This window comes from Photorhabdus sp. CRCIA-P01 (assembly GCF_003545805.1).
Lineage (GTDB): Bacteria > Pseudomonadota > Gammaproteobacteria > Enterobacterales > Enterobacteriaceae > Photorhabdus > Photorhabdus antumapuensis.
The window spans coordinates 57672-115342 of sequence record NZ_NMQR01000010.1 but is presented as its reverse complement, the minus strand read 5'-3'; the positions used below and the strand labels follow the sequence as shown (position 1 = coordinate 115342).

Sequence of the window (57671 nt, the reverse complement as noted above, 5' to 3'; positions counted from 1 at the left end):
AGTTGACAGCAAAAACCGGTAGTAACCGAATTGAATTTAAAGGGACAGGTTTAAATGATGGCGTAGGTTACATTCTCGATAATATTGTTGCGAAATCTGAGAGTTCACCACCTGCTAAGGCTGTTATCGAACACGCGAAACAGGATAAAGCGGCACAAAATGCGTTAAGCGATAAAGATAAAGCCGAAGAAGATCGCCGTATCTTAGAACAAGAAAAAGAGAAACAACTGGCAGCAATTGCAGGTGTTCGGTCTCAATTGGAATCAACGGATCAGGCAGCGCTAAACACCAATGGGCAAGCTCAGCGTGATGCGGTAAAAGAAGAATCACAAGCAGTAACAGATGAACTGCTCTCAATGACTCAAGGTCTGGATGCACTGAATAACTTTGATAGTTATCACGGTAAGTCAGGTGACCAATGGCGTAATCAATTTGCTGCCGGATTACTGAACAATGTTCAGAGTAAATGGGAGCACACCAAATCTACTACACAGGAAGAGTTATTTAATGCTCAGCGAAATGTTACCGGTAACCAACAAAAAGTAAAAACAGCAGTTGCGCAATCGGAGGTAGGTGTAGCGAAAAGTGAGCAGCATCGTATTGGTGTGCAACGAGATTTAGTAAACGCCCATAAAAAAGCTGAATCAAGAAAGGAAGAAGCACTGTTACAGCAACAGCGAGCAGAAAAAGCTAAAAATGATGCTAAGGTTGTCTGTCAGGAGGCAGAGAATCGAGGCAAACAGGATATTGTCGTGGCTGAGGATAAAGCGGTTCAGGCACGGACCGATGCGAAGAGCGTGAAGCAGAGTGACAATGCCAAGCCACAGCGTATAGGCGTACTTGGTAGTGGTTTGTCTGGAAAGGGTTATCAATCAACGGCTATACCTGAAACCAGCAGCCATGTTAACCCTGAGTTGGTCGTACAGGCAGATGGGCGATTCAGTGCAGGATTGATGGAAGAAGATCTGACCGTACTGAAAGATGCAAAAAACATGATTGACCGGTTGCAGGTTAATCAGCAATCCCCGTTGGATAAAAATCTGTTGGCAACATCTTCTCAACATCGTGGGGCAATAAAAGGGGATGTGCTACAAAAAATTGATAATAAAATCTTCGATCTTATCGCGCATGGGAAAGAGCTGGAGGCTTATTCATTCCATTTTAGCCAGGATGGTAATGTGTTGGAAAAAATCAGCAAAATCATCCCGGAAATTGGCAGTGTGCTCCTGACGAAAGGAGATACCGCTGAGTCTAAAAAGCTCATGAAAGGATTGTGTTTTGCTTTATCTGCCCGTTACTTAATGGAAGAACGAGTACATGGCTCAGGGGGAGGTAAAGCCTATATGTTGTGGTTAAAAGACACTGTAAAAGCTTACAACGACAAATCAGTCAATAAAAAAACCGATATCAACGCCATTGAATCCGCTTTGTTGACTCAATATCGCCGTCAAAATATTGGGCGGGTTATTGAAGATTTATTATCGATGCAATACAGCCAATTGATGGATGGTTCTACCCCGGAAGCTTATAGAAAAGCGAATGCTGCCTATGGTGGCAAGCTGAAAGTCAATGGGTTAACCGGGCCGAATATTAGTAATGCCTTGGATTACTCTGCTGAAGGCTATGAATCCGTCATGGATAAGCTGCGTAATGTAAGAAGGTCGACTTACATGACATTCATGTCTGAAGAGCATGCCATGTCCGTTGTGGTACATAAAAAAATCAATCAAACAGTTTGGTCATTTTATGATCCTAATTATGGTGGTAAATCGTTTGCTAACTATAACGATTTCCGCCGTTTTATGGATACGTTTCATAAAGGATTTATAACGAGTTATAAATTCCAGGCAAGTAAAGAGCCCAACCAAAGCTTTTATGTCCAATTTAACAAGTTTGAAGAGGGAACCATTGCGAGATATGACGGCGTTTGGAAAACATCACGTAAGGGGGAACAAAACTACGTATTGCGTGCATTGAAAGAGCAAGGTAAGACGTTTACCTTAGGTTCAAATGTCACTGGACGTGTGGTTGATTACCGGGAAGGTGATATCACCTTGGAAGTGACAGCTAAGCAAGGTAAACAAACTAAAAAGGTTCTGGTTGACGTTGAGAGCAATAACTTTAAACAAGCGGCCAACTTTGTGCAGTTGAATATCGATAAGATCCTCTCTTATCCGGCAGCGAACAGACTAATACTTAAAGTGCCAGTTGAAGCTGATGCGGCGAGCCTTTCACTGGAAAAACTGTCATCAAGTGACATCATTAAAAACAAAAATGCAGGGACGTGGGAGCAGGTGGCTGTCGCACCACAAACTGATGATCGTGTAACCCGTTTTAGTCATCAGATCATTATTCAGATGGAGGATGATCCGGTTGTTGCTAAAGCCGCCGCTAATCTGGCTGGTAAACACCCAGATTCCAGTGTGGTGGTACAACTCGATTCTGACGGTAAATATCGTGTCGTTTATGGTGACTCTGCCAGATTATCCGGTAAGTTACGTTGGCAAATTGTCGGTCATGGCCGTGATATGTCAGAGCAAAATAACGGTCGTCTGAGTGGTTACTCTGCCGATGAACTGGCGGTGAAACTAAAACAGTTCAGTCATGATTTTGAACAAGCGGGTAAACTTGACCATATCAGCATCGTGGGGTGTTCTTTGATCAGTGATGACAAGCGGGACGGCTTTGCCCGTCGCTTTATCACAGAGTTAGATAAGCAAGGTATTCGCAGTAATGTTTCCGCCCGCCGTAGCGAAGTTGCGATTGATGCAACAGGCCGTAAATTTACCCGTGATGCAAATAACCAATGGGTTAATAACTTGCCTGATAACAAAATTGTATTCGAATGGAATAAACAGGGTGAATTGACGCCCCGTACAGAAAGGGTTGTTCGCGGTATTACTGAAAGTGACATCACCCTTTCCAAGGTGGGATACACTGGAGCTGATGCGGTAACGAGAGGGGCAGTTGCAGATTATCGACGTCCTTTTACTGGGCCAAAGAAGCGTGAAAATACTATTCAGATTGACTCCAACGATAAATCGAATAATCAGCTTAGCTACTCCGGCAATATTCAGGTCAATGTGGGCGAGGGGGAATTTACGGCTGTTAACTGGGGAACATCGAACATCGGTATCAAAGTAGGTGCTGGTGGTTTTAAATCGCTGGCCTTTGGTGACAATAACCTGATGGTTCATCTCGGTGATGGTGATAGTCAACACAGCTTCGATATCAGTGGTTACCAGGCGCTTGAAGGGGCACAGATGTTTATTGGTAATCGTAATGTCAGCTTTAATCAGGGCAGCAGTAATGATTTGATTGTGATGATGGATAAATCCATTCCAACACCGCCACTGATTAATCCATTTGATGGCGTGATGCAGGTTACCGGCGTACTACAAAATATTGCCTACTCTGGCAAAGAACAAGATTGGTTAATCGCGCAAGATCAGCAGTGGACAATCGCTGGTGCGGAGAAGTTTGTACAGGATATGTCCAGTTTGGATCAAACTAGCAGCGTGAACTACAAGACGTTGGTTGGTTTGGATTCACAGCATGAACGTAGTAGCCGTAGTTTGAAGCGAGATATTGAAGCGACGTTGAATAAAAAATATCACCAATGGCTAACCAGTAACGTTACTGATATAAGCACAATAAGTCGTGCAAATAAATTCCGTCAGGCTAATGAGAAGCTGGCTTTTAACTTTGCCGTCGGTGGTCAAGGGGCAGATATCCAGGTGACAGCCGGTAACTGGAATTTTATGTTTGGTGACCATATCCAGTCGATTATGGATACCAACCTGGGTTCGCTGTTTGGTCTGATGACTCAGCAATATTCGGTAACGGGTATGGCGAAGACCACTTTTACCTATCATCCGCAAGACTTGCCGCGTCAGCTTAAGAATAAGCTGCTTGGCCGATTAGCAAATGTAAACGCAGATACTACCTTAGCGGATATTTTTGGCGTGAATTACACCGCAGAGGGCCAAATTGTTTCCCGTACAGGAGAACCGGTTGATAGCGCAGCGATTCTGCAAGAGATGCTAGAGCTTATTGGGGAGTTTGGTGGTGAGCAATTGAAAGCCTTTACTAACCCGGAAAAGTTGCTTGATGGTTTGAAAGCGGGCATTGATATGGGTGCGGATGGCATCAGATCATTTACGGAAAGTCATGGCCTGCAAGAGAAAGCCCCTGATGAAGATCGTGAACCAGAATCTTCGGTGAACATCAAGGGACAGCGCGATCAGGCCGATGATAAAGCAAAACTTACATTTGGCTTTAACTCACTAAATTTGCCTAATCTGTTTGCGACGATGTTCAGTAAAGATAAGCAAACAGAAATGAAGTCTTTAGCCACGCATTTGAAAGAAAACTTGACGACTGATTTGCTTAATATGGAGGAAAAGACCTTTGATTTCCTGCGTAACAGCGGCCATTTGCATGATGATGGTGATATCCATATATCGTTGGGGAACTATAACTTCAACTGGGGTGGTGACGGTAAAGATCTCGGTGCTTATCTGGGCGATAATAACAACTTCTGGGGTGGTCGCGGTGATGATGTTTATTATTCAATTGGTACTTCCAACCTCTTTACCGGCGGTGAAGGAAATGATCTGGGTGTCCTGATGGGACGTGAAAACTGGATGTTTGGCGGTAACGGGGATGATACCGCAGTGGTGGCCGGACGGATTAACCATGCCTTTATGGGTGAAGGTAACGACCAGATGTTTGTCTTTGGTGAAGGCGGTTTTATTGATGCCGGTAGCGGTCAAGATTATGTTGTTACCTCTGGCAACTATAACCGGGTGGATAGCGGGGAAGGTCAGGATTATGTTGTCACCATCGGCAATAATAACCAAATTGAGTTAGGTGAAGGCAATGACTTTGCCAGAGTATTTGGCAATAACAACCGGATCGACGGCTATTCCGGCAATGATGCGATAAAACTGATGGGCTACCATGCGGTAATCAACGGTGGAGAAGGTGATGATCACTTGATAGCCGCGGCGATTTCGAAGTTCAGTGAGTTTGATGGCGGTGAAGGTCAGGATCTACTGGTGCTAGGTGGGTACCAGAATCGCTTCCAGGGTGGTTCTGGTGTAGACAGTTTTATCGTTAGCGGAGAGGTGATTGATACGTCGGTCAATGATATCAGCGCGGAAGACATGATATTGCTTAATGGTGTTGACTGGCGAAACCTGTGGTTGCAGCGCAGCGGGTATGATCTGGTGCTGTCAGTGAAGCGTCAGACTTGGGACAACACTGCTCAGGGGCTATTTGAATCAGTAGGTTCGGTTACCTTTAATGATTATTTTAATGGCAATCGTGCCAAATTGGTGACTCAAATAGGTGATAAGAACGCGTTAGGGGAGCGCGAATTTACTGCATTGTCAGATAATGTGGTGGATTCTTTGATCCAGGCAATGAGTAGTTTTGCTCCGACAGTCGGTGATAATGGCTTTATTGAGGGGCTGGAGAGCCAAGTGAAAGTGGCTATCGCAACAGCGTGGGCAGATGCCCCGATTAGCAAGGGGAAATTTGCCTAATTAAGTGCATGATAATCAAGTGGCTCAAGATAAATGAGCCACTTTTATCGCTAATTAACCGGTTTCCTACATTAATTCTGTATCGGTATTAAGAAAACGATGAATTGCTTTTAAAACTGCGTCTGGTTTTTCTGCGTGAACCCAGTGATCGCAACCGGCGATAACCCAAGCTTTGGCTTGTGGAAATTGTCTGGCGATATCATTCCGGTACTCTTCCTGGATATAAGAGGAAAGGCCACCACGAATAAACAGGGCAGGGCGAGGCCATGTAGGGATTTCTTGCCAGCCGATGATCTTTTCATACTGGTTAATTAATACCGGTAAATTGAATTTCCATTCCCCCTGATGGAATGATTTCAGTAAAAACTGAATGACACCTTCTTCCTGAATATTTTCTCGCATAATCTTAGCGGCGTCTTGACGGGATTGAACTCCAGCTTCTGTCACTTTGTTCAGTGCGGTAAAAATTTGATCATGACGGCGAACCTGATAGGCAACGGGGGCTATGTCAATAAGAACAATTTTTTCTATCCGCTCTGGTGCTAGTGCGGTCATTGCCATAGCGATCTTACCGCCCATGGAATGACCAATAATAATGGCGGACTGAGTTTGCAGATGATCCAGCAGGGAAATAACATCTTGTGCCATATCGTGGTAATCCATGTTATTTGCCCGTGGAGATAAACCGTGATTGCGTACATCGACTTGAATGACGGGATAGTATTGCTGCAAATCACGGGCCAAAACCCCAAGATTATTGAGATCACCGAATAACCCGTGGATTAATACCACAGGGGTAGAAGAGAGTGGATTTTCCGGTATCTGCATATGGTAATTTAACGGGTTGTCTAATTTCATGATGAAAAGTGTTTTCTTTCAGGTATTGATATCATGCCGTGTATATTGTTGTTTAAATTATAAAAAAGCAACCAGGCTGTACAATTATAGTTAATAATATCTTATAATTACATCGTTCTCAAAATGTTCATGTATCAAAAATTTGTTAATTTTTTCATGGTAATACTTAATGGATTGAAAAATAAACGTTCTTCGAGTAAATAATATTTTTAAATGGAAAGTTTTAAATAACTTATGAGATGATTATTAGTTCAGTCATCTTAGCGAGGTTATTTATTGTGTATTTATGTGATCTATATCTTAAAAAATTGTGTGTTAACTTTAATTTTTTGTGAAAAAATGGTGAAAATTTACTTTATATTTTATGTACATCAAGATATAAGGTACATTTAACAACAACTACATCGTTCTAATAAGAATAAATAGAATTTGATTTTATACTATGGATTAGGGAATTAAGAAGTGAAGAAAAATTTACTAAAGAGTCTTTATTTTCAAGTTTTGCTCGCAATAACTATCGGTATACTTTTGGGGCATTTCTACCCACAGCTTGGTGCGGAAATGAAGCCATTGGGTGATGGATTTGTTAAATTAATCAAAATGGTTATTGCTCCTGTTATTTTCTGTACTGTTGTAACCGGCATTGCAGGTATGGAAAGTATGAAAGCTGTTGGTAAAACAGGCGCTATTGCACTGGTGTATTTTGAAATAGTTAGCACAATTGCTTTGATTATTGGGCTAATTGTTGTCAATGTTATGCAGCCTGGCGCAGGAATGAATATTGATCCCTCTACGTTAGATGTTAAAGCGGTATCCCTATATGCGGAGAAGGCTTCTGAACAAGGGATAATAGCATTTTTACTTGATGTTATTCCGGCCAGTGTCATCGGGGCGTTTGCCAGTGGTAATATTTTGCAGGTTTTATTATTTGCTGTGTTATTTGGTTTTGCACTTCATCGTTTAGGCGAGAAAGGGAAACCAATCTTTAATATTATTGATGGTTTTTCTCATGTTATTTTTGGCATTATCAATATGATAATGAGATTAGCTCCTTTGGGGGCTTTTGGTGCGATGGCATTTACCATCGGTAAATATGGTATTGGTACGTTAGTACAATTAGGACAATTAATAGTTTGCTTTTATATCACCTGTATTCTTTTTGTTATCTTTGTTTTAGGAACAATCGCAAAAGCCACAGGGTTTAGTATATTCCGGTTTATTAATTACATTAAAGAAGAATTATTAATTGTATTGGGAACATCATCTTCTGAATCTGCATTGCCGCGTATGTTAGATAAAATGGAGAAAGCGGGATGCCAGAAATCTGTTGTTGGTTTGGTGATACCGACAGGATATTCATTTAATCTGGATGGTACCTCCATTTACCTGACAATGGCTGCGGTATTTATTGCTCAGGCGACGAATACTCATATGGATATTGTGCATCAAATAACGCTATTGGTTGTATTGCTTTTATCCTCTAAAGGTGCGGCTGGTGTAACAGGTAGTGGGTTTATTGTATTAGCTGCGACAATTTCCGCTGTTGGGCATTTACCACTAGCAGGTCTGGCATTAATCCTGGGAATAGATCGTTTCATGTCAGAAGCCAGAGCTTTAACGAATCTAATTGGTAATGGTGTTGCAACGATTGTGGTCGCGAAACGTTGTCGTCAGCTTGATGAAGGCAAATTAAACGAAGCACTAAATGCCAAATAAGTAAATTTTTAAGTTTTTATCTATCCGATAACTAATTAATAAAACAATGCCGGCTTTTGGTCGGCATTAATTCTAATTAGTATAGCGTACTGCGTTTATTATGTGAATCTACCTGATATTTTTATAAGGTTGTTATTATTATGTAAATGCAAATTAAAAACTCATTTAAATGAATGGCTTTTATTGAGTAGTTGTTGTAAATATAATGTTTCCTCGTTTTTTCTTTTCTGGTATTTGATTCTTTAGGCTCTTATATTAATGCATTCGGTAAAGATTTTCCTGAGAAAATCTGGGAAGATGTTTTTTGTAACTTGGTTGCGGGTTTTCTAGAGATATTATAGCGTTGACAATGAGTGGCGATGACTAACTGATAAGATAGAGAAACGAATTGTGGCAAAGAAAGAAAAACGGCCTCACCATGACGCATTATTCAAACATTTTTTAACGCAGCCCGAAACGGCCAGGGAGTTTTTATCCCTTTATCTGCCCGAAGAGATCCAGTCGTTGTGTGATTTAGCCACATTGAAACTGGAACCCGGCAGTTTTGTGGACCGGCATTTACGTCAACTGCACAGTGATGTGCTGTACTCGGTTAAAACAGTTCGAGGACAAGGCTATATCTATTGTCTGATTGAACATCAGTCCACTCCTGACCCATTACCTACATGGGGTTAGGCATGGTCTATGTCAGCGTAGCAGAAGATCTGCTTTTCAACACAGCCGCTTGCTGAGGAATCCCCAGAAAATAGACAGGCATAGCGTTGTGTGATCTACTGATTGTTCCACCAAGTCAATAAGGTCACTGCTATGCCTGCACGTAAAGTATGTCACAACTTCTTCAAAGATGCCTTAGCGCCGTTTCATAAATATCGTCAGAATGCTTTAATCGATGCCACTATGGCTTTGATTAATGGCGCTTCTCTTACGTTAACCAGTATTGGCCGTTTTTTACCAGGACATGCCCACGTCAAACATAAAATTAAACGCGTTGACAGACTACTTGGTAATGAAGCTATCCATAGGGATATCCCGGATTTTTTTCGTCATGTTATTGCCATGCTGACTGAGCCACTATCATTGTGTGTTATCGCTGTTGATTGGAGTGGGTATCCCTCACAAGAACATCATGTACTCCGTGCAAGTTTAATTTGCGATGGACGCTCAATTCCTTTGTTAAGTCAAATAGTTCCTTCATGTAAGCCGCAAAATGCAAAAATACAAAATGCGTTTCTTGACACACTCGCTCAAGCTGTTAACCCTAAAGCCAGAGTTATTATCATTACTGATGCCGGTGTCCAAAATGCCGGGTTTAACCATATAAAAACACTCGGTTGGGATTTTGTCGGGCGTATTCGAGGCAATACTCAACTAAGGCTTGATAAATACGGTGAGCTTTGGTTTAAACGACAAGCTTTAAAAGCAACCGCAACACCGCAATTTCTGGGATTCGGTACATTATCAAAAGCAGAATATGCACGTTGTGATGGCTATTTTTATCTTCATAAAAGACCGAATAAAGGGAGAAAATTCAAAAAATCACGTTATCGAATGGTGAGAAAATCACAAGTTAAAGATGGGCGTTCGGCAGCCATAGAGCCTTGGCTGATTTTTACCAGCATGGATGATTTTAAACCTCGGCAGATCATGAAATTATACAGCCGAAGAGTGCAAATAGAGCAAAATTTTAGAGATGAAAAGAGCGAACGATTTGGATTTGGGCTACAGCCAAGGAGCTGGTCGATTATCCGTATTGAGCCTTCTTGCTACGCTTAGCTCGATAGTACTTTGGTTGATCGGGTTTCATGCTGGAAACAAAGGAATACACCTTAATTATCAGGCAAATAGTATCAAATCAAGAAGAGTTATTTCTCATCTGACATTAGCGGAGAATGTATTACGCCATTCCCCGCTAATATTATTTGAAATAGTCTTTAATCAAACACTCAAATACCTCGCCAAAATCTACCAAAATATGGTTTTGATTTATTAGCGCTGATTTGTGGGGATCCCCTAGCGCCCCGCGCGGGTTTTTTTATGGAGTTTTCACAATGCCAGTATCAACAGAATCAAGAACCGGCGATTTATCAGAAACCCTGAAAGCCATAAATCATTCTCTCTCTTCTCAGCTTATCATCATTGAGCGCTTTCACGGACAGCTCTCTTACTTACCAACCCGTTTTCAGAATTGGAGACTCAAGTGCATTTATGAGAATAATGGGCATGTATTTTATGAAGACGGTGAGCTATGCGATATTCCTAAACACTGTAGATTAGATGTTAGAGTTCAAATGCCTAAAGATTCAGTGTGGAACATTAAGCGGAGAAAGTTGCATGAAAAGATAGAAGGAATAAGAGAAAAGTAGTTTCCAGATATTAAATATATGTTTTTGAATGTATTTTAGATTCCAAAATGTTGAATTACTTATTACTGATGATTATACAAAAACAGTTAACCTTATAAGAAATAATAGCGACGAATTATTATTTTTCTGAGTTATAATTTGATTGGCGTGAGTTGCCGAGGGATAATTTTCACAATGATTCAAATATATTGATTATGAAATGGTATTATCTAATTTAAGGAAGGTATATGAATCACAAGAATGATTTTAAAGCTTTTTCTATTAATAATATGGGTCCCCCAATTGGTGGAACTCTTGAATGCAGGGTATAATACAGCTGAGCAGCGCAATGTTGTGTTAAGCTATATTTTACTGAATGGACATACGCTGGATCTCTCCCAATTTGTCTATCAACTGATTGAACAATCTCCGGAGCATGAAACGATGTTGATGACTATTGCAGAAGAGCTTGAACAAAAAGGGCGCGAGGAAGGTATTGAACTAGGCCGAGAGGAAGGTAAAGTGGAAACGGCTCGTGCCTTATTACGGCATGGCGTGAGTTTGGACATTATTGTCACCAGTACCGGACTGAGTCGGGATAAAATCGAAGCGTTAAAGCATTAAATTAATCTTCTTTTTCACAGCAAAACGCCGATATTCAAGATCGGCATTTTTGTTCTTATTCAAGGTGATGGCTACACAGGGGACTTTTACGTTTGCCTGGCGAAGTATGACAGGGATATTAACGCCGCGCAGAATATCAAACAGCAGGGCATATTTGAATTACAGGCGGCGGATCTCGTCACCTCTGCCCGTGGAGGCCAGCGTAAGACTTGTCATGCGCAAGCGGCGGTCTTTGAAGTGGGAAGCCTCGCCTTTGACGGTAGGGAGCAGTCACGATGGCTTTTTCCTCTTGTTTTCAAACGTCATTTCAGAGATGGAAGTTAAATAATTTAATTAATAGTTAACCTTATGGCCGTAGCTTGCCAGAATACTTTTCACTCTCTCCATTGTCTCTTTCGCAGGCGGTTTCACACCTTCCAATTGATATTCTTCCCCCATAGTCGTCCATTTATGTTTACCCAGTTCGTGATAAGGCAGAAGCTCGATTTTTTCAATATTTTTCATATCTTTGGTAAATTCACCTAGCCTATGAACGGATTCATCGTCATCCGACCAGCCTGGAACCACAACGTGACGAATCCAGGTTTTTTGGTTACGTTTAGCCAGATAGCGGGCAAATTCCAAAGTGCGGTGATTGGAGACGCCCACTAATTTCTGATGGATTTCATCGTTAAGTTGCTTCAAATCGAGCATAACGAGATCTGTGGCATCCATCAATTCATCAATAACCGGGCCATAGCGACGGACAAATCCATTGGTATCAAGACAAGTATGAATACCTTCGGCATGACAGGCTCGGAACCAGTCACGTACAAATTCAGCTTGAAGAACGGCTTCGCCACCCGATGCGGTAACCCCTCCACCTGAGGCGTTCATAAAATGACGATAGGTGGTCGTTTCTTTTATCAACTCTTCAACAGTCACGTCTTTACCGCCGTGGGTATCCCACGTGTCGCGGTTATGGCAATAGAGACAGCGCATCAGGCAACCCTGAAAGAAAACAATAAATCGGATACCGGGGCCATCAACGGTGCCACAGGATTCGAAAGAGTGGATACGACCAAGTACCGACATAACAGGTTTGCTCCAAAACTGGCGGGTAAACAAATAGAGGCCCCAAGATTCAGGGCCTTTGCTAACAAATTATTACATAGATTGGGTGAAAGTACGGGTAATCACATCCTGTTGTTGCTCTTTAGTCAGTGAGTTGAAACGCACGGCATAACCTGATACCCGGATAGTGAGTTGGGGGTATTTCTCAGGATCTTCCATTGCTTCCAGCAGCATGTCACGATTCATCACATTAACGTTTAGGTGCTGACCGCCTTCAATGTTTGCTTCATGGTGGAAATAACCATCCAGCAAACCGGCCAGGTTAGTTTTACGTGTTACATCATCTTTGCCTAACGCATTCGGTACGATAGAGAAGGTATAAGAGATGCCATCTTTTGCATAAGCGAAGGGCAATTTAGCCACGGAGGTCAAAGAGGCGACGGCACCTTTTTGATCGCGACCATGCATTGGATTGGCTCCGGGTCCAAATGGTGCACCAGCACGACGTCCGTCAGGGGTGTTACCGGTTTTTTTACCATATACTACGTTAGAAGTGATGGTCAGAACGGATTGTGTCGGTACCGCGTTGCGATAAGTATTCAGTTTCTGGATTTTTTTCATGAAACGTTCAACCAGATCACAGGCGATATCATCAACACGTGAGTCGTTGTTACCGAATTGTGGATATTCACCTTCAATCTTGAAATCAACCGCTAAACCATCTTCATCACGGATCGGTGTCACTTTGGCATATTTGATGGCAGACAACGAGTCAGCAGCGACAGACAGACCGGCAATGCCACAGGCCATGGTACGGTAAACATCACGGTCGTGCAGTGCCATCAGTGCAGCTTCATAGCTATACTTATCATGCATATAGTGAATGATGTTTAGTGCGGTAACATACTGTTTTGCCAGCCAATCCATAAAGTGATCCATGCGGGCCATAACCTTGTCGTAATCCAGCACTTCATCTTTTATTGGCTCTTCTTTCGGACCAACCTGCATTTTCAGCTTTTCATCCACACCGCCGTTAATGGCGTACAGCATCGTTTTAGCCAGATTTGCGCGGGCACCGAAGAATTGCATCTGTTTACCCACAATCATCGGGCTGACGCAACAAGCAATAGCGTAATCATCGTTGTTGAAGTCAGGACGCATCAGATCATCGTTTTCATACTGTAAAGATGAGGTATCGATGGAAACTTTTGCCGCGAATTTTTTGAAATTTGTCGGCAGGTTTTCAGACCACAGGATGGTCATGTTAGGTTCTGGTGATGGGCCCATTGTGTATAGGGTGTTCAGGAAACGGAAACTGTTTTTAGTCACCAGCGTGCGTGCGTCTAACCCCATGCCTGCCAGCGATTCCGTTGCCCAGATGGGGTCACCGGAGAACAGTTCGTCATATTCCGGTGTCCGCAGGAAACGAACCATACGTAGTTTCATCACCAGATGGTCAATCAATTCCTGAGCTTCAACTTCGGTCAGCTTACCTGCTTTCAGGTCACGTTCGATGTAGATATCCAGGAAACTGGAAACGCGACCGAAGGACATCGCGGCGCCATTTTGAGACTTAACCGCCGCCAGATAAGCGAAATAAGTCCACTGTATCGCTTCCTTAGCGTCAGTGGCGGGGCCAGAAATATCATAGCCGTATTTAGCCGCCATCTCTTTAATTTGGCCCAAAGCATGGTGCTGTTCAGCGATCTCTTCACGCAATTGAATCGTCATTGCCAGATCTTCACCGTTTTCCAGTTTTTCCTGCAATGAATTGAACTGGGCTAATTTATCATCACGTAAGAAATCGATGCCGTATACTGCAACGCGACGGTAGTCACCAATAATGCGACCACGGCCATAGGCATCAGGCAGACCTGTCAGAACACCCGATTTTCGGCATTTCAGAATATCTGGTGTGTAAACATCGAAAACTCCTTGATTATGCGTTTTGCGGTATTCAGTGAAAATTTGTTTCAATTTAGGATCGAGTTCACGGCCATAAACTTTACATGATCCTTCTACCATTTTAATGCCGCCGAATGGGATTAGGGCACGTTTTAATGGGGCTTCTGTTTGCAGGCCAACAATGGTTTCCAGATCTTTTTCGATATAACCTGCGTCGTGGGAGGTAATAGTAGCAGCAACATCAGTATCAAAATCAACTGGTGCATGAGTGCGGTTTTCGATTTTGATACCTTCCATGACTTTTTCCCATAAGATATCGGTCGCTTTTGTCGAACCTGACAGGAAAGATTCATCACCCTCATATGGCGTATAATTTTTTTGGATGAAATCACGAACGTTGACTTCATTTTGCCAATCCCCAGGATTAAAATCTTGCCATGCTACAGAGAACTTTTTATTTAATTCAGTCATGATACTTCTGCCTTTGTAATAATCGAACTTTTAAGAAATCAGGCGAGAGAGCTAATTAATGTTTTTGCTCACTACGCAGATAAATTGACCAGTAAGTTAAACCCACCAAAATGGCGCCACCGATAATGTTACCAATAGTGACTGGAATTAAATTGTTAGTAATAAAGTGTGAAATGGTGAGTTGAGAAAATTGTTCTGGTGTTGCCCCCACGTTAATCCAAAATTCAGTGGGTGCGAAATGCTTAATAGCAATGCCAAGCGGGATTAAAAACATATTCGCAATACTGTGTTCAAAGCCGCTGGCGACAAACATGGCCACAGGTAAAATCATGACAAATATTTTATCCATTAAACACCGTCCGGCATAACTCATCCAAACAGCGAGGCAAACCATTAAATTGGCGAGAATGCCTAAAAATAACGCTTCAATAAAAGAGTGGTGCATTTTATGGTTTGCTGTTTGCAAGACATTTAAGCCCCACAATCCGTCGGCAACACGGTATTGACCGGCAAACCAGATAATGGCGACGAAAAATAGCGCGCCAATCAAATTACCTAAATAAACGTTAACCCAGTTTACCATCATTTGATGCCAGGTTATACGCCCGGTGGCTTTGGAAATAATCGTCAACACAGTGGAAGTAAATAAATCTGCTCCGCAAACGACGACTAACATTAATCCAAGGGAAAAACAGATGCCGCCAACTAATTTAGCTAGCCCATAAGGGACAGATGCGGTCCCTGTCGTTGCGGTAATATAAAAGACAAATGCAATAGAAATAAAAATCCCGGCAATTATTGCTGACAGATAGGTAATGGCAACAGGTTTAGTGGTTTTATAAACACCAATGTCATTGGCGACTTGTGTCATTACCGCAGGTGGTAATAGGTTAAAGGGGGTGTCAGCTTTCATACCAACATTCTCTTTATGATGAATAAGTTACGGTACGTAACGATACTAACAAAGGCTTGAGAGAGGGAATTTGATATAGATCATAATTCCCTGAGAGTAGGCTCTGTTCTGGGGAGTAAAAATGGTTTAAATTCAATTTAACTTATTGATTTCAATTAAATAAAAAAATTTTAAAATTTATGATATTTTTTTATTTAACCGATGAGGGAAAACCTAATAAGTAAAATTACAGGTCAAATTGTTGTTTATTTGTTGTTAAAAATAAATTTAATTTAACCTGAATTTTACTTTTAATTATGAATTGTCTTTTCTACAATTTTATTTTGCGTTCCAGAAATCGCATTTTGCTTTTTGCAGCTTCTCATAAGCAGTCAATAAAGTCTGATGAGCGGGCAGTGATTTTAAATCTGCATCAACTGACCACAGACCATAAAAACAGTGTTCACCAGAAATAACCGCTGATGCTGCTTCAACCGCATCTTGCCCGTACATTTTTACGAATGCTTGATAATATTGTGCAGGCGCTTTATCCGCTTCCAGAGCAAGTAAAAGCAGGGTTTGCAAACAGCGATAATAATTAGTGCGTTCGGCCGTAAAGATTGAGGCGTTAAAATCTTGGGTCCATTCTACCCAAATTAAAGCCTGTTCCAAATCACCGCCAGCCAGTGCCAACATGGATTTCAGTTCACCAATCCGTAAATTGCTCCAGCCATTATCTTTACCCACCGCAATACCAAGCAACTCACGGACACGGGTAAAATCATCCAAACCTTCTTCATCTAATTGCTCAATCAGGGCCAGATATTCTTCGGCTTGCCATTGGCTGTCCGGTAACGCTAATAAAGTTTCCCGCAAATGGATTCCCATCGTGTTATTAGCAAGATGTAAATCTTCCACAGGATAAATATCAGATATTCCCGGAACTAAAATACGGCAGGCATAAACACCAAGGTGCTCGTAGTCCGCAATATAAACTTCAGTATCCAATTGTTTGAAGATAGCCATCAAAGTCGTAAACTCTTCTTCGGTGGTGCCGCTGAAATTCCAGTCAGAGAACGCATAATCAGCATCTTGTTTAAACAAATCCCAACTGATTAAACCGCTCGAATCAATAAAGTGAGTTTCCAGATTGGTATGTTCTGCCACTTCTTCATTATCGAAAGTCGGCGCATTGAACACATCCAGATCTTTCAAACTGCGTCCTTGTAATAATTCGGTCACAGTACGTTCCAGTGCTACACCAAATTCAGGATGCGCACCAAAAGAGGCGAAACAAGTCCCATTATTAGGATTAAACAACACCACACAAATAACCGGGAACTGCCCACCGAGGGAAGCGTCATAACAATAGAGCGGGAAGCCTTCATCCTGCAATTTACTGACAGCGGTAACAACACCAGGATAACGATTCATCACTTCCTGGGGAATTTCTGGCAGGCTGATGCCTTCGGCGATAATACGATTTTTCACATAGCGTTCAAAAACTTCAGATAGCCCCTGAACTCTGGCTTCATTCATCGTGTTGCCAGCTGACATACCATTGGAAACATAGAGATTGCCAATAATATTCATCGGAATATAGACGGTATGGTTATCAGATTGACGGGTGAATGGCAGTGAGCAGATACCACGCTCTGCATTACCTGATTGCAGATCGACTAACTGACTGGCGCATAACTCATTGTCAGGATTATAAAATTGGTGTAACCGGTCATCCAGAATGCCTGCTGGCAGAGAATCATCGTCTGGTAAAGCAAACCATTTTTCATTGGGATAATGGACAAAATCACCGTTAGCGATAGCTTCGCCTAAATAGAAATCAGCAAAAAAATAGTTAGTTGACAGGCGTTCAAAATACTCCCCTAAAGCAGAAGCTAAAGCGGCTTTCTTGCTGGCACCTTTGCCATTGGTAAAACAGAGAGGACAATCGCGGTCACGGATATGAACTGACCAGACATTGGGAACCGGATTCAGCCATGAAGCTTCTTCAATATTAAAACCAAGATGTTGCAGTTTTTGCTGAAAACGGTTGATTGAGTCTTCCAGTGCGGCGTCTTTGCCGGGAATAAAGGTTTGCGTCATGGTATTCACTTATGAGTGCTCGTTATGGGGCGCTCATCATACGAGTTTTTTTTCAGTAGCTAAAGTCTGGTATGTATCACAGATTTATTGTTATCATCATCCATAATCTAACAGGATATTTTTTATTAAGGAAGAAGCATGAAAAAGGTGAAACACACAGCTTTAGCCAGTTTATTGGCATTAATTAGTGGTTCTGCTTTTGCTTTACCAAATATTACACTTTTGGCGACCGGAGGAACGATTGCGGGTGGCGGTAAGTCCGCAACCCAGTCCAGCTATGTTGCTGGAAGAGTTGCTATTGATGAATTAGTCAATGCTGTTCCTGATATCAAAAATATCGCCAACCTAAAAGGTGAGCAGGTGGTGAGTATTGGCTCGCAAGATATGAATGATCAGGTATGGTTGACATTAGCGAAAAAAATCAACGCTGAGTGTGATAAGACCGATGGTTTTGTTATTACCCACGGCACCGACACAATGGAAGAAACCGCTTACTTCCTTGATCTGACTACCCACTGCCAGAAACCCATTGTCATGGTTGGAGCGATGCGTCCATCTACAGCGCTTGGCGCCGATGGCCCGTTAAATCTATATAACGCTGTAGTTATTGCGGGTGATACAGCATCTGCCAAACGTGGTGTGTTAATGGCAATGAATGATGCGGTGATCAGTGGGCGCACTGTGGTGAAAATGAGCACCACTGAAGTTCAGGCGTTCCAGCCAATTAATGCTGGAGCTGAAGGCTTTGTTCATAATGGCAAAGTCAATTATTACGCTGACGCTAAACCGAGAGCCAATAAGGCGATTTTTGATGTCAGTAAACTGGATAAATTGCCAAAAGTAGGCATTGTCTATAACTATGCCAACGCGTCTGATTTGCCAGCAAAAGCGTTTCTGAGTGCGGGTTACCAAGGCATTGTTAGTGCTGGTGTAGGTAACGGTAATATGTACAAGGCGATTTTCGATACCTTGTCCCTGGCGGCTAAAGATGGGGTTGTGGTCGTCAGATCAAGCCGTGTACCGGTAGGATATGTTACTCAGAATGCGGAAGTGGATGATAGTAAATATGGTTTTGTCGCTTCTGAACGCTTGAATCCGCAAAAGGCCAGAGTGCTTTTACAATTAGCACTGACTGAAACACGTGATCCGGTGAAAATTCACGAGATGTTTGTGAAATATTAATTTGTGATTCAGAGATAACAATTAGGGTGCAAAATGCGCCCTAATATTTCCTCTTTTTCTTCCGAAAATACCTTTTGTGTAATATAAGAACAGGTGGGCTGAGCCCGATGCGGAGTTGGCGCAAGCGTTTACTCATAATGTGGATGAGGTATCTATAGTTCATTCACACAACAATTTAATTTAAGTCAATAAAACGGCTCTTATTTATTTTTTATTATTAATAAGATGTGTTACATTTCAAACCAGTGCAGTGGTCTATAGAATTAAAAAGTGAGCGGGTTTAGATGGTGAGCATATAAGGAATTATTATTGTTTCCTTATATTGTCATTTCGCTACTTCCACCGCGCGTTTTGAGGCGCGTATGAGTCCTGATCTACATGCCCTGATTAAACGGGCCGCTGAAATTCAAGGGCGTACTATGACTGATTTTGTTGTGTCTGCTGCACAGGATGCCGCGCAGCGCGCAATTGAGCAGTCAGAAGTACTCGGTTTGTCTCTGGCCGATCAGGAATGTTTTGCGCAGGCATTGCTGAATCCACCAGAATCGACTCCGGCGCTTGAACGTGCATTTGCACGGCACCGCTCTTCGTTACGATCAGAATGAATTACGGTCAGAATGAGTGCTTGTTGACGCAAAAGATGATAATGCAGTGCGGTTTTACCGATATCATAGTTTTATTGCTTTACCCGATTCGCCATTCACATTATTCCTTCCTCTCATAGCTGTGGATAAAAAAGGGAAAAAATAAGCTGTTCACCTGTAATAGCGCTGAATGAACAAGTTTATTGGCTATTTTTGCGGTAGTTTTGTTCAACGTTTGAATAACCATTGCAGCAATGAAATGGGAATGGTACAACCGATATATCAGATTATTTATTGTTATCAATCATTGTTATTTCGTCAGAATAAGGTGAGGTAAATGAATCAGGTATATAATTTCAGTTCTGGTCCCGCTATGTTACCGGTTGAAGTATTGCGTAGAGCTGAACAGGAGCTCTGTAACTGGCATGGTATTGGGACTTCAATTATGGAGATTAGTCACCGAAGTAAGGAATTTATCGCAGTGGCAAAGGAAGCTGAACATGATCTGCGGGATTTATTATCAGTGCCTGAAAACTATAAGGTATTGTTCTGTCATGGTGGCGCCCGCGGTCAATTTGCCGCTATTCCAATGAACCTATTGGGTGACAATGTTAAAGCCGATTATATTGATGGCGGTTATTGGGCTGCATGTGCAGTTAAAGAAGCAAAAAAATACTGCACGCCGAATGTGATTAATATCAAAACCGAAATTAATGGCTTGAAAGGCGTTAAACCAATGCGTGAATGGTCATTGAGCGATGATGCGGCTTATGTTCATTATTGCCCGAATGAAACTATTGATGGTATCGCCATTCATGAACAGCCAGATTTTAACGATAATAAAGTTATTATTGCCGACTACTCTTCTTCTATTCTTTCCGGGCCATTGGATGTGAGTCGTTACGGTATGATTTATGCGGGAGCGCAGAAAAATATTGGTCCTGCTGGTATCACATTGGTTATTGTGCGTGAAGATTTATTAGGCAAAGCCCGTGAAGAAACCCCGTCTATTCTTGACTATGCTGTTCTGGCAGAGCATGACTCCATGTTTAACACCCCGCCGACGTTTGCCTGGTATCTCTCTGGTTTGGTCTTCAAATGGCTGAAAGAACAAGGCGGGGTACAAGAGATGGCAAAACGTAACCGAGCTAAGGCGGAGTTACTTTATAATGCCATTGATAACAGTGGCTTCTACCGTAACCAAGTCGTCCCTGAAAATCGTTCTCTGATGAATGTACCGTTCCAGATGGCGGATGCCTCACTGGACGGCAAGTTTCTGGCAGAGGCTGACGCACAAGGGTTGCAGGCACTGAAAGGGCATCGGGTTTCCGGCGGTATGCGTGCTTCTATTTATAATGCGATGTCGATAGAAGGGGTTCAGGCTTTAGTTGATTTTATGGCTGATTTTGAGCGCCGTAACGGCTAATTTGCCAACTATTACCGGGAACAATGGTTCCCGGCCTATTCAAGGTAAAAAATATTTCCTCAAACGTAAAAATGACTCAATAATTAAAACAACGTAATCGAGAATCGGAGAGCCCGTTATTTATGCAATCCTTGATGCTACAACCTATTTCCTCCATTAGTGGAACTATTAACCTGCCAGGGTCAAAAAGTGTTTCCAACCGTGCACTATTATTGGCGGCTTTCGCCAAAGGTACTACCTGCTTAACTAACTTGTTGGACAGTGATGATATTCGCCATATGCTCAATGCCTTGGCTGAGTTGGGCGTCAGTTATCGTTTATCTGATGATCGTACCCGTTGTGAAGTTGACGGTATTGGTGGATTGATTACCCATAAAGGCCCGATAGAACTGTTTCTTGGTAATGCCGGCACGGCAATGCGCCCTCTAACCGCCGCGTTATGCCTGGGCAAAAATGACGTCGTTCTTACCGGCGAACCCCGAATGAAAGAGCGTCCGATTGGTCACCTGGTGGATGCTTTGCGCCAAGGGAGAGCAGAAATTGATTATCTGGAGCAGGAAAATTATCCGCCGTTACACATCAAAGGGGGTTTTGTTGGCGGTAAAATGACGGTAGATGGCCGGGTTTCCAGCCAATTTCTGACCGCATTGCTGATGGCAGCGCCATTGGCGGAACATGATTCTGAGATTCATATTGAGGGAGAATTGGTTTCCAAACCTTATATTGATATCACTCTGGCATTGATGAAAAGTTTTGGTATTACCTTAAATCACGATCAATATCAGATTTTCCATATTAAAGGCCAACAGCAATATGTTTCTCCGGAGCACTATTTGGTTGAAGGTGATGCCTCTTCTGCTTCCTATTTTCTGGCGGCCGCGGCAATTAAAGGTGGCACTGTGCGCGTGACCGGAATTGGTAAAAATAGCCTTCAAGGAGATACCAAATTTGCCAATGTACTGGAAAAAATGGGGGCGAAAATTCGTTGGGGCGATGACTTTGTTGAATGTGAACGTGGTACCCTCACTGGCACTGATATGGATATGAATGAGATCCCTGATGCTGCTATGACCATTGCAACCACTGCGTTGTTTGCGGTAGGGGAGACCGTCATTCGCAATATATACAACTGGCGGGTAAAAGAGACGGATCGGCTCCATGCGATGGCAACTGAATTGCGTAAAGTCGGTGCGGAAGTGGAAGAAGGCGTTGATTACATTCGCATCACACCGCCACCAAGATTATTACCTGCTGAAATTGGTACCTATAATGATCATCGAATGGCGATGTGTTTCTCGTTGGTGGCGCTGTCCGATATACCGGTTACCATTCTCGATCCAGGTTGTACAGCAAAGACCTTTCCTGATTATTTCAATCAATTGGAGAGATTAAGCCAGCGAAAGTCATAATTATCGATTATTATGATTTAATAAAGCGTATTTCTTTGATCAAAATCTATCTACATGGCATGCGCTTATTTCGTTCACTCTGTGAGTGCGGCAGATATTGATTATTTTACTGAGTAAATATTCAGCATCTGGTGACGTATTAACTTGCCATGCTAAAGGAGAACAATAATGGTGGCGATAGCCCCAGTAATAACTGTTGATGGGCCAAGCGGTGCAGGTAAAGGAACGTTATGTCAGGCACTGGCAGAGGCTTTAGGCTGGCAATTGCTTGATTCAGGCGCTATTTATCGAGTATTGGCACTGGCAGCGATTCATCATCAGGTGGATATCCAGTCTGAAGACGCGTTAGTTCCTCTGGCTGCTAATCTTGATGTGCGCTTTGTCCCTGGAAAAGGGAATCTCAGAGTGATGCTTGAGGGCGAGGATGTCAGTAATGAGATCCGTACCGAGACGGTCGGCAATACTGCCTCGCAGGCGGCTGCTTTCCCACGAGTTCGTGAAGCCTTGTTACGGCGTCAGCGTGCTTTTCGGGTTGCACCGGGCTTGATTGCAGATGGCCGTGACATGGGAACTGTGGTGTTTTCCGACGCTCCGGTAAAAATATTTCTTGATGCCAGTGCAGAAGAACGCGCACGCAGACGTATGCTACAGTTGCAGGAAAAAGGCTTTAGTGTTAACTTTGAATGTCTTTTGTCCGAGATACAGGAACGTGATTACCGTGACCGTAACCGGGCAGTTGCGCCGTTAGCGCCGGCTGAAGATGCATTAATATTGGATTCAACCAGTATGTCTATCGAAGAAGTTATCGACAAGGCGCTAAATTATGCGAAAAAAATTCTCTCAATTACCTGAGCGATTTTAAGTTTTTAGCTTATAATTGATGACGATGTACTAAAAATTAGGTACTCGGGTATCGAATTTTTTCGCAAACCAAACAACCCTGTTACAGGGAATTGTAGCAGGGCATGTAAAACAACCCCATTCGGCGGGAAGCTAAATGGACGTTAAATTAAAATCTTGAAGATCATTAACATGACAGAATCTTTTGCTCAACTCTTTGAAGAATCCCTGCTATCTATTGAAACTCGTCCGGGTGCTATCGTTCGCGGCATCGTTGTTGCTATTGATAAAGATGTTGTATTGGTTGATGCAGGTCTGAAATCAGAATCCGCTATTCCTGTAGAACAGTTTAAAAATGTTCAGGGTGAGTTGGAAATCCAGGTCGGTGATGAAATTGATGTTGCGCTAGACGCTGTTGAAGATGGTTTCGGTGAAACTGTTCTGTCTCGTGAGAAAGCAAAACGCCATGAAGCATGGCTGATGCTGGAAAAAGCTTACGAAGACGCAGAAACAGTTACCGGCATCATCAACGGCAAAGTAAAAGGCGGCTTTACTGTTGAACTCAACGGTATCCGCGCATTCCTGCCTGGTTCTCTGGTTGATGTTCGTCCAGTTCGTGATACAACTCACCTGGAAGGTAAAGAGCTTGAGTTTAAAGTCATCAAACTGGATCAGAAACGCAACAATGTCGTGGTTTCTCGTCGTGCTGTTATCGAATCTGAAAACAGTGCGGAACGTGATCAACTGCTGGAAAACCTGCAAGAAGGTATGGAAGTTAAAGGTATCGTTAAGAACCTGACTGACTACGGCGCATTTGTTGATTTGGGCGGTGTTGATGGCTTGCTGCACATTACTGATATGGCTTGGAAACGTGTTAAACATCCAAGTGAAATCGTTAATGTGGGCGACGAAATCGCAGTTAAAGTACTGAAATTTGATCGTGAACGTACCCGTGTATCTCTGGGCCTGAAACAACTGGGCGAAGATCCTTGGGTAGCAATCGCTAAGCGTTATCCAGAAGGTACTAAACTGACTGGTCGCGTAACTAACCTGACTGATTACGGCTGTTTCGTGGAAATCGAAGAAGGCGTTGAAGGTCTGGTACACGTTTCAGAAATGGACTGGACCAACAAAAACATTCACCCATCCAAAGTGGTTAACGTTGGTGACGTTGTGGAAGTTATGGTTCTGGATATCGACGAAGAACGTCGTCGTATCTCCCTGGGTCTGAAACAGTGTAAAGCTAACCCTTGGCAGTTATTTGCTGAAACTCACAACAAAAATGACCGTGTTGAAGGTAAGATCAAGTCTATTACTGACTTCGGTATTTTCATTGGTCTGGATGGCGGCATTGATGGCCTGGTTCACCTGTCTGATATCTCCTGGAACGTTGCTGGCGAAGAAGCAGTTCGTGAATACAAAAAAGGTGATGAAATCGCGGCTGTTGTTCTGCAAGTAGATGCAGAGCGTGAGCGTATCTCTCTGGGCATTAAACAACTGGCGGAAGATCCATTCAATAACTACCTATCTGTGAATAAGAAAGGGGCTATTGTGACTGGTAAAGTGACCGCGGTTGATGCTAAAGGCGCTACAGTAGAATTGTCTGACGGCGTTGAAGGTTATCTGCGTGCATCAGAAGCTTCTCGTGACCGTGTTGAAGATGCAACGCTGGTTCTGAACGTGGGTGATGCAGTTGAAGCTAAATATACTGGAGTTGATCGCAAAAACCGCGTTATCAATCTGTCTGTTCGCGCTAAAGACGAAGCTGACGAAAAAGACGCTATCGCTTCTGTGAACAAACAAGAAGACGCAAACTTTGCTAACAATGCGATGGCTGAAGCTTTCAAAGCAGCGAAAGGCGAATAATTCAAGTGAATAACGGTGGATAACACGGAAGTGTTATCCAGGTGCGGTAGTTTAGGGAGGTACTTATGACCAAGTCTGAATTAATTGAAAGACTTGCTGGCCAGCAATCTCATATTTCGGCCAAAACCGTTGAAGATGCAGTGAAAGAAATACTCGACCACATGGCAATAACATTGTCAGATGGTGAACGTATAGAGGTGCGCGGATTCGGCAGTTTTTCTCTTCACTACCGTGCTCCGCGCGTAGGCCGTAACCCTAAAACCGGCGATAAAGTGGAATTGGAAGGTAAATACGTTCCCCACTTTAAACCTGGCAAAGAGTTACGTGATCGCGTGAATATCTACGATTAAGTTTGAAGATATACCTAATAGATTTCGAGTTGTAGCGCGGCGGCAAATGAACGAATCCCCAGGAGCATAGATAACGATGTGACTGGGGTGAGTGAAAGCAGCCAACAAAGCAGCAGCTTGAAAGATGAAGGGTATAACAAGTTATTGCTTATTCTAAACAGTATTTCGATGCTGTTTTAGATTCATAATAAAGTGCTGGCCTTTTGGTCAGCACTTTTTTGATCTAATCAAGGCTCATATAAAAAGAGCTGATTTTTATACTGAGAAAACCTACCCCATGAATCCTGCTAATTGGTTTTTGCTGTGATGAAAACGATTTCAACAAGGCATCAACATAATTAAGCAACTGCCACATAAATTGACAACTATGATTTCGCGTCACTGTCTCATGGAGCGATTGCCATAACCGTTCTATCTTATTTAGTACTACAGCCGTACTTCTTTTTTCAACAGAAGAAACGTTCATAAGAAAGCTTCAATTCATGCGATTTTCCTGCGTCATGAACATCAGAAAAAACACGGATTTTGTCACCGACATTGATGATGGAAAGTGGGTTTTGGTGTTGCTTTCCTCTTGGTGCCACCATATTATAAAACCAGATTTTGTTGCGGAGTTAACGGCATGAAACCATCAATAGTCTTAGCCGCCAATCGGGAGGCTATCCGTCGCGTAGTGGAATCTCATCGTGCTCGTAATGCCCGTGTTTTCGGGTCTGTTATACACGGTGATGACACCGAAGACAGTGACTTGGACATCTTGATTGATCCGACGCCGGAAACCACCCTCTTTGACATTGGCGCGATCCGGCATGAGTTGTTGCAACTGCTCGGTGTGCCAGTGGATGTGCTGACTCCGAAGGCACTACCAGAGAAATTCAGGGCGACCGTTCTTGCCGAGGCTGTGCCTGTATGAGCTGTGTCAACAGCGTCTTGTCGACTATCTGGCGCACATCCTAGAAGCCATCAAGCGTATCGACAGCTACACGGAAGACATGGATGAACTGGCGTTCCTAAACAACCAGTTGGTGCAGGACGCCGTGATCCGTAACTTCGAGATCATCGGCGAGGCCAGTAACAACATTGGGAAGCACTATCACAATTTCGCCGTTGCTAACCACCCTGAATTGCCATTGTCGTTCGCTTACCATATGCGTAGTGCTTTGGCTCATGGCTACTTCAAGGTGGATCTTGAGATTGTCTGGAAAACTATCCATAGTGCTCTACCGGGGCTTTACCAGCAAGTTCTAGAAGTGATGCCTAAGGATCTCCACGAAATCTAGTTTGATTAAAAACGTTATTCGAGCCTCAGGCATGGAATTTCCTGATTTAATGAAAATTCAGATTAAATAATGTTATTGAATATGAGAAGAAATAGATTCCAAGCATAATGAGAATAACACCGCTGGTGTAATTAATAAACTTGATAACACGATGACTGAGCATTTTCCTGGAGAAAAATATAATAGCATTAATAAAGGCAACCCAAACAATAACGCCAATAATGGTCCCTATTGCACCAATAGCTAAACTATATTTATCTGATGCAATATTGTTGAGTTGTGCACTGACAGACAGCCAAAAAATAACATTATATGGATTTAATAGTGTTAACAATACACCATCAAAAAATTGCCTATGATAGGGTTTTGAGATGATATTGATATTTTCCTCACTTTTCTTATTTATGAAGCTGGTAATACCAAACCAAATGACCATTAATGCCCCTAAAAAACCCAAAATAGGCATAAAAATAGTATTGGAAAATAATTGTAATATACCAAAGCCCAAAAGTAACAAATAAATTATATCGGCAAAACAAGCACCTAAACCAAAAACTACTGCGTGAAGACAACTGATATTCAAATGTCTACGCATAATTTCTATATTTATAGGGCCAACGGGAGCCGCAGCTCCCAATCCTAAAAGAAAAAATGTTCCTAATGTACCGATTACATCAACCATATAATTAATTCCATAACATGAGATGTTTATTTAGTGATAATCCAATGAAGCTTTGTAATGATATTCTGCACCCTTCGGAAAAACTACGAATAGCATGGGGTTTCCTGGTATTTATTATGATCAAATCTCCTTGTTCTGGTTTAATAAGGACAGATGGCGGAAGCGTGCCTCGCCAATCATTTTCTGCATTATCTTCAATTAACTTGGTGATAGGAATCTCAGGAACATCCCACAGCTCTAGCTCTCCTCCAGTTGCAGGCATTTTTATATATATATTCACTGAGAATTGCCCCAACAAATTGACGGATTGTTGTTGAAGTCCATCAAAATGAGGTTGTTTTTCAACCATGAAAGAGCGTTCTGGTCTGTTCATCACTCTGGCAATACCAGCATGCATCTTTTTACCTTCAAAGTTGGCAATACTGGCCCCTGCGGACCATACTTCGTCCAGTTCTAAACGAAATTTATCGAAAGGGGCTAACATTGGAGCACAGAAATTTCTGACGTTTCTGATGGCAGGTAACGCATTTTCAAAATATTTTTTATAGCTATCGCTATCTTTGGGGTGACCAAAAGTTGTATTGTAAGACGGACCAATTCTATCAACACCATAATCAACTAAAACAACTTCATCTCCTTTTTTCAAATCATGAGGATGGCATTCTAGATTTTCATGGGAGAGAAAAAAATCAGAAAGCTTGTTTGCGATATCGCTATCAACATATTTTTTTATATGGATTGCTAACACTTCGTCATTAAATAATTTAGTAAGATAATTTTCTTGTAGAGAGTCAGACACAATTATTTTGTTTTTCATAAAAACCACCTTATTGTATTTAACATGATTTTTTGATTATTTTCCATATAAAAATAGAATGGAAATATTAATTTAGTATCATTCAAGTTAAATCAATGCGATCTTAATCACAAAACAAAAATTGGATACTCATTTAAGTAGTTTCACTAATGCAGTGTTCAATAATTGAGGTAATCTCTGGTAATAATGATTTTTATTGTTTTACATATGATTAAATTAATTGTTTTATTAATCTATAGGCTTGGTTAATAATTTCAAAAATGAATTTAGTGTTTAATTATAATAATAAGTGGATAATGTAACTTATCGTGAGTTCATGATGGTTTAGAGTGTGTGTTTATATCTGTAATGAGGATGCAGACAAAACCTTACCAAATATTTTATTTGATATCAGTATCGCAATGTTGCATTTGCTATCAATATAACACTTAGTTGGTAATTAGCAGGTGGAATTTTCTGTATTTGCGAAGCTGTTCGCATATATTTGTGAAATGATTATTAGCCTGAAATTAATCTGCGAAGGTGTTTGATAGTTTTTCTTGTGCTTCTGGCTGCTTTGTAAAAAATAAGGAATACTCTGCTGGAAAAATAAAAGGGTAAGGATGAATAAGGATGTGGTTTTCAGTTGTGATAAACAGGATAACAACAAATTGGAAACAACCTATACCAATCATTAACGTGAATCAGGCTGCAATAGCTATTATTGTCGGTATTGTACCCTTGCTTTTTCTGCCTGAGTTACCACGGCAATGGCAGATTATGACATTGCTATTACTGGCGCTATTCTGCTTATTCTTGCCATTTTGTTTTTGCCGGATGATTGCAATTTCGTTATTGGCATTGATTATTGGGTGCTGGCAGGGAAATCATCTGCTCGAACAAATAACCTATTTCAGCGAGAAAGCACATCTATCACGGGTTATTATTGAAAGTTTATCATTAGATAATGAAGAGAAAGGTAGGGTTATCCTGCGTATTATTGAGAATGAAAACAAAGTTATTTTTCCGCCACTGTATGTTTCTGCTTATTGGGATATTTCGCCTGAATCTCGGTGTGCCGGTCAAGAATGGTTGCTGAAAATGAAATTGCGGCCAGTGCATAGCCAACTAAATCAAGGTGGATATGATAGCCAGCGTAGGGCATTAGCTATCCGCCGACCTTTAACAGGGAAAGTCATTCACGCCGAATTAATTGACGGGAAATGTAACTTACGTCAGCGATTGGTCAGTCATATTGCACCGGATATTCGTGAATTAAAGCATAGTGGCATTGCGATGGCATTAGCATTCGGTGAGCGTCAGTGGTTAAGTAAGGAGGATAATTTATTATTACAGCAAACAGGTACGGCTCACCTTATGGCTATTTCAGGGTTGCATATTACTGTTGCCAGTATGTTTGGTTGGTGGATGGCAAGATTATTACAGCTTGTCTTTCCCGTGCACTGGATAGGGCACGGATTTCCATTGATTATCGGTTGGATAGTGGCAATAAATTATGTCTGGCTATCGGGTTGGGGCATTCCGGCTATTCGTGCATTACTGGGTTTAACGCTCTGGCTATATTTACGTTACAGAAATATTCTCTGTTTCCCTTGGCAGTGGGCATTGTGGACAGCCGCAATGATTCTCTTATTTGATCCCTTGACCGTGCTTTCTGACAGTTTCTGGCTCTCTTTTTTTGCCGTGATGGCGCTCATGTTTTGGTTCCGTTGGGCGTCGTTGATTGAACCATTTCGTTATGGTTGGAAATGGCTATGGCTGCGTGGGTTATATATGCAAATGGGTATGATGCTGATGCTTATTCCCTTCCAGCTATTATTATTTCATGGTGTCAATTTTGCCGCTTTATTTGCTAACTTCTGGGCCGTGCCAATCATCTCTTTTATTACTGTTCCGTTGATTATGCTGGCATTAATCAGTAATTTTTGTTCTCTTATTCATGCTTTATTATGGCAGTTAGTCGATTACTCTGTAACCTTATCTTTAATTCCTTTACCTGTTTTGCAACAGTCATGGAGTGAAACGGGCCGTTTTCCCCTATTAATAACGTTTATTGGCTGGTTTGTTGTCATCATTTGGCGATTCGCTTGGTGGCAATCATATAAGTTACTGATTGGTATTTCTTTAGGGATAATGCTCTGCTATCTGAGGCGTAATGAAGAATATCTGTGGCGGTTTTCTATGCTGGATGTTGGGCATGGGCTTGCGGTTATCATTGAAAAAAATGGCAAGGCGCTGATTTTTGATACCGCTAATCGTTGGGAAACCGGCAGTATGGCTGAAAGGGTGATAATCCCTTATTTGCGTTGGCATCGATTAACGCCAGAGCAGATTATTATCAGTCATGATCATCTTGACCATACGGGTGGGCTGGAATTCTTACAACAAAAATATCCAGGTATTGCTGTGAGAAGTTCTTTAATTGATCAGCAACATCTTCCATGTATACGCGGTGAACAGTGGCTCTGGCAAGGGTTGAGCTTCCGTGTATTATGGCCGCCGGTAAGATCATTACACGCAGGTAATGACGAATCTTGTGTCATTCGGGTAGACGATGGCAAACATAGCTTGCTTTTAACCGGAGATCTGGAAAAGCAAGGGGAATATAAGCTATTGGGAATAGAAAAAGAGAATTTAAGATCGACTATATTGCAGGTTCCACATCATGGTAGTAACACGTCATCTACAGCCGCTTTTATTCATACCGTCTCACCACAATATGCACTGGTCTCTGTTGCACGTTATAGCCCGTGGCGACTTCCTTCGGTTAAAGTGCAGCGACGTTATCGTAAAACCGGGGCAGAATGGCGCAGTACCGCAATATCCGGGCAGATAACCGGTTATTTTTATGGCGATCATGTTGAAATGATGAGCTATAGGCAACAAATTATGTCACGTTGGTATCATCAGTGGTTTGGTATTCGTGGTGATCATGAGTAGAATAACCCGCTATTTCTTTTTGTGTTGGTAACTCAATAATGAATGATAAAGACCTTTCTACCTGGCAGACGTTCTGCCGACTATGGCCAATTGTCTCTCCGTTCAGGATTGGGCTGATAGTTGCTGCGGTTGCACTGATCCTTAATGCTGCCGGTGATACGTTAATGCTTTCATTGCTTAAGCCTTTACTTGATGAAGGTTTCGGCAAAGCAAGCAGTGATGTACTGAAATGGATGCCACTGATTGTGATTGCTTTAATGATTATGCGAGGGCTATCCGGGTTTGTATCAAGTTATTGTATCTCTTGGGTCTCCGGTAAAGTGGTAATGCAGATGCGTCGCCGTCTGTTCAGCCATATGATGGGGATGCCGGTGTCATTTTTTGATCAGCAATCCACGGGGACGCTGCTCTCCCGTATCACTTATGATTCTGAACAAGTGGCCTCTTCCTCTTCCAGTGCACTGATTACCGTGGTCAGGGAAGGGGCATCCATTATCGGCCTATTTGTTTTGATGTTTTACTATAGCTGGCAATTATCTCTGATCCTGATTGTGATTGCGCCGATCGTGTCACTGGTGATTCGCGTGGTATCGAAGCGATTTCGCAGTATTAGTAAGAATATGCAAAATAGTATGGGACAAGTCACAGCCAGTGCTGAACAAATGTTGAAGGGGCATAAAGAAGTGCTCATTTTCGGTGGGCAGAAAGTAGAAACTGAGCGTTTTAATAAAGTCAGTAACCATATGCGTCAGCAAGGCATGAAAATGGTTTCTGCTTCATCAATTTCTGATCCCATCATTCAGCTTATTGCCTCGTTTGCTTTGGCCTTTGTTCTGTATGCGGCAAGTTTCCCGGATATTATGGAAACACTGACAGCGGGTAAAATTACGGTGGTATTTTCATCAATGATTGCGTTGATGCGTCCATTGAAATCGTTGACGAATGTTAATGCACAATTCCAGCGAGGCATGGCCGCCTGTCAAACGCTGTTTTCGATTCTGGATTTGGAACAGGAAAAAGATGACGGCAAGCGGGAGCTTAAAAAAGCGAACGGTGATATTGAGTTCCGTAATGTGACTTTCTGCTATCCAACCAAGGAATTACCGGCGTTACAAAATATTTCCATGTATATCCCGGCGGGAAAAATTGTTGCTTTGGTAGGGCGTTCTGGTTCTGGTAAATCCACAATAGCGAATTTGTTGACCCGTTTTTATGATGTCAACGAAGGTAATATTTTGTTGGATGGGCATGACTTGCGGGAATATACGCTCTCTTCCTTGCGTGGACAGGTTGCTCTGGTATCGCAGAATGTGCATCTATTTAATGACACGGTAGCGAATAATATTGCTTATGCCAGTGAAAACCGATACAGCCGTGAAGAGATTGAGAAAGCCGCTGAGATGGCTTATGCAATGGACTTCATCAGGAAGCTGGATAACGGCTTGGATACGATGATCGGTGAGAATGGTGTGCTGCTTTCTGGCGGTCAACGTCAGCGTATTGCTATCGCACGTGCTTTGTTGCGTGATTCTCCGGTTTTGATTCTTGATGAGGCAACCTCGGCGCTGGACACGGAATCTGAACGGGCAATTCAGGCGGCACTGGATGAATTGCAGAAAAACAGAACCTCGCTGGTTATTGCACATCGTCTATCAACCATTGAAAACGCGGATGAAATTCTGGTGATTGAAGATGGTCATATTGTTGAACGAGGTAATCATCTCTCTCTGCTGGAGCGAAATGGTGTCTATTCACAACTACATCGGATACAATTTGGTCAATGATTGAACGCATATGGTCAGGCCGTTCATGGCTTTATTTACTGTTGTTACCTTTTTCAGCCCTTTACGGGCTGATAAGTGGTTTACGGTGGTTGAGTTATAAAACAGGGTTAAGGCAATCTTGGAAAGCGCCTGTACCTGTTGTGGTCGTGGGTAATCTGACTGCCGGCGGTAATGGTAAAACGCCGGTGGTTATCTGGCTGGTGGAACAGTTGCAGAAAAAAGGTTATCGGGTTGGTGTTGTTTCCCGCGGCTATGGAGGTAAAGCGGAAAGTTATCCTCTGTTGGTGACTGAAAATATCACTACGGCTCAAGCCGGTGATGAGCCGGTATTAATTCACCATCGTACTGGCGCACCTGTGGCGGTTGCGCCAAAACGGGTTGCAGCAGTGAAAGCATTACTGGCAGATACGTCATTGGATATTATCGTGACTGACGATGGTTTGCAGCACTATGCTTTGCAGCGGGATTTTGAAATTGCGGTTATTGATGGTGTTCGCCGTTTTGGTAATGGCTGGTGGCTGCCGGCAGGTCCAATGCGTGAGCTATCTGGGCGATTGAACAGGGTTAATGCCATCATCACCAACGGTGGTACTCCTCGGCCAGGCGAATTATCCATGACATTAGCCGGCGAGTTAGCCGTGAATATGGTGAGCGGTGAAAAGCGAGCAGTGAATCTGATACCTCGGGCTGTTGCTATGGCTGGAATCGGCCATCCACCTCGGTTCTTTGCAACCCTGCAACAGTTGGGGGCTGAGTTGCAAAAAGAGTCTGCATTTGCCGATCATCAAATGTACACCGAAGAGCAGTTGACCCATCTGGCTGATACAAACCAGAATTTACTGATGACGGAAAAAGATGCCGTTAAGTGCTTTAAATTTGCCCGGCCAAATTGGTGGTATTTACCGGTAGATGCCCAATTACCACAGGAAAAAGGGCAGGCAATGCTGAATGAAATAGATTCATTATTGGAAGCAAATAAACAAGTTTAAGTGAATCTTATAGTTAAACTAAAGCAGCCCAATGTGAGCTGATAGCGGGTAAGGAGGCTGTTCTATCCGCTTCCTTATCAAGCCGTTCTCTTCTTACCAATTCATAAAATTTCAGTAATTATTCCAGATTTATTTGATTTTTTATCATTGTTAAATGATATTAAAACGATGCATTGTGGATGAACAACCGTTGTATGTACTTGGTTCAGTCATCGGCAATGTTGGCAGGATACTTGTTGTTTGTATTCATTACTTAAACAAATGTACTACTCGAATTAAGTGTATTTTAGCGTATTGAAACTGAGACGAGGTTCTATTCGAAAACTTAATCAAGAGTAAAAAACATCAAAAACAATAAATTAAATTATTGTGAGATGAACAAATGGGGGATTTATCATGACATTACAATTAAAGATGGGCCGAGTGAAATGGTTTGATGAGAATAAAGGATATGGTTTTATTTCTCCACAGGATGGGGGACAAGACATATTGGTCAGAAGAAAAGCGATTGCTAATACAAAAAGCAAATCACTTACAGAAGGGCAAAATGTAGAATTTTCAATTACTCGCAACGGTTATAGCTTAACTGCAACCGATGTAATTGCATTTTAAAACTTCATCTCATTAGATTATTTTATTTGTCGTTCTTTAATGATTAAAGAGAGAGCTAAATCGGTTCTCAGACAAAAGCATAACATCTACTGAGAGGTTCTGAACCTTCACATTTCCTCTATCTGGATTTTTGTGAATGATATTGGGAAAAGGATCGAAAGATCAAATAACAAGAGTTAACGGTGACACCAGGCTTATGTTATTCTGAGCCGCATCAAATAAAAGCTCCATAATTGGAGGATGTATATGGATCACCGTTTACTCGAAATTATTGCTTGCCCTGTATGTAACGGTAAGCTCAGTTACGATAAAGAGAATTTTGAACTTATCTGTAAGTTGGATCGACTGGCATTTCCTGTACGTGATGGTATTCCCGTCCTGTTGGATCACGAAGCTCGTGAATTACCTCTGGATGAGGAAAAATAAGGCATGTTCACCGTTATTATTCCAGCCCGCTTTGCTTCAATCCGTTTACCTGGTAAACCTTTAGCCGATATTCATGGCAAGCCGATGATTGTCCGTGTTATGGAACGGGCAAAGCGTTCAGGTGCTGAACGCGTCATTGTGGCAACAGATAATCATGACGTTGTTGATGCCGTTGTGGCGGCGGGGGGAGAGGCTTGTCTGACCAACGAAAATCACCATTCTGGTACCGAACGGTTAGCTGAGGTTATCAACAAATATCAATTTTCCGATGATGAAATTATCGTTAATGTTCAGGGTGATGAACCGCTGATTCCCGAAGAGATTATTAAACAGGTTGCAGAGAATTTGGCGGGCCGCAAAGCGGGAATGGCAACGTTGGCCGTGCAGATTCACGATGCAGAGGAAGCTTTCAACCCTAATGCTGTGAAAGTCGTTATGGATAAACAGGGTTATGCGCTCTATTTCTCCAGGGCCACTATTCCCTGGGAGCGTGACCGTTTTATTCAATCACGGGAAACGATTGGCGATCATTTCCTGCGTCATATTGGTATTTATGCCTATCGCGCGGGTTTTATCCGTCGTTATGTGCAATGGGAGCCGAGTCCGTTGGAGCAAATTGAAATGCTGGAACAATTGCGGGTACTTTGGTATGGCGAAAAAATTCATGTGGGGATTGCATTAAAAGCGCCGGGAGTGGGGGTTGATACGCCGGAAGATTTAGCCGCGGTCAGAAAAGTTTTTGCTGAAATCTAATGATTTGTTTGAACCCATTATCGAGTTAACGAAAGCGCGTCATTTTATTACTATTTGCGCTTTCATTTCTCCATGTTATTTCAAGGCATGGTTTGTGGATCATTTACCGGTTGAGCATGCTCTGATGTTTGTGGGGGTGCTGAACTTTTCGACGGCTTAATGCGTTGCCAGAGGGAGCCTAAAGTTTCGTACCATACCCGCTCTGAGTGAGACAGAAAGTAAGCTGAGGGTAGATATTTTTCCCAAGGATGTAATGGTGAAGTGATCGCTAATTGGTTAGCCGGGCCGGGAATGGGGTTCAACCCATGTTGTTTAAAGAAAGTGATTGCTCGCTGCATATGATTGGCGGAAGTCACTAAAATAAAGGGTTGGTTACCAATCAGTTTCTCAACCTCATTGGCTTCTTGCTCAGTATCCATTGGTTTTGTCAGTGCTATCGTATCTTCTGCGGGCACGCCGAGCGATTGGGCTACGATAGCGGCGACTTCGGCGCTACTTTTAACATTCGCCCCTTTACCACCGGTAAAGATCATTTTAGAGCCGGGGTTCAGGCGATATAAGCGAATACCTTCTGTCACTCGTGGCAAGCTGTTGTTAAGTAAGTTTGAACTGGGTGCCCAATTTGGGTTATAAGTGAAGCCACCACCAAGAACGACGATATAATCAACCGGTGGATTGTGACTGGGATCAGATGGGTCGCTTTTAGCATAAACCGATTCCAGTGGTAACAGCAGCTTATCGGCAACGGGTTGCAAACTGAGCAGAAGTAGCGTGAGCCAACTGAATGTTAGAACCATTTTTCCGGTTTTTTGCCAACGGGTAAACCACAACAGGAATAAAGCAGCAAGTGAAATTAGCAGTATTAATGGCAGAGGCATCACCATTGCACCGAGATACTTTTTAAATAAAAATTGCATTTATTTACCTTAATTTGGTTGAATTATAGCCATGTGGTTCACAGTTTGTTGTCAAAAGTGGTTATATCAACGAATGCTGTGCCAAAATAGCAGCCAGCATAATGAAATCTCAACAGATAAATCAGATCTATACCTAATAGATTTCGAGTTGCAGCGCGGCGGCAAATGAACGAATCCCCAGGAGCATAGATAAACTATGTGACTGGGGTGAGTGAAAGCAGCCAACAAAGCAGCAGCTTGAAAGATGAAGGGTATATTCCATTAGTGAGGCAGTTTTTCATGCGGGATCGCAATTTCGATGATATTGCAGACAAATTCTCTCGTAATATTTACGGCACAACCAAAGGTAAAATCAGGCAAGCCGTTGTCTGGCAGGATATTAGCGAATTACTGGCTCAATTACCTCAACGTCCACTGCGTATTTTAGATGCGGGTGGCGGAGAGGGAAATATGGCATGCCAATTAGCTGAATTGGGTCATCAAGTGATATTGTGTGATTTATCAGAAGAAATGATCCAACGGGCAAAGCTGGCCGCCGAAGAAAAAGGTGTCAGCCAAAATATGCAATTTATACGAAGCCCGGTACAAGAAATTAGCCAATATATAGAACAGCCGGTAGATCTGGTATTGTTTCATGCCGTACTGGAATGGATTACCGATCAGAAATATGCAATAGAAGTGTTAACGAATATCATTAATCCTGGAGGCGCTCTGTCTTTAATGTTTTACAATGCCAATGGTTTGGTCATGCGTAATGCTATTTTAGGTAATTTTCATTTGGCGACACCCAATATGTCGCGTCGCAGGAAACGTTCATTATCGCCTCAGAATCCATTGGCGCCTGAGCAGGTATATCAATGGCTTGATGAATTAAATATGACGATTACCGGCAAAACAGGCGTGCGTGTTTTTCACGACTATTTGCAAAATCGCCAATTACAGAATGAAAATTTTCCGGCGTTACTGGAATTGGAACAGCGTTATTGCCGACAGGAGCCTTATATTAGTCTGGGGCGTTACATTCATGTCATGGCACGCAAGCCAGCTTTAACGGTTTAAAGGACACATTATGAGTGAATATTCCCAGACTGTCCCGGAACTGGTGTCTTGGGCCAGGAAAAACGACTTTTCCATCTCCTTGCCCGCGGAAAGACTGGCTTTTCTGATGGCAATCGCGGTGTTGAACAGTGAGCGTCTGGATGGCGAGATGAGCGAAGAAGAGCTGGTTGATGCCTTTCGTGAAGTTTGCAAAGGATTTGAGCAGACCACGGAATCGGTCGCGGTGCGGGCCAACAATGCTATCAATGACATGGTGCGTCAGAAACTTCTTAACCGTTTCACCAGTGAATTGGCCGATGGCAACGCAATCTATCGCTTAACCCCGCTTGGAATGAGTATCAGTGACTATTACATTCGTCAGCGGGAATTTTCTACCTTACGTCTTTCGATGCAACTTTCGGTGGTGGCGAGTGAGTTACACCGGGCAGCGGAAGCGGCGGAAGAAAAGGGAGATGAATTTCATTGGCACCGTAATGTTTTTGCGCCGCTGAAATATTCTGTCGCGGAAATCTTCGATAGCATCGACATGTCTCAGCGCGTAATGGACGAGCAGCAAAGCTCGGTTAAAGAAGATATCGCGGCGTTGCTGAATCAAGATTGGCAAGCCGCGATTGCCAACTGTGAGCAACTGTTATCCGAAACATCAGGTACGTTGCGGGAACTCCAGGACACACTGGAAGCGGCGGGAGATAAACTACAGGCTAATTTACTACGCATTCAGGATGCGAATATGGGCAGTGGCGGATCAGAACTGGTTGATAAACTGGTATTTGATCTGCAAAGCAAACTGGACCGTATTATCAGTTGGGGTCAGCAGGCGATTGATTTATGGATTGGCTACGACCGCCACGTTCACAAATTTATCCGTACCGCGATTGATATGGATAAAAACCGTATTTTCTCCCAGCGCTTACGTCAATCGGTTCAACACTATTTTGATAACCCGTGGACCCTCACCGTTGCCAACGCCGAGCGTTTACTGGATATGCGTGATGAAGAACTGGCGTTACGTAATGAAGAAGTGACCGGCGAACTGCCGTTAGAACTGGAATATGAAGAATTCAGTGAAATAAACGATCAACTGGCGGCAATGATTGAAAAAGCCCTGTTGGTATATCAGCAGGAGCAACGCCCACTGGATTTGGGGGCGGTACTAAGAGACTACCTTGCTCAACATCCGCTTCCCCGTCACTTCGATGTGGCGCGTATTTTGGTGGATCAGGCTGTGCGGTTGGGTGTTGCAGAAGCGGATTTCTCTGGGTTGCCAGCGGAGTGGTTAGCGATTAATGATTACGGAGCCAAGGTACAGGCACATGTCATCGACACATATTGAACAATTTATGCCGGTTAAACTGGCACAGGCGTTAGCCAATTCACTTTTCCCGGAACTGGACAGCCAGCTTCGTGCGGGTCGTCATATCGGAATGGATGATCTTGATAATCACGCTTATCTGATGGATTTTCAGGAGCAATTGGAAGAATTTTACGCCCGCTATAATGTGGAGTTGATCCGTGCACCGGAAGGCTTCTTCTATCTGCGGCCCCGTTCGACCACGTTGATCCCGCGATCGGTATTATCAGAGCTGGATATGATGGTCGGCAAAATCCTCTGTTATCTCTATCTCAGCCCGGAACGGCTGGCGAATCAGGGGATTTTTACTGCTCAAGAGTTATACGAAGAGCTGATCTCACTGGCTGATGAGAGCAAACTGATGAAGTTTGTCAACCAGCGCTCCTCCGGTTCCGATTTGGATAAACAGAAATTGCAGGAAAAAGTGCGCACGGCACTGAACCGTCTGCGCCGTTTGGGCATGGTCTATTTTCTGCCAAATGACAACAACAAATTTACCATCACTGAGGCGGTATTCCGTTTTGGTGCTGATGTACGCAGTGGCGACGATCCTCGTGAAGTCCAACTGAGGATGATCCGTGATGGTGAGGCAATGCCGGTTGAAAACGGCTTGTCGCTTGATGACAGTGAAAATGATGAAACACCGGATAGCTCAGCAGAAGGTGCGGGAGATGAACAACCATGATTGAACGCGGTAAATTTCGTTCACTGACGCTGGTTAACTGGAATGGTTTTTTTGCCAGAACATTTGATCTTGATGAACTGGTGACCACCTTATCAGGTGGCAATGGGGCGGGTAAATCCACCACGATGGCAGCTTTTGTCACCGCGCTGATCCCTGATTTAACCTTGTTGCATTTCCGTAACACCACCGAAGCGGGTGCCACTTCCGGTTCGCGTGATAAAGGTTTGCACGGCAAGTTACGCGCGGGAGTCTGTTACTCAACGCTGGATGTCATTAACTCGCGGCATCAGCGGGTCATCGTTGGGGTGAGGTTGCAACAGGTTGCGGGGCGTGACCGTAAGGTCGATATCAAACCCTTTATGATCCAAGGCTTGCCAACCGCTATTCAACCTACGCAGCTATTAACTGAAAATGTGGGTGAAAGACAGGCGCGTGTATTGCCACTGAATGAACTGAAAGATCGCCTTGATGAGATGGAAGGCGTGCAGTTCAAACAATTTAACTCCATCACCGATTACCATGCGCTGATGTTTGATTTGGGTGTGATCCCAAAACGCCTGCGTTCAGCGAGTGATCGTAGTAAATTTTATCGTCTGATCGAAGCTTCCCTGTACGGTGGTATTTCCAGCGCCATTACCCGTTCCCTGCGTGATTACTTGTTGCCGGAAAATAGTGGTGTTCGGAAGGCATTTCAGGATATGGAAGCGGCGCTGCGTGAAAACCGTATAACACTGGAAGCTATCCGGGTAACCCAATCTGATCGCGATCTGTTCAAACACTTGATCACCGAAGCGACGGCTTACGTTTCGGCTGACTATATGCGCCATGCCAATGAGCGCCGTACCCATCTGGATCAGGCATTGGCATTGCGTGGAGAGCTATTTGGTAGCCATAGGCAACTGGCGACTGAGCGGTATCGTCATGTAGAGATAGCGCGAGAACTGACTGAACAGAATGGCGCCTCTACTGATTTAGAAGCTGATCATCAGGCGGCCAGTGACCACCTGAATCTGGTGCGGACAGCCATGCGTCAGCAGGAAAAAATTGACCGTTATCAGGGGGATCTGGAAGAGCTCTCTTATCGTCTGGAAGAGCAAACCGAGGTTGTTGAAGAAGCAGCGGAACTTCAGGCTGAATATGAAGCCAGAGCGGAAGCAGCAGAACAGGAAGTTGATGAGCTGAAAAGCCAGTTGGCGGATTACCAGCAGGCATTGGATGTTCAGCAAACCCGCGCCATTCAGTATCAACAGGCGTTACAGGCGCTGGAGCGTGCCCGTGAACTTTGTCGGCTCCCGGATCTTTCTGCGGATAATGCGGAAACATGGTTACAAACTTTTCAGGCAAAAGAGCAACAGGCGACAGAAGCCCTGTTGGCGTTAGAACAGAAATTAAGTGTTGCAGATGCGGCTCATAATCAGTTCGAACAGGCGTATCAATTAGTCAAAAGTATGGTTGGTGAAATCAGCCGTAGTGCAGCATGGCAGAGCGCCCGCGAATTGCTGCGTGACTGGCCATCACAGCGACATCTGGCGGATCGGGTGCAGCCATTGCGGATGCGGTTGTCTGAACTGGAACAGCGGCTGAACAACCAGCAGAACGCAGAGCGTTTATTGAGCGAGTTTTGTCAGCGTCAGGGGCGTCAATATCAGGCTGAAGATCTGGAAGCGTTGCAAAATGAACTTGAAGCTCGGCAAGAAGCGTTGAGCCTGAGCGTCAATGAAAGCGGTGAACGCCGTATGGAGATGCGTCAGGAACTTGAACAACTGAAACAGAAAATTCAGTCACTGACTGCCCGCGCACCGGTTTGGCTGGCGGCGCAGGATACCCTGAACCAACTGTGTGAACAGAATGGTGAGGCACTGGCAAGCAGTAATGACGTAACCGAATATATGCAGCAGTTGCTTGAGCGTGAGCGTGAAGCCACGGTAGAGCGTGATGAAGTTGCGGCGCAAAAACGTAAGCTGGAAAAGCAAATCGAGCGCCTCAGTCAGCCAAGCGGCGCGGAAGATAGCCGGATGATTGCCTTGGCAGAACGTTTCGGCGGGGTTTTGCTGTCGGAAATTTATGACGATATCACCATTGATGATGCGCCTTATTTCTCAGCCCTATACGGACCGGCGCGTCACGGCATTGTGGTGCCGGATCTTTCTCTGGTACGCCCGCATCTTGAAACGCTGGAAGATTGCCCGGAAGATCTCTACTTAATTGAAGGAGACCCACAATCCTTTGATGACAGCGTATTTCATGCCGAAGAGCAGACCAATGCGGTACTGGTCAAATCTTCCGACCGCCAATGGCGTTATTCCCGTTACCCTGAATTGCCGCTGTTTGGTCGCGCCGCCAGAGAAAACCGTTTGGAAGTCTTGAATCTGGAGCGTGATGCCTTGGCAGAGCGTTATGCCACGCTCTCTTTTGATGTGCAGAAAATTCAGCGTGCTCATCAGGCGTTCAGTCAATTTGTCGGTAAACACCTGTCTGTGGCATTTGATACCGATCCGGAAGCTGAAATCCGTGAACTGAAACAGCGCCATACGGAACTGGAACGTGAAGTGTCCCGGTTTGAAGATCAAACTCAACAGCAGCGCCAGCAATATACACAGGCGAAAGAAAGCCTGACCGCATTAAACCGCCTGATCCCTCAAATCAGTCTGTTATTGGATGAAACGTTAATTGATCGCGTAGAAGAAGTGCGCGAAGAGAGGGACGAAGCGCAGGAAGCGGCGCGTTTCCTGCAACAACATGGTTCGGCGCTGACAAAACTGGAACCTATGGTTGCGGTTTTGCAAAGTGATCCACAGCAACATGAACAGTTACAGCAGGATTATGCAATCGCCAAACACAGTCAGCATCAGGCTAAACAACAGGCTTTTGCGCTGGTGGAAGTCGTACAGCGCCGTGCGCATTTCAGCTACAGTGATTCTGCGGGCATGCTCAGTGAAAATGCGGATCTGAATGACAAACTGCGTCAGCGTCTGGAACATGCGGAATCGGATCGCAGCCGCGCCCGTGAACAACTGCGTCAACAGCAAGCGCAGTATTCCCAGTTTAACCAGGTGCTGGCATCCCTGAAAAGCTCCTATGAAACCAAACAGGATATGCTGAAAGAGCTGCTACAGGAGATGAAAGATATCGGTGTGCAGGCGGATGCGAATGCTGAAATTCGCGCCCGCGAGAGTCGTGATCGACTCCATGAAGCACTCAGCGTTAACCGTTCCAGAGTCAATCAGCTTGAGAAACAGATCGCCTTCTGTGAAGCGGAAATGGAAAGCGTGCAGAAAAAACTGCGGAAACTGGAACGCGATTACCATCAGATCCGTGAACACGTGGTTGTTGCTAAAGCGGGTTGGTGTGCAGTGATGCGCATGGTGAAAGACAATGGCGTTGAACGTCGCCTACATCGCCGTGAACTGGCGTATATGGAAGGTGGCGCGTTACGTTCCATGTCGGATAAAGCGTTGGGGGCATTGCGTCTGGCGGTGGCTGATAACGAACATCTGCGTGATGCTTTGCGTTTATCGGAAGATCCTAAACGGCCTGAACGTAAAGTGCAGTTCTTTATAGCTGTTTATCAGCATCTGCGTGAACGTATTCGTCAGGACATTATCCGCACTGACGATCCGGTTGACGCGATTGAACAGATGGAAATTGAGCTGGCCCGTCTGACGGAAGAACTGACTGCCCGCGAGCAAAAACTCGCTATCAGTTCGAAGAGTGTGGCGAATATTATCCGCAAAACCATTCAGCGTGAGCAGAACCGTATTCGTATGCTGAATCAGGGATTACAAGCCGTCTCCTTTGGTCAGGTTCGTGGTGTGCGGCTGAATGTGAATGTGCGTGAAAGCCATGCAATATTGCTGGATGTACTTTCTGAACAGCAGGAACAACATCAGGACCTGTTTAACAGCCAGCGATTGACCTTCTCTGAGGCAATGGCAAAACTTTATCAGCGTCTGAATCCGCAAGTGGATATGGGGCAGCGCTTGCCGCAAACCATAGGTGAAGAATTGCTGGATTACCGTAACTATTTGGAACTGGATGTTGAAGTTAACCGCGGATCGGATGGTTGGTTGAAAGCAGAGAGTGGGGCGCTATCGACCGGTGAAGCGATTGGTACCGGCATGTCGATTTTGGTGATGGTGGTGCAGAGTTGGGAAGAGGAATCTCGCCGTTTGCGTGGTAAGGATATTTCCCCTTGTCGGTTGCTGTTCTTGGATGAAGCGGCGCGTTTGGATGCCAAATCTATCGCTACTTTGTTTGAATTATGCGAACGCCTGCAAATGCAGTTAATTATCGCTGCACCAGAAAATATCAGCCCTGAAAAAGGGACCACCTATAAATTGGTGCGTAAAGTATTTAAAAACCACGAACATGTTCATGTGGTCGGGCTGCGGGGATTTGGGCAGGATGCTCCGGCAACTCAATTGATTTCAGATGCTACCGCTTAATTAAATGGATGACTTGCGATAGTCATTGATAGAGAAAATAAAGAGATTGCGCCACGGATGGCGCAATAGATAGTTTAGCTTGAGATTGTACAGTTTATTTTCTGCTTATCAGATTAGATATTATTGATACGAGAAAAGGACATATTATTCAGTCCGCTTGGTTTTTTGCTTAATATTCCTTCAATATAAAAGAAAGTATGCTACCATTCACCGATGAAGAGAAAAAATACACCAACGCCACATGACGCTGTTTTTAAACAGTTTTTAAGTCATATTGATACTGCCAGAGACTTTTTGGAGATCCATTTGCCTGCGACATTACGGGCAGTTTGTGATCTGGATACACTGCGGTTGGAATCAGGGTCGTTTATTGAAGGCAATTTGCGTGCGCATTATTCCGACATTTTGTATTCATTGAAAACAGCACAGGGTGACGGATACGTATATTGCGTGATCGAACACCAGAGTTCCCCGGATAAGATGATGGCATTCCGGCTGATGCGATACAGTATTTCCGCAATGCAGCGGCATCTGGAACAGGGACATGAAAAATTGCCGCTAGTTATTCCGGTGTTGTTCTATCACGGGAAAATACAGCCGTATCCCTGGAGTACCCATTGGCTCGACTGTTTCGATGATCCGGCCCTGGCGGAGGAAATCTATTCCGGTGCATTCCCGCTGGTAGATGTGACGGTAATCCCGGATGATAAAATTCTGACGCATAAACGGGTCGCGCTACTGGAAATGGTGCAAAAGCATATCCGGCAGCGAGATATGGCAGAGTTGCTGCAAGAGTTGGTCATACTGCTGACGTATGATTACTATACGGATGAACAGCTAAAAAGCGTGCTAAACTACTTATTACAGGCGGGAGATACCGCCGATCCAGAGGGTTTTATCCGGCGACTGGCAGAACAGTCCCCGAAGTATGAGGAGGTACTGATGACAATAGCGCAGAAACTCGAGCAGAAAGGACGTCAGGAAGGGCGTCAGGAAGGGCGTCAGGAAGGGCGTCAGGAAGGACGTCAGGAAGGACGTCAGGAAGGATTGCAGGAAGGCGAAAAACGGGGGATCTTGAAAGTCGCGTGGGCGATGATCGACATGGGTATCGACCGTGAAACGATAATGAAAACCACCGGGTTGAGCCAAAACGAACTTGAGCAAATACGCCACTAACTCGTATTGAGAGCTCTTAATCAGCATTCAACGATTCGTGTTAAAAGAGGATCTTACGGTGACTGTCAGAACAGTCACCAAAGTATGAGTATCGACCGTGAAACGGCGATGAAAATTACTGGACTGAGCCAGAGTGAGCTTGAACACATGTCCGACAAATTTACTGTTGATACGTTATCGGCATAAAAATGCGTGAGTCAATGCACGAAACGCATAGAAGCGGCACATTTACATTCCAAGCGATAAGACCGAGTCTGAATCTACGTGCTTCTGAAATCTCTGTTCTTAAGCAGAACTGAGGTTAATTAAATAAGCATTTTGTGGGTAAATTCTGGCAAGATTACTTTTTCTGACAACAGAATGATAAGAAGCCCGTTAAGCGGATTAACGCGCTTCTTAAAGATATAGAGAGAACGCCATTCCGTGGTATTGGTAAATCTGAGCCATTGAAACATAATCTTACAGGTTATTGGTCACGTCGTATTACCGATGAGCATAGGCTAATCTATAAAGTGGAAGGTGATCGATTGATTATTCTTTCTTGCCGGTATCATTATTAATGGGGTAGTACTTCATATTTCTTGTCTGAAATTATTTGTAAATTTTTAAGAGTAAATAAAATCAGGATAATCCGCCAAATACTACTATTTATTTTACGGTAGTCATATGAGTAGGAAAAAATGCGCCCCGGAGGGCGCAATAATATTGATTTTATTTATTGATAGTGACATTTACCTAAGTATTTTTAGTTTATGTCAGAGGCCAATTCAAGAACACCACGCTATCATTGTAATGACTATTGGTACCATTTTCAGCACCGATAATAGCGGTTCCCGGATTTCCATCAAATGTATTATCGAAATAACGAAGTTTGCATGGTTTGCCATCTCCTGCAATCTCAATACAGATTTTGCCTGTACCTGATGTGTAGGCTTTAGTCGCCATGAGATTATTTTGTCCTTTACCGGTTAATGTATCTACCAGAAGATCGTCAATATATACTTTTACAGTTTGCGGGATATTTGTATTAGCGTAGGCTATCAGGCCGAATCGAATACTTTGAGGTAACTTGAAACAATATTTACCCGTATCATTAGTACCACATGTTCCATTACAGACTTTACTATTGCCTCCATTATTGTCTCGGTGACTGCCTAATAAATCAGTATCGATCGATACTGCCGATTGAACATTTTTGAAGGTTAACCCTCTCCAACCCTCATTATCGCTGGAGATGATGATTGGCCCGGCATCAAGTGCATTCAAATTTGGGTCGAACCGAATAAAAGAATCACCTTTGAAAAAATAAATAAAATTTCCATCGATATCTGGCCATGAAATAACAGCACCCAGATTGCTACTAAATGCTGCATATTTCCCAGTCATTCCCCACCGATCTGAAATAGTGCTGATCTTAATTGTGTGTAAATCGATGGTGTAATCTACACAATGTTCACCTTTAAAGAAACAGACAGTGTTTGTAGTCAATTCTATGGCTGCATCTATTCCATTTTCCAGTTCTGTTCCTTTTAATCCAGGCCACCCATCTATAATGAAATTCGGTCCATCAACGACCTGTGCTTTCGCGATATCGAATTTAAGATATAGTGAACCTTTAAAAAAATATAAAAAACCATTTAAATTAATAACATCGTCAATATATCTTTGGAACCCGGCAGGCAGGTTGGGCCAATCTTTACTGATGGGGTGGGGATAACCAATATATGCATTTAAACATTGATTATTGAACTTAATGTTTTCTTCATTCAGGAAGAAGTAACTAGATATATTCATTGTTATATATCCTTTGTGATTATAAAATGAGAGATAATTTAAATCGCCTTGAGCAATGGAATTAAAGTTTCATAATAAAAGCCAGTAAATAATAAGGTGGAATAATATCAACACTATGATTATGTTCAGGGGACGATGCTGTTGCTGGGTGATTATGTCCTTGTCCATCTCCTGTGTTTGATGTATATGCGTAACGAGCCTGTTGGTTGTTAGAATTACTCATTACATTATCATATTGATTACGTATTACTAAAACATTATTGTCATTAGGAATGTCACCACCATATCTCATTCCATTGAGCAAATAATAACCCATACCCCCAATATGGTTATGACTAGGTATTTGTGACGCTGTTAATATTGTATTTTCCACAGTAACATTTACCGAAACCGCAGTTGATGTTGTATTTTTGGAAAAGCTTTTTTCGGTGCCACTACCATTAGCTTTACTACTGCTTTGCCCTGTTTCAGAAAGAGTTTCCCCGCACATGACAAAACGACTTCTTAAATCTGGCGTTCCATTATTACCATCACAAAAAGCCCAGCCTGTAGGAGCATCCATACCGGAGAACATCATAATCATGCCTTTTGGCAGCATATTATTGGGATCAATACTGATGCCGTTACTGTCTACTTTAATACCATTACCCGCTTTTACATTTAGTCCATCTTTATCTGCTGTTAAGCCGCCGTCAGGGTTAATTTTTATTGCTTGTGTATAGTCATCACCCGGTTTCCGTGCTGAATGTGGGTTATCAGTCCGACCGGGTGTTTTACCAACTGTATGGCGATCCAGAGTATTGGTATTCTCTGTATTGGATTCTAAAGTGGACAGGTTATATTCTTTTTCCATTTTTATCACCTTGTATATGATATTGAGTTGTTTTGTTCAACAATGAAATTGATGATTTTTTCCTTTATTTACTATTTGTATTTAAAATATAAAAAGCGTTTATTACTTGGTTTTTATTGAAAAGTATAGCTACCGCAATAACATGATTTATAGATGTTATTGTTTATATTTGAAAATTTAATCAATCGTTATTTAAATAATTTTTCGTGAAACAAAATAATTATGAGAGATGAATTTTTAGACGCAACATCAATTAATAATAGAGATTGTTATCTGATGTTTATTACTCTGGGTGTTCAATTTTAAATACGACAAAGCGAGGATAATTAATAGGGTTGTTTTTATTGGTTGAGGTAAGTGGATTGGTTTTATTTTCAATGCTGGCCTTTTGCGACACCCTCTTCAGGGTGAGGAGGATGTCAGAGCAGAGTTTTGTTTCATCACGAAGAGCGAAGGTGGATTACAGGTAAGCTCAGTATGAAAAATAGAGCTTACAGTAATCCAATAATCGTTTATGGCTTAATAACTTGATCTTCAATTTTAAATTTGAATAATGCATCCTCATTTAAAGTTCTTGGTAGTAGCATTTTAACAATAGGCAAAAATTTACCTGTTGCGTCTTTATAATCACGCTGATCTTTTTGCGCATCAGCTAAGCCTGAATTTTCTGAATAAAAAAGGGCTTCAATAGGTAATTTATTAGGATCATTTTCTTCCCAGGTTGACATTCTGATTTCATTCTGTTTTGGTGGAGTATTAGGAGTACGTGGAAGTTTTTTGATACTTTCTAACATTTGATAGAAAGCTATAGCTGGATTATTTACATCTTTAGTAACATTAAATCCACATTGAAAAAGATCTTGAGAGTTTACTTTCCTATAATTTTTTATCCAATCATCGGAATTCATCACATTTTGTTCTTGGCAAGATTTACCTTTACCTGTCGCCTTAGTAATATTTTCACCACAACCTTTATTCGTTCTCTCATTTGTATAGCCATCAATAGGAAATGCACACAATACAGGAAAATCGACGCTATCTTGAGGTGCTATATGTTCAGGGAAAACAATAAATCCATTTTTATAGCCATAAGCTAAGCGTTTAAACTTAGCGTCTTTCCTTAAATATGAAAAAGAAACACCACCACTTTTTATAGATGATGGGCTAGGTTGCCAAAATTTATGATTATTTGAATGTGTAGTGCCACGCAATATAACGCCAGAGCAAAGAAAAGCAGGTGATTGAGCATCACCACAATCTTTAACGGTATTATTATATTGTTGAGTTAATATACTCGCAATATTATTTTGTACCTCGGTTTTATTTTCCGTTTGAGTGAAAGCAAAAGTATTTGCTGAAAAAAAGACAATACTAAGGAGCAAACCTACGAAAGGCTTTTTCATAAAATCCTCACTTAATTTAAAGTGTATTAATTGAAATTAAATTGTTCCTCGTTCACTTCCTAGTAAAGTCTTTCACTGTTTTGTTTATATCACAACTATCAGATTTGATAGTTGTTCTAGTCAATTATTGGACTAATCTTAGTATTAACATTTTGAAATATTTAACAATACCCAGGTTAAATTATGATTGACTTGTATGAATTTTATTCAGATTGTGTTGTTGAGGAATTTAATGATCTTCATTTTGTTATTAAAACCATTCAATCTATTACTGATATAGAATGGTACTCTCTCTTTTACTCTTCAACTAAAAATAATATTAAAGAAGCAAATTTCATTACCAATAATGATAAATTAGCCTTAACATATCAAAAAGAAAAATATATCAATAACAATCCCGTTTTTGAATATTGCATAAAAAACACGATCCCTTTCATATGGGATTGCAATAAACTAGAAGAAAAATCACTTTTTTTACATGAAATTAAAGATTATGGCATAAATCATGGCATATCTTTTCCTATGCATGGTATTAATCATGATTTTGGAATTTTAACTTTATCTTTTTATTGCAAAGAAGATGATTATACAAGGACAATAAATAAAAATTTCAATCAACTAATGGCATTAAGAGATATAATACTACATTATTTAATTATTTTAAAAAACAAAAAAAATAAAAAAAACAACATTAAATTAAGTGAAAGAGAAAAAGAAGTTTGTTCTTGGTATTTAATTGGAAAAACAACATGGGAGATATCACGCATACTTAATTGCTCAGAAGCAAATGTTAATTTTCATTTTAAAAAAATTAGAGAAAAATTTAATGTTAACTCTAGAGGTGCAGCCATAATAAAGGCCATTGAAAATGGCCAAATAGAATTATGAAGCCTTGTTTTACTATCAAATCTGATAGTTGTGATATAAACAAAACAGTGAAAGACTTTACTAGGAAGTGAATGAGGAATAATTTAATTTCAATTAACATACTTTAAATTAAGTGAGGATTTTATGAAAAAGCCTATTGTAGGTTTGCTCCTTAGTATTGTCTTTTTTTCAGCAAATACTTTTGCTTTCACTCAAACGGGAAATGAAACTGAGGTACAAAATGATATCGCTAATATATTAACTCAACAATATAATAATACCGTTAAAGATTGTGGTGATGCTCAATCACCCGCTTTTCTTTGCTCTGGCGTTTTGATGAGAGGGACTCGTCCTGGATTTAAATTTTGGAAGTTAAATCCATCTTCTATAAAAAATAATGGAGTTTCTTTTTCATATTTAAGAAAAGATGCTAAATTTGGCAATACATTTGCTAGCGTTAATGGTTTTATTCTTTTTCCTGAACAGATGGCCCCTGAAGATAAGGTTAAAGTTCCTGTATTATGCTCCTATGTTCTTGATGCAAATACTTGGGGGCGTCAGGGAAATTATTGTGGTGCACCGCCTAAACCTTCAGAGGGGAAATCATGCCAAGATTTTGGTGTTTTCACGGCTCATCAATTAAATAAAGCTATTGTAAGAAAATCCGCATGGGGAATCTGTGCATTTGATGTTAGACCGACGGCTAAAAATCCAGCAGATGCTTTTTATCAAACATTACTTGCAATGCCTTATCATGGTAATGGTTTAAATTATAATGAGATAGTCGTTCAACCTTGGGATGAGAATAAGCCACAAACATTACCTATTGAAGCCCTTTTTTATTCAGCAAATTCAGGTTTAGTTAATGCACAAAAAGATCAACGTGATTATAAAGATGCAACAGGTAAATTTTTACCTATTGTTAACATCGAATTACCTAAAGGTATAAATGTAAAACAGGCAACAGATGCTGTATTTACATTTAACCCTAAAGATCAAGTTGTGAGTCAGTAATATAACATTTTAGTTATATACCCTATGGATTTCAGATGCATCGCGACGGCAATTTATTTTACGGCATTAATGAGTAGAAAATAAAAAATGTGCCACGGATGGCGCATAGATATTTAGTCTGAGATTGTACAGTTTATTTTCTGTTTATCAGGTTGAATGTTATTAATACGAAAGTTTAAAATAATAAAATTAACATGTAAAAGACTGCCTCTTGATTATATAAAAATCATCATGAAGATTTTTTTTAATAAATAAAAGGAATTAGAGAAAATATAGATTAGGAAAAAAAGCAAGCTGGATTCAACTAGTAAGTGCAATTTTTTAAAAAGATTACCAGTTGTTATAATAACCTGAGCTTTTCTTAAGAAGGGAACTAAAGCGCCTGAGGCACGATCAAAGTTTCTGCTAAAGAAAACAAAATCGTGGAGTTCCTCAGGTGTATTAGCTCAGACTTGATCTATAAAGTGAAGGTGATCGATTGGTTATTCTTTCTTGACGGTGTCATTATTAGTGAGATTTCCGACTAAATCTGGCCATTCCCGGTTTTTGTGGATTGGAAATGAATCCGGGATTTCCAGCGCTCGGTTTCCAGCTTGCTTTCATTTTTGCGCCAATACTATTATAAAACTGATTTAGTTCATCAATATTATTGGCAATTGTCCATTTCCCTTTACTGACGATAGCAACCGGAAATTCGCCGGGTTCAGCAACTGCTTTAACAATTCCCCCGTGTTTCTTTATCTCTTCTTTTTCTTTATCCATCGCAAAAGCAGGGTAGCTTACTTGAGGACCATGCCTGATAACATTATGCTCTGTATCTTTAAATGGTCGGTTTGAATCAGATTTAGCAATATATTCGTTAATGCGATCGATGATTTTCTTTTCTTCTGATGAATTGGATGGCACCGAATGTGGTTGCGTTGCGAAGCTAATCATGTCATGCATGTCATAATCACCGGTGAAAGGCAGTGCCGCCCAGTTCTTTTTTTCTTTTAAAGGAGCCAGACTTGCTTCGAGATTATTTAAATCTATGGGATAAATTTTTCCATTGACCTGTTCATCTAATAAACCGTGACCGCTGCTCATATAAATACCTTCGAGATGTCCCGTTTCTTTATTCCAGTGACCTACATAGCCTTCAATACCCGCCTCCTGTACTTTCTTTATTACATCTGAAGCTTCATCTTTGGGATAAGCTTTGTTAATTGAACCGGGTTTAATGGTTTTTTCCAGAATGTCATGCCCCTTAGCCGCGGCGCCTTTGCCCAAAGCTCTGAGTGTTGGTTCACCTGCTGCCCGAAAACTGACAGCAAAATTACCGAGTCTGGACGCTTTTTCAATTGCCTCCATATGGCCTTCCCAGATAAATTGTCTCTTAACTTCTTGGCGAACGGAGGAGTCGTTAGTCAGATTATTTGAAAGTGAAAGATGTCCATCAGAAGGGATTGATGATGGAGATGTTCTGCGGCTATTTTTGCTATTCTGTATGGGTATTCTCTGAGAATTAGAATATTTTGGCATATTTATAAATCCTTTATTATTTGTATATTTGCTATTTATTTGAAATGATTTATGTTCCAATTGTAGGTATTTAAATAATGAATCTAGATGTTGATTTAAGATAATGTTTTGATTTTCGGTATAATTTATTTATCGATTATTAATGTGGTGTTTGTCTGTTTCTAATTTATTATCATGCTCATGTCGGTATTTTTTTTGAATAAGTGGTAATTTTATATTGAAATTAAACCATCAGAATTTTCTTTAGCGATAATAATACCTACCCCATTTACTTTAACCACGGCTTTCTGGCTATTTACCCATATGGAAAGAATATCTTTTATTTTAGGAAAATAGGTTGAGAGAGTAATGCCCGATACTTCAAGAATAACATTTTCATTTTCCTGATTATAATTAATATCTGTTGTGGATTCGGTTATCAGATTTACTTTAGCTAGGGCAAGGCGAATATCTTCTGTACCACCTAAATCGGCACATAATTTATCTGCCAGAGCTTGGTTTATTTGTGAATTATCCAGACTGGGTTTTTGAACCACAGAAGTGGATATTTGGCTAATCGGTGTCATATTGTCTTTAATATCTTGCAGCTTCATCGGTACAGTAATGGAATAGAGTAAAGAGAGGCGAGGGCGATTGCCGAGAGATTGCCAAAAATTACCCAGGCTATTTAAATTTTCCTGTTGGGGAATAACCCGGGTATAGGCACCGGGAATGCCGGTTAATTGGCGATTATTGATTAATGCATTTAAAACCCGGGTCATCACTTGTGCAGCTTGATTATTGGGTTGGCTGTCTGGGCTGGAGCTGTCGCTAGAGGGTTTACTCGCATCCCAGTAGGTAATTAAATAGTTACAATTAATATTGACCCATCCCGGTAATAATGTGTTAGTTACCGGGTTATAACGTCTTGCTTCGGCAGAGCGTAATTGCAGATCTTCATGTATATCATAAAGAAATACACTGACTGTCGGTTCTGATTGAATTGAGTTAACTTCTGGTAGGTCAAAGCGGATATTAATATTCTGACCAGGAATGTTTAAATATTTCATTAGAATATCATTTAATGCTTTGTTAATCTCGATAATCGCGTTGTCAGAAGCAATTATAGTTGTCATGTTGACTCCAATTCTACTTAATTTTTAAAATACCAAGCGGCCCGTTTTATTTAATTCAAGTATCACGGCCCGTTCTATATGTTTATTTTCAATCTGTCCAATCTTATCATTTTCGGCTAATATGGATGATAATAAAGCGATATTTCTAATGTTTGCTCCGGTTAAATCAGACCGTTTAGCCAGATGTTCAAAATCAATTTCGTCGGATAATATCAGCTGTTCAGGCCAAATTTTTTGCCACATTTTGTTGCGTAATGCTTCATCCGGATAAGTAAAACGGGTAATAAAGGTAAAGCGACGGTTAAACGCGCTGTCCAAATGGCTGCGGTTATTGGTGGCTAAAATGACTAACCCTGGATAATCCTCCAGCCGTTGTAATAAATAAGAAACTTCAATATTAGCGTGTCTGTCTTGGGCATCTTTGGTTTCACTGCGTTTGCCAAATAAAGCATCGGCTTCATCGAAAAATAGCACCCCGGAATCCGCTTCGGCCAGATCAAAAATACGGGAGATATTTTTTTCCGTTTCACCGATGTATTTATTCACCACGGTAGAAAGATCCACTTTAATTAAATCCACGCCAAGATGACCGGCAATTACCTCGGCAGCCATGGTTTTGCCGGTACCTGATTCTCCGTAAAATAGGGCGCTAATACCGGTACCGTAGCTGATTTTTTCCTGAAACCCAGCGCTTAGAATTTGGTCACGGTAATGAATGGCCGCAATGATTTCTTTTAACTGTTGTGCCAATGTATCTGAAATCACTAAATCATTAAAATTGCGTTTTGGCGTGATTCGTTGAGCTAATTTGCCGAAATTCTGTTGGGCGCGGAAACTTAATGCTTGACGCAGATCGGTTTCTTCCAATTGGCCTTCGGGTTGTCGCACCATTTGATATTGATAAGCTTCTGCAAGAATGAGTGGTAATGTTTCCGCGGTAAATGAAAAACGCTGACATAGCTGAGTAATATTAATTTTTTGAGTGATATTCTCCGGTAAGCTTGCTTTCAGCAAAGTTTCTTTATCCGCTAGTGTCGCAATGGGCATATTAATTTGCACCATTGGTAGATGCTTAATCCAGACTAATGCATCTCCCGGTTCTACCAAGCAAACTACGCGTAATTTTGGCTGATGCAGAAAAATAGATAAATCGTGGTGTAATGTTTTCTTTGCCTCTGTAAGCAAAGAAAAATTGCGAATTAATAAACAAGCGTTATGTAGCCGGGTTTCTCGTATTGCGTCTGCGAGCAGGTTGGATATTAGGGTTGTGTTTTCTTCATCGGTCAGGTGGGCTAAATCGAGCGTTAAGGTATGAATACCATGAGATCCCATGATATTACTGACTGCTAATTCTCTGGCGCTGCCTTCTTTTCCTCTGAGTATGACCAATGGACGTATTTCATTGGTTTCATTTAATAATATCTTTTCAAATGCATGATAAAGAGTTTGTGGATACCCATTATATGAGGCTGGAATACGCCAGTTAGCACAGGTTATTAGGGGGGGTAAAAGTGTTCGTTGTCCCGATAAAAAATGCCAGATTGCGTTGTGGGTTAAAAATTGTGTTTGTAACCAGATAGATTCTTCGTGATTATTAAGCCGTAATAAATGGTTACTGATTAACGGTGTTTGCGGTAACAAGCTGTTTTGCAGTAATTGCCGCTCACTTTGACGTTGGCTAAATAATTCAATGGCTAAAGCGAAGCTAGGCCACTGTTTTTTACTGCTACCATTTAGAGCGGCAAATAATGCATGGTAACGGCTATCGAAATGGGGTAATAAACCTAATAATAAAATATCACGCTCAAATTCAGTCAGTTCAAAACGTTCGACCAATAATGATAACGCATCAAGGGCAGGGCTTTCCTCGATTTCTGGATGGCGCATAGGATTATTCGTTTTTGCCAGCCAATGAGGTATACCTTGCGGTGATATTAAACTCTGTTCTACTTCCTCTTCGGTCAGTAAAAAACTTTCCGGTAATGAGTCATATTGGTTCCCCTTTTGATAATAGTATTGCTGTAATAGCATATCGATACGTTCCAAATGGGGATAAATCCAGCGTAATTCAGCCACGTTACAAGGGTTATTTGTTAGTAGGTAGTCCATATAAACCTTCTAAATATTTTTCCAGTCAATCTTTAAAGGATGATCCAACCAAGGAAGCTTGGCGATATTTAATGGCCAAGGCCAATCGGCTAATAGCACATCAAACGGCTGATGCTCTACCGTAATTTTGATTTCCTGCTCATTTATCAACAATTCACCGGGCCGTTGTAAAAACAGTTGGCGAACGTCATTGCGGCTTAATTTTTTCCAGCCGGGAAGTTGGCTGATAATAGCGTTTAGCCATTGATCTATGATCAATTGTTTTTCGGGTTCAAATGGGGCTAATTCAATCATTTCATCAACCATTAATCCACACAGAACGTTATTCAATATATTTTGCTCTGTCTGTATTTCTTCGTTTCCCCAAATCAGATAGTTAAGGGAATTAATTGCACTTAATTGTGCTTGACGATGAATAAATATTTTATCATCAAGTAGGCCGAATTGATTAAATAATGCAGGCAGCATCGGCCATAAAACTAATATTCCAGCATTATTTATCTGATATAGAAGAGTTTGTTTAGGCAATAAAGCGTATTCAGAATGTGTTTTATTGATATTATGTAATTGGTTAGCGTTATTTCCTGTAATATGCGAGTTATTCGATGTTGGTAATATTTTCTGGTTTTCTGATATTACCTCCTGATTTGTTGAATATTTATATCTATGAACATGTTTAATATCAACATGATTTACGGCTAATTTCTTGCTGGATTTATCTTTATCTGCATGATTTGAAATAAAATGCTCAGGTAAACATTGATCTTCCTGAGTATTAATGTTGTCATGATGAGTAATAATTGATTTCTTACCGAGTATATCTTTATCCGTATGATTTGAAATGAAACGCTCGGATAAATATTGATATTCTTTAGCCGATAGGTGTTTTTTACTGAATGTTGCAACAGTAATAGTTTGCCATAACTGTTTTAACCAATTATTCAATGGAATATTGCGAGTGATAATTTGGCGAAATAACGGAATAGTAGATGCTGCATTAAGTATACCATTATCTAATTCAGTGGTGAGATGTGATAGCACTTTCACATCCAGTTTAGGTATCTCCTGTGTATGATTTAGCTGTATATATTGCAACGCATTGAGTATCAATTGTCCGGGGGAGACAGGCTCCCCAAAGTATTGTGATCTGTTTATCCTTTCGGATAGTCTGTGGTTAATAGAGCTTAATAAAGTGGGTTGTTTGAGCATTAATAACCGTTGTAGACTTGGTTCAGATAAACAGTTTTTTGCTAAAAGCAAAACCCATTTATCTTCTATTCCAGATAATTGATTAACTAATTGTTGGATATTGATGTCAATATTTTGATGATAAGTTTTAATCTCTATTGAATTGAATGCGGAATTCTTTTTATTTAAATAATGAATGAAGTCTTCAATATTAATTGAATTATTGACATGTAATAAAGAAGGTTTGTTGGTTATTTCCTGTGGTGTTGATTGTCTTAGGGATGTTTTTTTCTCCTGATTATTAATTTGATATTGGCTTAATGCTTTATTTAACGCAGTATTAAGCCTTACAGGGAATATTGAATTAAAATTATGTAAATTTATTTCACCAAGATCCAGAGTTAATGTTTCTAAATAGATATCCTGATTAATGGGATGTTGAGTAAAGAATGTGTTAAATAACTTATTGATATCAGTTTGATTAAGCAGGGAGCCATGCAATACCTTTTTAGCTACCTGTGAATTATTAGCCTCGATAGTAATGCTAATCCGGTTTAATAGATTTGGCTCCAAAGTCATATTTAATATCTCAATTTTTAATTGATAGGTATGAAAATATAAATATATTTATATATGAATCATATTATCCTGATTAATTTTTCATGATATATCTCATATAATTCGCATTTATTTCTAAATAATTTCCTACATTTAAGTTAAA

The 57671-nt window shown here is 41.7% G+C and carries 42 protein-coding genes and 5 pseudogenes (2 of these 47 cut by a window edge); 29 read left to right on the top strand and 18 right to left on the bottom strand.

Annotated elements, in window-relative coordinates; translation table 11 throughout:
- A protein-coding gene (gene rtxA / locus D3222_RS08960) for an MARTX multifunctional-autoprocessing repeats-in-toxin holotoxin RtxA (RefSeq protein WP_118985842.1) crosses the window boundary here: on the top strand, positions 1 to 5549 show its 3' portion. Its footprint begins 4588 nt before the window's first position; only the last 5549 of its 10137 coding nucleotides appear in the window; the start codon falls outside the window, past its left edge; the stop codon is at positions 5547 to 5549.
- A gap of 66 nt (positions 5550 to 5615) precedes the next feature.
- Here the strand turns inward: rtxA and ybfF are convergent, their stop codons facing one another.
- On the bottom strand, positions 5616 to 6377 hold the full coding sequence (ybfF, locus tag D3222_RS08955; protein WP_369973503.1) for an esterase: 762 nt from the start codon (positions 6375 to 6377) through the stop codon (positions 5616 to 5618).
- 492 nt (positions 6378 to 6869) lie between these two features.
- On the opposite strand from ybfF, the gene D3222_RS08950 reads away from it, so the two are divergent.
- From D3222_RS08950 to D3222_RS08930, 5 genes and pseudogenes are all read left to right on the top strand, one after another.
- Positions 6870 to 8123 (top strand): dicarboxylate/amino acid:cation symporter, encoded by a 1254-nt coding sequence (locus D3222_RS08950; RefSeq protein WP_118985840.1) that lies wholly within the window; start codon positions 6870 to 6872, stop codon positions 8121 to 8123.
- 390 nt (positions 8124 to 8513) lie between these two features.
- A pseudogene (locus D3222_RS08945) lies at positions 8514 to 8792 on the top strand (Rpn family recombination-promoting nuclease/putative transposase); the annotation flags it as partial.
- Positions 8793 to 8930: 138 nt separating this feature from the next.
- Positions 8931 to 10113 (top strand): annotated as a pseudogene (locus D3222_RS08940) (IS4 family transposase).
- Positions 10114 to 10171: 58 nt separating this feature from the next.
- Positions 10172 to 10486: a phage tail fiber protein gene (locus tag D3222_RS08935; RefSeq protein ID WP_232832456.1), complete on the top strand. Its 315-nt coding sequence runs from the start codon at positions 10172 to 10174 to the stop codon at positions 10484 to 10486.
- A 270-nt stretch (positions 10487 to 10756) separates the two neighbouring features.
- Positions 10757 to 11089, top strand: a pseudogene (locus tag D3222_RS08930) (Rpn family recombination-promoting nuclease/putative transposase); the annotation flags it as partial.
- Between the two features lie 333 nt (positions 11090 to 11422).
- Here the strand turns inward: D3222_RS08930 and pflA are convergent.
- From pflA to ycaO, 4 genes are all read right to left on the bottom strand, one after another.
- Complete coding sequence (gene pflA / locus D3222_RS08920) at positions 11423 to 12163, bottom strand: pyruvate formate lyase 1-activating protein (RefSeq protein WP_118985838.1); 741 nt, start codon at positions 12161 to 12163, stop codon at positions 11423 to 11425.
- A 72-nt stretch (positions 12164 to 12235) separates the two neighbouring features.
- Positions 12236 to 14518, bottom strand: coding sequence for a formate C-acetyltransferase (gene pflB / locus D3222_RS08915; protein WP_118985837.1), 2283 nt, complete (start codon positions 14516 to 14518; stop codon positions 12236 to 12238).
- A gap of 55 nt (positions 14519 to 14573) precedes the next feature.
- On the bottom strand, positions 14574 to 15431 hold the full coding sequence (gene focA / locus D3222_RS08910) for a formate transporter FocA (protein ID WP_118985836.1): 858 nt from the start codon (positions 15429 to 15431) through the stop codon (positions 14574 to 14576).
- A gap of 318 nt (positions 15432 to 15749) precedes the next feature.
- Positions 15750 to 17513 (bottom strand): 30S ribosomal protein S12 methylthiotransferase accessory factor YcaO, encoded by a 1764-nt coding sequence (gene ycaO / locus D3222_RS08905; RefSeq protein WP_118985835.1) that lies wholly within the window; start codon positions 17511 to 17513, stop codon positions 15750 to 15752.
- A 138-nt stretch (positions 17514 to 17651) separates the two neighbouring features.
- Between ycaO and ansB the strand changes: the two genes are divergently transcribed.
- From ansB to ihfB, 7 genes are all read left to right on the top strand, one after another.
- Positions 17652 to 18695, top strand: a complete 1044-nt coding sequence (ansB, locus tag D3222_RS08900; RefSeq protein ID WP_118985834.1) for an L-asparaginase 2 — start codon at positions 17652 to 17654, stop codon at positions 18693 to 18695.
- A gap of 302 nt (positions 18696 to 18997) precedes the next feature.
- Positions 18998 to 19300 carry a type II toxin-antitoxin system TacA family antitoxin gene (locus D3222_RS08895; RefSeq protein WP_339367457.1) on the top strand — a complete coding sequence of 101 codons (303 nt, stop codon included), beginning with the start codon at positions 18998 to 19000 and terminating at the stop codon, positions 19298 to 19300.
- 316 nt (positions 19301 to 19616) lie between these two features.
- On the top strand, positions 19617 to 20705 hold the full coding sequence (serC, locus tag D3222_RS08885) for a 3-phosphoserine/phosphohydroxythreonine transaminase (RefSeq protein WP_118985832.1): 1089 nt from the start codon (positions 19617 to 19619) through the stop codon (positions 20703 to 20705).
- Between the two features lie 122 nt (positions 20706 to 20827).
- Entirely contained in the window at positions 20828 to 22114 is a 1287-nt protein-coding gene (gene aroA, locus D3222_RS08880) for a 3-phosphoshikimate 1-carboxyvinyltransferase (RefSeq protein WP_118985831.1), read from the top strand.
- A 168-nt stretch (positions 22115 to 22282) separates the two neighbouring features.
- On the top strand, positions 22283 to 22966 hold the full coding sequence (gene cmk, locus D3222_RS08875) for a (d)CMP kinase (protein WP_118985830.1): 684 nt from the start codon (positions 22283 to 22285) through the stop codon (positions 22964 to 22966).
- 180 nt (positions 22967 to 23146) lie between these two features.
- Positions 23147 to 24820, top strand: coding sequence for a 30S ribosomal protein S1 (rpsA, locus tag D3222_RS08870; RefSeq protein WP_118985829.1), 1674 nt, complete (start codon positions 23147 to 23149; stop codon positions 24818 to 24820).
- A 65-nt stretch (positions 24821 to 24885) separates the two neighbouring features.
- Positions 24886 to 25170, top strand: coding sequence for an integration host factor subunit beta (ihfB, locus tag D3222_RS08865; RefSeq protein WP_118985828.1), 285 nt, complete (start codon positions 24886 to 24888; stop codon positions 25168 to 25170).
- A 223-nt stretch (positions 25171 to 25393) separates the two neighbouring features.
- On the opposite strand, the pseudogene D3222_RS08860 reads toward ihfB, so the two are convergent.
- Both D3222_RS08860 and D3222_RS25025 read right to left on the bottom strand, forming a co-directional pair.
- Positions 25394 to 25594, bottom strand: a pseudogene (locus D3222_RS08860) (hypothetical protein); the annotation flags it as partial.
- A 22-nt stretch (positions 25595 to 25616) separates the two neighbouring features.
- On the bottom strand, positions 25617 to 25757 hold the full coding sequence (locus D3222_RS25025) for a hypothetical protein (RefSeq protein WP_157975307.1): 141 nt from the start codon (positions 25755 to 25757) through the stop codon (positions 25617 to 25619).
- A 35-nt stretch (positions 25758 to 25792) separates the two neighbouring features.
- Between D3222_RS25025 and D3222_RS08855 the strand changes: the two genes are divergently transcribed.
- Together D3222_RS08855 and D3222_RS08850 are read left to right on the top strand one after the other, a co-directional pair.
- The gene (locus D3222_RS08855) at positions 25793 to 26083 is read left to right on the top strand and encodes a nucleotidyltransferase family protein (protein WP_112876626.1); all 291 of its coding nucleotides are present in this window, start codon (positions 25793 to 25795) and stop codon (positions 26081 to 26083) included.
- Complete coding sequence (locus tag D3222_RS08850; protein ID WP_198672770.1) at positions 26061 to 26450, top strand: HepT-like ribonuclease domain-containing protein; 390 nt, start codon at positions 26061 to 26063, stop codon at positions 26448 to 26450. Before D3222_RS08855 ends, D3222_RS08850 begins: the two co-directional genes overlap by 23 nt.
- Before the next feature lie 46 nt (positions 26451 to 26496).
- Here the strand turns inward: D3222_RS08850 and D3222_RS08845 are convergent, their stop codons facing one another.
- Positions 26497 to 27132, bottom strand: a complete 636-nt coding sequence (locus D3222_RS08845; RefSeq protein ID WP_118985827.1) for a LysE family translocator — start codon at positions 27130 to 27132, stop codon at positions 26497 to 26499.
- A gap of 4 nt (positions 27133 to 27136) precedes the next feature.
- Positions 27137 to 27949 (bottom strand): 2OG-Fe(II) oxygenase, encoded by an 813-nt coding sequence (locus tag D3222_RS08840; protein ID WP_118985826.1) that lies wholly within the window; start codon positions 27947 to 27949, stop codon positions 27137 to 27139.
- A gap of 612 nt (positions 27950 to 28561) precedes the next feature.
- Here D3222_RS08840 and D3222_RS08835 point away from each other — a divergent pair.
- The 6 genes from D3222_RS08835 (at position 28562) to kdsB (ending at position 35453) form a co-directional block, all read left to right on the top strand.
- On the top strand, positions 28562 to 30889 hold the full coding sequence (locus tag D3222_RS08835; protein WP_118985825.1) for a ComEC family protein: 2328 nt from the start codon (positions 28562 to 28564) through the stop codon (positions 30887 to 30889).
- A gap of 35 nt (positions 30890 to 30924) precedes the next feature.
- Complete coding sequence (msbA, locus tag D3222_RS08830) at positions 30925 to 32673, top strand: lipid A ABC transporter ATP-binding protein/permease MsbA (protein ID WP_118985824.1); 1749 nt, start codon at positions 30925 to 30927, stop codon at positions 32671 to 32673.
- Entirely contained in the window at positions 32670 to 33662 is a 993-nt protein-coding gene (gene lpxK, locus D3222_RS08825) for a tetraacyldisaccharide 4'-kinase (RefSeq protein WP_118985823.1), read from the top strand. The genes msbA and lpxK overlap by 4 nt, the downstream gene beginning before the upstream one ends.
- Before the next feature lie 396 nt (positions 33663 to 34058).
- A complete protein-coding gene (locus tag D3222_RS08820; protein WP_021325185.1) occupies positions 34059 to 34274 on the top strand; it encodes a cold-shock protein in 216 nt (71 codons plus the stop codon).
- Between the two features lie 246 nt (positions 34275 to 34520).
- Positions 34521 to 34700, top strand: coding sequence for a Trm112 family protein (locus D3222_RS08815; RefSeq protein WP_049585246.1), 180 nt, complete (start codon positions 34521 to 34523; stop codon positions 34698 to 34700).
- 3 nt (positions 34701 to 34703) lie between these two features.
- Positions 34704 to 35453 (top strand): 3-deoxy-manno-octulosonate cytidylyltransferase, encoded by a 750-nt coding sequence (gene kdsB / locus D3222_RS08810; RefSeq protein WP_118985822.1) that lies wholly within the window; start codon positions 34704 to 34706, stop codon positions 35451 to 35453.
- 80 nt (positions 35454 to 35533) lie between these two features.
- Here kdsB and elyC read toward each other — a convergent pair whose 3' ends face one another.
- Positions 35534 to 36370, bottom strand: a complete 837-nt coding sequence (elyC, locus tag D3222_RS08805; protein WP_118985821.1) for an envelope biogenesis factor ElyC — start codon at positions 36368 to 36370, stop codon at positions 35534 to 35536.
- A 279-nt stretch (positions 36371 to 36649) separates the two neighbouring features.
- On the opposite strand from elyC, the gene cmoM reads away from it, so the two are divergent.
- From cmoM to D3222_RS08770, 6 genes and pseudogenes are all read left to right on the top strand, one after another.
- Positions 36650 to 37429 carry a tRNA uridine 5-oxyacetic acid(34) methyltransferase CmoM gene (gene cmoM, locus D3222_RS08795; RefSeq protein WP_118985819.1) on the top strand — a complete coding sequence of 260 codons (780 nt, stop codon included), beginning with the start codon at positions 36650 to 36652 and terminating at the stop codon, positions 37427 to 37429.
- Positions 37430 to 37439: 10 nt separating this feature from the next.
- Positions 37440 to 38762 carry a chromosome partition protein MukF gene (gene mukF / locus D3222_RS08790; protein WP_118985818.1) on the top strand — a complete coding sequence of 441 codons (1323 nt, stop codon included), beginning with the start codon at positions 37440 to 37442 and terminating at the stop codon, positions 38760 to 38762.
- On the top strand, positions 38743 to 39465 hold the full coding sequence (gene mukE / locus D3222_RS08785; protein ID WP_118985817.1) for a chromosome partition protein MukE: 723 nt from the start codon (positions 38743 to 38745) through the stop codon (positions 39463 to 39465). Before mukF ends, mukE begins: the two co-directional genes overlap by 20 nt.
- Positions 39462 to 43910, top strand: a complete 4449-nt coding sequence (gene mukB, locus D3222_RS08780) for a chromosome partition protein MukB (RefSeq protein ID WP_118985816.1) — start codon at positions 39462 to 39464, stop codon at positions 43908 to 43910. The genes mukE and mukB overlap by 4 nt, the downstream gene beginning before the upstream one ends.
- Positions 43911 to 44123: 213 nt before the next feature.
- On the top strand, positions 44124 to 45086 hold the full coding sequence (locus D3222_RS08775) for an Rpn family recombination-promoting nuclease/putative transposase (RefSeq protein WP_118985815.1): 963 nt from the start codon (positions 44124 to 44126) through the stop codon (positions 45084 to 45086).
- Between the two features lie 320 nt (positions 45087 to 45406).
- A pseudogene (locus D3222_RS08770) lies at positions 45407 to 45646 on the top strand (Txe/YoeB family addiction module toxin).
- Between the two features lie 190 nt (positions 45647 to 45836).
- On the opposite strand, the gene D3222_RS08765 reads toward D3222_RS08770, so the two are convergent.
- The 3 genes from D3222_RS08765 to D3222_RS08755 form a co-directional block, all read right to left on the bottom strand.
- On the bottom strand, positions 45837 to 46880 hold the full coding sequence (locus D3222_RS08765; protein WP_118985814.1) for a fucose-binding lectin II: 1044 nt from the start codon (positions 46878 to 46880) through the stop codon (positions 45837 to 45839).
- 61 nt (positions 46881 to 46941) lie between these two features.
- Entirely contained in the window at positions 46942 to 47733 is a 792-nt protein-coding gene (locus D3222_RS08760) for a tail fiber protein (protein WP_118985813.1), read from the bottom strand.
- 512 nt (positions 47734 to 48245) lie between these two features.
- Positions 48246 to 49136 carry an N-acyl homoserine lactonase gene (locus tag D3222_RS08755; RefSeq protein WP_232832455.1) on the bottom strand — a complete coding sequence of 297 codons (891 nt, stop codon included), beginning with the start codon at positions 49134 to 49136 and terminating at the stop codon, positions 48246 to 48248.
- Positions 49137 to 49319: 183 nt separating this feature from the next.
- Here D3222_RS08755 and D3222_RS08750 point away from each other — a divergent pair, with 183 nt between their 5' ends.
- Together D3222_RS08750 and D3222_RS08745 are read left to right on the top strand one after the other, a co-directional pair.
- Positions 49320 to 50024, top strand: a complete 705-nt coding sequence (locus tag D3222_RS08750; protein ID WP_112876608.1) for a helix-turn-helix transcriptional regulator — start codon at positions 49320 to 49322, stop codon at positions 50022 to 50024.
- Positions 50025 to 50147: 123 nt separating this feature from the next.
- On the top strand, positions 50148 to 51017 hold the full coding sequence (locus D3222_RS08745) for a hypothetical protein (protein ID WP_118985812.1): 870 nt from the start codon (positions 50148 to 50150) through the stop codon (positions 51015 to 51017).
- Between the two features lie 507 nt (positions 51018 to 51524).
- Here the strand turns inward: D3222_RS08745 and D3222_RS08740 are convergent.
- From D3222_RS08740 to D3222_RS08720, 5 genes are all read right to left on the bottom strand, one after another.
- Entirely contained in the window at positions 51525 to 52598 is a 1074-nt protein-coding gene (locus D3222_RS08740; RefSeq protein WP_232832454.1) for an Insecticial toxin, read from the bottom strand.
- 152 nt (positions 52599 to 52750) lie between these two features.
- Positions 52751 to 53653 (bottom strand): DUF4255 domain-containing protein, encoded by a 903-nt coding sequence (locus D3222_RS08735; RefSeq protein WP_118985810.1) that lies wholly within the window; start codon positions 53651 to 53653, stop codon positions 52751 to 52753.
- 24 nt (positions 53654 to 53677) lie between these two features.
- Complete coding sequence (locus D3222_RS08730; protein WP_118985809.1) at positions 53678 to 55762, bottom strand: ATP-binding protein; 2085 nt, start codon at positions 55760 to 55762, stop codon at positions 53678 to 53680.
- Between the two features lie 9 nt (positions 55763 to 55771).
- A complete protein-coding gene (locus D3222_RS08725) occupies positions 55772 to 57529 on the bottom strand; it encodes a contractile injection system tape measure protein (protein WP_118985808.1) in 1758 nt (585 codons plus the stop codon).
- 73 nt (positions 57530 to 57602) lie between these two features.
- On the bottom strand, positions 57603 to 57671 hold the 3' portion of the coding sequence (locus D3222_RS08720) for a hypothetical protein (protein WP_118985807.1). 960 nt of this gene lie beyond the right edge of the window; 69 of the gene's 1029 nt are visible here — the last part of the coding sequence; its start codon lies off the right edge, out of view; the stop codon is at positions 57603 to 57605.

Excerpts from the sequence above, each read along its gene's own strand:
- ybfF (WP_369973503.1), bottom strand. The coding sequence starts at position 6,377 with ATGCAGATACCGGAAAATCCACTCTCTTCTACCCCTGTGGTATTAATC.
- D3222_RS08935 (WP_232832456.1), top strand. The coding sequence starts at position 10,172 with ATGCCAGTATCAACAGAATCAAGAACCGGCGATTTATCAGAAACCCTG.
- pflA (WP_118985838.1), bottom strand. The coding sequence starts at position 12,163 with ATGTCGGTACTTGGTCGTATCCACTCTTTCGAATCCTGTGGCACCGTT.
- pflB (WP_118985837.1), bottom strand. The coding sequence starts at position 14,518 with ATGACTGAATTAAATAAAAAGTTCTCTGTAGCATGGCAAGATTTTAAT.
- focA (WP_118985836.1), bottom strand. The coding sequence starts at position 15,431 with ATGAAAGCTGACACCCCCTTTAACCTATTACCACCTGCGGTAATGACA.
- ycaO (WP_118985835.1), bottom strand. The coding sequence starts at position 17,513 with ATGACGCAAACCTTTATTCCCGGCAAAGACGCCGCACTGGAAGACTCA.
- ansB (WP_118985834.1), top strand. The coding sequence starts at position 17,652 with ATGAAAAAGGTGAAACACACAGCTTTAGCCAGTTTATTGGCATTAATT.
- serC (WP_118985832.1), top strand. The coding sequence starts at position 19,617 with ATGAATCAGGTATATAATTTCAGTTCTGGTCCCGCTATGTTACCGGTT.
- aroA (WP_118985831.1), top strand. The coding sequence starts at position 20,828 with ATGCAATCCTTGATGCTACAACCTATTTCCTCCATTAGTGGAACTATT.
- cmk (WP_118985830.1), top strand. The coding sequence starts at position 22,283 with ATGGTGGCGATAGCCCCAGTAATAACTGTTGATGGGCCAAGCGGTGCA.
- rpsA (WP_118985829.1), top strand. The coding sequence starts at position 23,147 with ATGACAGAATCTTTTGCTCAACTCTTTGAAGAATCCCTGCTATCTATT.
- ihfB (WP_118985828.1), top strand. The coding sequence starts at position 24,886 with ATGACCAAGTCTGAATTAATTGAAAGACTTGCTGGCCAGCAATCTCAT.
- D3222_RS25025 (WP_157975307.1), bottom strand. The coding sequence starts at position 25,757 with ATGGTGGCACCAAGAGGAAAGCAACACCAAAACCCACTTTCCATCATC.
- D3222_RS08855 (WP_112876626.1), top strand. The coding sequence starts at position 25,793 with ATGAAACCATCAATAGTCTTAGCCGCCAATCGGGAGGCTATCCGTCGC.
- D3222_RS08845 (WP_118985827.1), bottom strand. The coding sequence starts at position 27,132 with ATGGTTGATGTAATCGGTACATTAGGAACATTTTTTCTTTTAGGATTG.
- D3222_RS08840 (WP_118985826.1), bottom strand. The coding sequence starts at position 27,949 with ATGAAAAACAAAATAATTGTGTCTGACTCTCTACAAGAAAATTATCTT.
- D3222_RS08835 (WP_118985825.1), top strand. The coding sequence starts at position 28,562 with ATGTGGTTTTCAGTTGTGATAAACAGGATAACAACAAATTGGAAACAA.
- lpxK (WP_118985823.1), top strand. The coding sequence starts at position 32,670 with ATGATTGAACGCATATGGTCAGGCCGTTCATGGCTTTATTTACTGTTG.
- D3222_RS08820 (WP_021325185.1), top strand. The coding sequence starts at position 34,059 with ATGACATTACAATTAAAGATGGGCCGAGTGAAATGGTTTGATGAGAAT.
- D3222_RS08815 (WP_049585246.1), top strand. The coding sequence starts at position 34,521 with ATGGATCACCGTTTACTCGAAATTATTGCTTGCCCTGTATGTAACGGT.
- kdsB (WP_118985822.1), top strand. The coding sequence starts at position 34,704 with ATGTTCACCGTTATTATTCCAGCCCGCTTTGCTTCAATCCGTTTACCT.
- elyC (WP_118985821.1), bottom strand. The coding sequence starts at position 36,370 with ATGCAATTTTTATTTAAAAAGTATCTCGGTGCAATGGTGATGCCTCTG.
- cmoM (WP_118985819.1), top strand. The coding sequence starts at position 36,650 with ATGCGGGATCGCAATTTCGATGATATTGCAGACAAATTCTCTCGTAAT.
- mukF (WP_118985818.1), top strand. The coding sequence starts at position 37,440 with ATGAGTGAATATTCCCAGACTGTCCCGGAACTGGTGTCTTGGGCCAGG.
- mukE (WP_118985817.1), top strand. The coding sequence starts at position 38,743 with ATGTCATCGACACATATTGAACAATTTATGCCGGTTAAACTGGCACAG.
- mukB (WP_118985816.1), top strand. The coding sequence starts at position 39,462 with ATGATTGAACGCGGTAAATTTCGTTCACTGACGCTGGTTAACTGGAAT.
- D3222_RS08775 (WP_118985815.1), top strand. The coding sequence starts at position 44,124 with ATGAAGAGAAAAAATACACCAACGCCACATGACGCTGTTTTTAAACAG.
- D3222_RS08765 (WP_118985814.1), bottom strand. The coding sequence starts at position 46,880 with ATGAATATATCTAGTTACTTCTTCCTGAATGAAGAAAACATTAAGTTC.
- D3222_RS08760 (WP_118985813.1), bottom strand. The coding sequence starts at position 47,733 with ATGGAAAAAGAATATAACCTGTCCACTTTAGAATCCAATACAGAGAAT.
- D3222_RS08755 (WP_232832455.1), bottom strand. The coding sequence starts at position 49,136 with ATGAAAAAGCCTTTCGTAGGTTTGCTCCTTAGTATTGTCTTTTTTTCA.
- D3222_RS08750 (WP_112876608.1), top strand. The coding sequence starts at position 49,320 with ATGATTGACTTGTATGAATTTTATTCAGATTGTGTTGTTGAGGAATTT.
- D3222_RS08745 (WP_118985812.1), top strand. The coding sequence starts at position 50,148 with ATGAAAAAGCCTATTGTAGGTTTGCTCCTTAGTATTGTCTTTTTTTCA.
- D3222_RS08735 (WP_118985810.1), bottom strand. The coding sequence starts at position 53,653 with ATGACAACTATAATTGCTTCTGACAACGCGATTATCGAGATTAACAAA.
- D3222_RS08730 (WP_118985809.1), bottom strand. The coding sequence starts at position 55,762 with ATGGACTACCTACTAACAAATAACCCTTGTAACGTGGCTGAATTACGC.
- D3222_RS08725 (WP_118985808.1), bottom strand. The coding sequence starts at position 57,529 with ATGACTTTGGAGCCAAATCTATTAAACCGGATTAGCATTACTATCGAG.